Genomic DNA, 57,671 nt, shown 5'->3' with positions numbered 1-57,671 from the left:
TACGTGCTCAACCCCGAGATCGTGGACCTGGGCGGCGAGCCCGTTCCCACGGGCGAGGGGTGCCTCTCGGTGCCCGAGCTGTGGTTCGAGGTGATGCGGTACCCCCGCGCCACCGTCCGCGGCGTGGATCTCGACGGACGAGAGGTGGTCATCGAGGGCGAGGGGCTGCTCGCCCAGGCGCTGCAGCACGAGTGCGATCATCTCGACGGGAAGCTCTACATCCAGCGCCTCGACCGGGAGACCCGCGGGGAGGCGATGCGCCGCATCCGCGCTTCCGACTGGTTCTGAAGCCGCCGTTCCCCGAGCGTGTCGCGGGGAACGACGGCTCCGCCCCTTCGACAGGGGTTCCTGAGCCTGTCGAAGGGCTCGGGGGCGGACCTCTCCGCCGCGCCTCAGCGCGCCGTCGTCACGGTCTCGGTCTGAGGGTTGTCGCCGTAGATCTTCGCGATCTCTCCGGCGTAGTCGCGCAGGATGTTGTCCCGCTTGATGCTCATCTTCGGGGTGAGGTGCCCGCTCGCCTCGGTGAACTCGGTCGGCAGGATCACCCATTTGCGGATGGACTCGGCGCGCGAGACGTGCGCGTTGCCGTGATCCACGGCCCGCTGCACCTCGGCGATGACGGCGGGGTGGGCCGCGGCCTCCTCGAGGGTCATGTGCTCGTCGTGGCCCTGGTTCTTCAGCCAGGTGGGCAGCATCTCGGTGTCGAGCGTGATGAGGGCCGCGATGAAGGGCTTCTGATCCCCGACCACCACGATCTGGCCGATGAGCGGGAACGCGCGGATCGGATCCTCGAGTCCCGCAGGCGCGACGTTCTTGCCGCCCGCCGTGACGATGATCTCCTTCTTGCGCCCCGTGATGGTGAGGTAGCCGTCATCGTCCAGGGCGCCCAGGTCGCCGGTCCGGAAGTAGCCGTCCTCGGTGAACACCGCCGCGGTCTCCGACGGATTCTGCCAGTACTCCTTGAACACCGCCGTGCCCTTCACCTCCACCTCGCCGTCCTCGGCGATGCGGAGGCTCTGCCCCGGCAGCGCGGGGCCGACCGTGCCGATCTTGAACTTGTCGGGGAGGTTCACGCTGACGGGAGCCGTCGTCTCGGTGAGTCCGTAGCCCTCCAGCACCTTGATGCCGAGGCTCTGGTAGAAGTGGCCGAGGTAGTGGCTGAGGGGCGCAGAGCCGCTCACCGCGTACTTCACGCGGCCGCCCATGGCCGTGCGCAGGGTCGAGAAGACCAGCCGGTCGAAGAGCTTGAACTTGAGGCTCAGCAACAGCGGTACCCGGGATCCCGCCATCACGTGCTCGCTGTGCTTCACGGCCGTGCCGGCGGCAGCGCGGAAGATCCTGCCCTTGCCGCCGGCCTCCGCCTTCTGCTCGGCCGAGTTGTACACCTTCTCGAAGACCCGCGGAACCGCGAGCAGGAAGGTGGGGGAGAAGCTGCCGAGCGAGGGCAGCAGCTTGGTGGTGTCCGGCTGGTGCCCGACTCGCACGCCCGCGTGCACGGCCAGCACCGAGATGAACCGCGCGTACACGTGCGCGAGCGTGACGAACAGCAGGGTGGAGGCGCCGGGCTCGTTGACCACCGAGCCGAGCGCGGCCGCCGAGTTGCGGGAGAGGTCGACGAAATTCGCGTGCGTCAGCACGACGCCCTTCGGGCGGCCGGTCGAGCCGGAGGTGTAGATGAGCGTGGCGACGTCCGTCGCGACGGCGATAGAACGGCGGCGCTCGATCTCCGCGTCCGGCACCTCGGCGCCCCCGGCGACGAACTCCGCGAGCGCCCCCCGGTCCAGCCGCCAGGCGAACTCCAGACCCTCCACCTCGTCCCTGATCTCGTCGAGACGGGCGGCGTGATCGCCGCTCTCGGTGATGACGCCCCGGACCCGGGAGTCCTCGAGCACCCAGTGCAGCTGCAGCGCCGAGGAGGTCTCGTAGACGGGCACCATGACGGCGCCCGCGTAGTGGAGCGCGAAGTCGATGAGCGTCCACTCGAACGAGGTCTTGCAGACGAAGGCGATGCGGTCGCCCGGTTGCACCCCGGCGGCCACGAGGCCCTTGGCGACCTCGACGACGCGAGCGCGGAACTCGACCGCGGTCACGTCGCGCCAGCCGTCGCCGTCGGGCGTCGCGAAGAGCACCCGATCCGGTGTGGCGGCCACCCGCTCCTCCAAGAGGTCGGTGACGTTGTCGTCTGGCGCCGTCGGCACGATCAGCGGCGTCTCGGTAACGTTCACGGCAACTCCTTCGATACCTGTACCAGAGGTCTCAGCCCGGTGCGCTTCGCGCCGACCGGTCTTCTTCAGACTATACGCACGCCGGGCCGCCCGCCCGTGAACGACGTGGCGTATCTACAATTCGATAGGGTGAGTCGGACGGAAAGGGAGGTGGTGACGCAGTGATCTACTGGTTTCTCAAGCACCTGGTGATCGGGCCGCTCCTCAAGACGATCTATCGACCCTGGGTGGAGGGCGCTGAGAACCTGCCCTCCACGGGTCCGGTCATCATCGTCGGCAACCATCTCTCGGTCATCGACTCCTTCTTCATGCCGCTGATGGTCGACCGCCGGATCTCCTTCCTCGCCAAGAGCGACTACTTCACCGGCAAGGGGATCAAGGGCTGGTTCACCAAGACATTCATGCTCGCCGTCGGACAGATCCCCATCGATCGCTCCGGGGGCAAGGCCAGCGAGGCCTCGCTCAACACCGGTCTCGCCGTGCTCGAGCGCGGCGAGGTGCTCGCGCTGTACCCGGAGGGCACGCGCAGCCCCGACGCCCGCCTCTACCGGGGCCGCACGGGCGTGGCGCGCCTGGTCCTGGAGTCCGGAGCGGTCGTCGTGCCCGCGGTGATGATCGACACCGAGAAGTGCATGCCGATCGGCGCGAAGTTCCCGAGGATCCGGCGCATCGGCACGGTGATCGGCGAGCCCATGGACTTCAGCCGCTTCGCGGGGATGTCGGCGGATCGCTTCGTGCTCCGCAGCGTCACCGATGAGATCATGGTCGAGATCCAGCGCCTCGGCGGCCAGGAGTACGTGGACGTCTACGCCAGCAGCGTACGCAATGCCAAACCGGCGGTGACGGCGGCCGCGCCGGGATAGAATGGTCCGGTTGCCATCGACTTGGAAAGCGGGCGAGAAGTGAGTGAGCAGACCGTGACGGGTGTCCCCTTCGAGGCGTCGGGCCTGGACTCCTATCGTGCGCTCGAAGCGAAGCAGCAGCCGACCTGGCTGGACGCGGGCGCGGTGGACGCCGCGGTCGCGGAACTCGCCGCCCAGCCGCCGCTGGTGTTCGCTGGCGAGGCGGATCAGCTGCGGGAGAGGCTCGCCGCCGCGGCCAGGGGAGAGGCCTTCCTGCTGCAGGGGGGCGACTGCGCCGAGACCTTCGCCGCCGCCACCGCGGACAAGATCCGCGATCGGGTCAAGACCGTGCTGCAGATGGCGGTCGTGCTGACCTACGGCGCCTCGATGCCGGTCATCAAGGTCGGGCGCATGGCGGGGCAGTTCGCGAAGCCGCGCTCGAGCAACACCGAGACGCGAGACGACGTGACGCTGCCGGCGTACCGCGGCGATCTGGTGAACGGCTACGATTTCACCCCGGAGTCGCGCGCGGCCGATCCCTCTCGGATGGTGCGCGCCTACCACGTGTCGGCGTCGACGCTCAATCTGATCCGCGCCTTCACCCAGGGCGGATTCGCCGATCTGCGGCAGGTGCACGCCTGGAACCAGGGCTTCGTCTCGAACCCCGCGAATCAGCGGTACGAGGCGCTCGCAGCCGAGATCGACCGGGCGCTGCGCTTCATGGAGGCCTGCGGCGTCGAGAGCTCGGCGCTGACGCAGACGGAGTTCTACGTCAGCCACGAGGCGCTGCTGCTCGACTACGAGCGCCCCCTGGTGCGCATCGACTCGCGCACGGGAGAGCCCTACGGCACCTCCGGGCACCTGCTCTGGATCGGGGAGCGCACGCGCGATCTCGACGGCGCGCACGTGGAGTTCCTCTCGAAGCTGCGCAACCCGATCGCGGTGAAGCTGGGACCGACCGCCACCGTGGACGACGCGCTGCGCTTGATCGACAGGCTCGACCCCGATCGCGAGCCGGGACGCCTCACCTTCATCACCCGGATGGGGGCGGGCAGGATCCGCGATGCGCTGCCGCCGCTGCTCGCGGGGGTGCGCGACGCCGGGGCGCTGCCGCTGTGGGTCACCGACCCGATGCACGGCAACGGGATCACCAGCTCGACGGGCTACAAGACGCGCCGTTTCGACGACGTCATGGACGAGCTGCGGGGCTTCTTCGAGGCGCACCGCGAGGTGGGCACCTTCCCGGGCGGCATCCACGTCGAGCTCACCGGCGACGACGTGACCGAGTGCCTCGGCGGATCGGAGAACATCGACGAGGCGGCGCTCGCGACCCGCTACGAGTCGCTGTGCGATCCTCGCCTCAACCACATGCAGTCGCTGGAACTCGCCTTCCAGGTCGCCGAGGAGCTCAAGCGCAGCTGAGCGACCCGGCGACAGAGGCGCCGGATCAGAAGTCCAGGGACACGCGCGCCCTGACGACGACCTCGGTGCCGGCGGGCACCCGCTCGCCCGCCGCGGGCTCCGTTCCCGTCGCCCTCGCGAAGTCCCGGAAGGTCTCGAGCACCCCCGAACTCGGCGAGAAGCCCGCCTGCTCCAGCGTGTCGATCGCCTCCTGCAAGGGCAGCTCGGCCACGTCGGGGATCTCGAAGAGCTCCGGGCCGAGCGAGATGCGCACCCCCACCCCGTCGCCCACGCGGAGCTCTCGCCCGGGATCGACCATGGCGATGACGCTCCCCTCGGGCACCTCGCCGTGGTGCTCCTCGACGTTCGCGTCCGCGTCGACGGAGAGCCCGACCGCTTCCAGCGACTCCGTGGCCGCCTCCACCGTCTGCCCGGCCACGTCCGGCACCGATCCGGCCGAGACGATCAGATCGATGCGCCCCTGCTCGGAGTAGGTCTCGCCGAGCCCCTTGCCGTTCGAGCCGAGCGCGAGGATCACCGTCCCGCGCTCGCCCCCGTCGAAGCGCTCCTCGACGACCTCGCCCACGCGGAAGCGGGCCTCCTCTATCGCGCGCTGCGCCTCCTCCAGCGGGAGGCCGTTGAGGGTCGGCACGTCGAGTTTGGCCGGCCCGGTCGATCGGCAGAGCGTGACCGTCGACTCGCGATCGACGCGGCTGCCGGCCGCGGGTTCGGTGCCGACGGCGCGGCCCTTCTCGACCTCCAGGCTCGAGCACTTGTCGGTCTCCACCGTGAGGGACAGCTCCTCGAGGGTGAGCGTGGCCGCGTCGAGCTCCTCTCCCGCGACGTCGGGGACGGTCACCTGCGAACCCGGCCCCTGACCCCACCACCAGCCGACTCCGCCGGCGAGCGCGATCAGGACGACGAGCGCGGCCGCGAGCCAGCCGCCGCGCCGGGCACGGCGGGCGCCCGCCCGGCGAGCCCGATCGACGGCTGTGGCGGGGGCGGACGAGGGCCGTTCCGCGGAGGGGGCCGTCGACGCCTGGAGCGCGCCCTGCTCCGCGCCGCTGAGCACCGTGGTCGAGGGGGTCGTCGTCCCGATCGCGCCGGTGCGCGGGAGGATCCTCGTGTCGCCCGGCCCCCCGCCGTTCCTGATGGCGCGCAGCGCCTCGAGCGCCTGGGCGGCGTCGAGCGGCCGGAGGGAGGGGTCGCGCTCCGCGCACCAGCGGACGAACTCGTCAAGCTCCGGCGGGGTCTCCGGGGCGAGGCTCGACGGCGCGGGCACGTCGGAGTGCGCGTGCTGGTAGGCGATCTGCATGGCCTGCTCGCCTCGGAAGGGCTGGCGGCCGGTCAGCATCTCGAAGGTCATGATGCCGAAGGCGTACACGTCGCTGCGCTCGTCGGCGATGCCGCGGGTGACGAGCTCCGGGGAGAGGTAGGCGATGGTGCCGAGCAGCGCCTGTCCCGTCGTCGTATTGGCGCTGACCGCGCGAGCCAGCCCGAAGTCTCCGATCTTGATGCGCCCGTCGTCGGCGAGCAGCACGTTCTCCGGCTTGACGTCCCGGTGCACCAGCCCGGCCGCGTGGGCCGCGGCGAGGCCGGAGAGCACCGCCTCTCCGATCTCGAGGGTCTGATCGACCGTGAGCCTTCGCTGCTGCTTCAGCAGTTCGCGGAGCGTGATGCCCGGCAGGTACTCCATCACGAGGTACGGCACGCCGCCGTCGGCTCCCTGATCGAAGACCCCGACGACGTTGGCGTGGCCGAGCATGGCCGCGCTGCGCGCCTCCCGCTCGAAACGGCGGGTGAAGTTCTCGTCCTCCACGAGGTGCTGATGCATCACCTTGATGGCGACCCGGCGCTGCAGGCGCAGATCGTTGCCCAGATACACCATCGCCATCCCCCCGCGCGCGATGCGGGAGCGCACGAGATACCGTTCATCGAGCGTGCGCCCGATGAACGGATCGGAGGGGACGGAGTTCACGCGCCGATTCTATGGAACAAAACCGTTCGCGAACGGACAGCGCGCCGCACGGAGCGAGACACCGCGAGCGGACCGCGTCGGGACCGGCGAATATCCGGCGCACCGCGCGAGGTGCCCTAGAATGCTGGTGTGCCCGAGAACGAGCCGACGCGAACCGAGTATCTGACCATCCCCGAATTGTGCGAGCGGTGGGAACTCACGCCCGGGAAGGTGCATCGGCTCATCGAGGATCACCACCTCGCAGCTGTCCGCATCGAGAACGTCCTGCATGTCCCGGCGGAGTTCGTCGCGGACCACGAACCGCTCAGTTCCCTGCGCGGCACGCTGCTGGCGCTGCTGGACGCGGGATACTCCAACGACGAGGCGGTCGCGTGGCTGCTCGGGGAGAACGAAGAGCTCGGCGAGCGCCCGGTGGCGGCGCTCAGAGCGGGCCGCAAGAGCGCCGTCAGGCGCGCGACACAGGCGCTGGCCTTTTGACGCAGACGGCTCCGGCCCTTTCCGCACGGGCACCGGCCTGCTGACCCGCGTCAGGCGACGCGCCGGGTGGATCTGCGCGCGAGGTCGATGAGCCGCTCCTTGGCTCCGACGTCGAGCGGCGCGAAATCGAGCGACGCCTCCGCGCGGTCGATGTTGCGGGCGATCATGTCCTCCACTCGGCGCACCGCTCCGCTGTCGCGGATCGTTCGCTGCATCATCTCGATCTGCTCCGCCTCCAGCGTGGGATCGCCGAGCATCTCGTCGAAGAGTCGGCGCTGCGTATCCGGAAGCGAGGTGCGGGAGAGGGTGACGAGCACCGTGCGCTTCCCCTCCAGCAGATCGTCGCTCGCAGGCTTGCCGGTCAGGTCGCTGTCGCCGAACACGCCGAGCAGATCGTCGCGGAGCTGGAACGCGACGCCCACGGGGAGCCCGAACTCGGAGAGCGCGCCCTCCTGCTCCTCATCCGCGCCCGCGAGGGCCGCGCCGATCAGCAGCGGAGCCTCCACGCTGTACTTGGCGGACTTGTAGACGAGCACGAGCGTCGAGCGCTCGAGCTGCTGCTGCTCGGGCGCGAACTCGGGCTGCTGCTCCTCGAACACGTCGAGGTACTGGCCCGCCGCGACCTCGCTCCGCATCCGGTTGAAGTGCTCGCGGGCGGCGCGGCCGGCCGCGGCGGCCGCTCGGTCGCAGGCCCGCTGCATCAACTCGTCGGCCCACGACTGCAGCAGGTCTCCGAGCAGGATGGCCCCGGCGAGGCCGAAGTGCTCGGCCGAGCCGCGCCAGCCGGCGTCGTCGTGCAGGGAGGCGAAATGGCGGTGGGCGGACGGGCGCCCCCGTCGAGTATCGGAGCGATCGATCACGTCGTCGTGGATCAGCGCGGCGGCGTGGAAGAGCTCCAGCGCGCAGGCGGCGTCGAGCACCACCCCGAGCTCGCCGCTCGGCTCGCCGAAGACGTCGAGCGGGCGCACCGCCCGATATCCGAGCACGGCGAAGCGCGCGCGGAGCCGCTTGCCGCCCGCAAGATAGTCGGCGGCCTCGTCGAGCAGCGGGGCGATATCCGCGCCGAGCGGCTGCAGCTCGCCGCGATGGGCGGCGAGCGTATCGTCGATCCGCTCCTGAATGAGCCCTGCGAGTCGCGTCGTTTCCTCCACGTCGCCTAGCCTAGCCGGGTTCCGCTGGCGTAGACTGGTGGGAAGACCACGGGACCGGGAGGTGAAGATGGGACTGTCGGAACGCGAGCAGCAACTGCTCGACGACATGGAGCGCCGGCTTTACCAGAGCGAGGCGGACGTGATGCGTGCGGCTTCGAACCCGACCCGCCGCGTCAGCATCCGTTCCCTCGTGCTCGGGATCCTGTGCGGAGTCGTCGGCATCGGCGTGCTCCTCACCGCGGTCTCCGCTCAGCAGTGGTGGCTGGGGCTCATCGGTTTCGTGGCGATGCTCGGCGGCGCGGTGCTCGCCTTCACGAAGACCGAGGCTCCCGGCGTCTCCGATGGAGAGGCGCGCAGGCCCTCCGCCTCCGGGCCGTCGGCCTCGGAGAGCTTCAGCGATCGGATGGAGCGCCGCTGGGATCAGCGGATCGAGGGTGAGCGCTAGCCGAAACGCACGGCGTTTCGGGTGGCGCTCGGTGCCGCCCGCGGCGGCAGCCTACGGAGCGCAGCGAGAGATGGAGCGCTGATCGCGCACGCGGCCTGACCGGCCGCACCCCTGAATCAAGGGCGGTGGATGATTCCACCGCCCTTTTTCGTGCGCCCGGATCGGCGGCGGCGGCGCGGTCGAGGGGCGCGGTGGGGAGAAGTGGAGCAAAAAGTGGAGGAAAAATGGTGAAAGTGGGGGAAAGTGGAGTAAAGTGGCGCTAAGACCCGCGGCGGACGGGTCTCGAATCGTCGGTCGAGCACCGCGGGGAAGGAGGCGCCGATGTTCCTCGGCACCTACACCCCGAAGCTCGACGAGAAGGGGCGCTTCATCCTGCCGGCGAAGTTCCGGGAGGAACTGGCCGAGGGTCTGGTCGTCACCAGAGGGCAGGAGCGCTGCCTCTACGTCTTCAGCGAGACCGAGTTCACCCGCATGCACGAGCGGATCCGCGAGGCGCCCATCACCTCCAAGCAGGGGCGCGACTATCTCAGGGTCTTCCTGTCCGGCGCCCACGCCGAGACGCCCGACAAGCAGGGCCGGTTCACCGTGCCGCCCGCGCTTCGGGACTACGCCGGGCTCGATCGGGAACTCGCGGTGATCGGCGCCGGCAGCCGAGCGGAGATCTGGGACGCCGGGGCCTGGCAGACGTATCTGGACGAGCAGGAGACCGCGTTCTCCGAGATCGAGGAGGAGGTGATCCCGGGCATGTTCTAGCGCCGGTACCCGTGGCCTCTCGTCTCCGCTCTCCCTGACGCGCTTCCCCTGCGGCAGGTCGACGGACGAGGGACCAGGGATCCCGGCCTCACGGACGACGCCCCGGAAGACATCATGGTCGCCTCACTCGCAGAACGATACGACGGTGCCGATCCCGGCGCGCTGCACACGCCGGTGATGATCGAGCGCTGTCTCGAACTGCTCGCGCCGGTCGCCGCGCGCCCCGGAGCGGTCGTCGTCGACGCGACCCTCGGCATGGGCGGCCACGGCGAGGCCCTGCTGGCGGCCCACCCGGGACTGACGCTGCTCGGCCTCGACCGGGATCCCGACGCGCTCGCGCTCGCGGCCCGCAGGCTCGACCGCTTCGGGGAGCGCGCGATCCTCCGGCACACCGTCTACGACGGTCTCGCGGAGGCCGCCGCGGCGGCGGGCCTCGACCGGGTCGACGGCGTCCTCTTCGATCTCGGGGTGAGCTCGCTGCAGCTCGACGACGCCGGGCGAGGCTTCGCCTACGCCCGCGACGCGCCGCTCGACATGCGGATGGACCAGACGACCGGGCGGACGGCCGCCGAGGTGCTCGCCGAGGAGCCCGAGGGCCGGCTGCGCGAGCTCTTCGAACGCTACGGGGAGGAGCCCCTGGCGGCGAGGTACGCGCGGGCGATCGTGGCCGCGCGGGCCGCGACGCCGATCGAGCGCAGTGCGCGGCTGGTCGAGGTGCTGCAGGAGGCCACCCCGGCGGCGCTGCGGGACCGGCGGCATCCCGCGAAACGGGTCTTCCAGGCGCTGCGGGTCGAGGTCAACGGCGAACTGGCCGCCCTGGAGCGCGCGCTCCCCGCCGCGCTGTCGTCGCTGGGCCGGGGCGGACGGATCGTCGTCATGAGCTATCAGTCGTTGGAGGACCGGCTGGTCAAGCGCGTGCTGGCCGAGCGGAGCCGCTCCACCGCCCCCGCGGGGCTTCCCGTCGAGCTTCCCGAGCACCGGCCCGAGTTCGCGCTGCTCACCAGAGGCGCCGAACGCGCCGACGCCGCCGAGCAGCATCGGAACCCCCGGGCCGTCCCGGCGCGCCTGCGGGCGGCCGAGCGAGTGCGGGAGGCGGCATGAGCGCCAGGGACAGCACCGCTCCCATCGAGCCGTTGTGGGCGCTGGATCCGGACCCCGTCGCGACGCATCAGCATGAGACCGACGCCTACTGGCTCGGAGCGCTCCCCGCCCCGACGCCCGCGCCGCGGCCGCAGCTGCGACCGGTTCCCGCCGCGCGCCCCGCGCGTCGCAGCGTCAGCCCGCTCCTCGCCGGCCTCGTCGCCGTCGCGATCATCCTCGCGACCTTCGCCGCTCAGCTCGGCCTGAGCATCGCGGTCTCAGAGGGAGCCTACGAGACCAGGGCCCTCGAACAGGAGCAGCGCGATCTGATGCGCGTCGAGCGCGTGCTCTCCCAGAACGTCGACAAGCTCGCCTCCCCGCAGAACCTCGCGGAGAACGCCGGGGAGCTCGGCATGGTGCAGAACGCGACCCCGGCCACGCTGCGGTTGAGCGACGGCAAGGTGCTCGGCAGCCTCGAGCCGCGCACCAGCGAGGTCGGCAAGAATCGCATCCCCAACGCCACGCTCGACCAGCTGCCGGTGGTGGACGCCGACGGGCTGCTCGTCTCACGGGACGGGGGACAGGCCGAGGCGGGTGCCGCTGATTCCGCCGCCTCGGCGGTACCGTGGCAGGGGACGCTTCCGGCCCCGGACACGCACTGAGCGATGCCCGCGGCCGGCCGCGAGCCGCCATCCGATCAGAGGCCGAAGGGGAGGGGACACGATGACGAGAACGCGCTCGGGCACCGCCCGCCGCCTCATCGCCCTGACGATCGTCGTCGTGGGCGCTCTGGTCTTCGCGGTCCGGCTCTTCGACGTGCAGGTCGTCTCCGCCGAGGAGCTCGGCGAGCAGGCCAAGGGGAAGCGCGCGGTGCCCATCGTGATCCCGAGCCTGCGCGGGGACATCGTCGACCGCAACGGGGAGATCCTCGGCACGACCGACGAGCGCTACGACGTGCAGCTCTCCCCGAAGAACACCCGGGTCGGCGGAGGATCGTTCTACCGTCCCGCCGATGAGGGGGGGATCGCCACGGTCCGGGTGACCTCGCAGCAGGCCTTCGCCGAGATCGGCGAGATCACCGGGCAGACGGCCGAGGAGATCGAGACGATCGTCGACGACGCGCTGGAGGAGGACCCCAAATCCGACTTCGCCTACGTGAAGCGGTCCGTCGACCTGACGACCCTGACCCGGCTCAAGGCGCTGAACATCCCGTGGCTCACCTTCGACAGCAATCACGCCCGCAGCTATCCCAACGGGGCGGTCGCGGGCAACCTCATCGGCTTCGCCGGAGCCGACTCGGAGCCGCAGGCCGGGGTCGAGCTCTCGCAGGACGCATGCCTCACGGGCATCGACGGCGAGGAGAGCTACGAGCGCGGAGCGGACGGCGTCGCCCTGCCCGGCAGCGTCGTCGTCACCCAGGAAGCCGTGAACGGCGGCACCGTGCAGCTGACCGTGGACCGCGATCTGCAGTGGGAGACGCAGCAGATCATCGATGCGCAGGTGAAGCGGGTCGGCGCCGAATGGGGGCTGCTCACGGTTGTCGACATCAGGACGGGGGAGCTCGTCGCCGTGGCCGAGGACGGCTCGGTGGATCCGAACGACGTCGACGCGGGCGATCCGACCAAGCGCGAGGCGCGGAGCTTCGTCGATCCCTACGAGCCGGGCTCCACGTTCAAGACGATCACGGCCGCGGCGCTGATCGACAGCGGCGCGGCGACCCCCGGAACCACGGCCTCGGTCCCGTCCACCTGGCGGCCCGAGGACGGCGTGGTCTTCAGCGACTCCTTCCAGCACGAGGCCATGCCCTGGACACTGGCGGGGATCATGCTGCACTCGTCGAACGTCGGCATCTCGATGCTCGGATCCAAGCTCGACGCGGAGACCCGCTACGACTATCTGCGGGCCTTCGGCATCGGCGAGTCGACGCGGGCCGGACTGCAGGTCGAGGACGCGGGCCTGCTCTACCCCCCGGATCAGTGGGATCGGCAGACCTCCTACAACACGATGTTCGGTCAGGGGCTCTCGTCGACGATCGTCCAGACCGCCGGGGTCTACCAGACCATCGCGAACGGGGGCGTGCGCGTGCCGCCCAGCGTCGTCGCGAGCTGCACCGGCGCGGACGGCTCGGTGCAGGAGCCCGAGCACGGCGAGGCCGTCCGCGTGGTCTCCGAGAAGACCGCAGATTCGATGATGCAGATGCTCGAGAACGTCGTGAAGCAGGGCTGGATCTCGGAACACGTCTCGATTCCGGGGTATCGCATCGCGGGCAAGACGGGCACCGCCGAGCAGGCGGACGGCCGCGGCGGCTACCGCGGCGACTTCGTGCACAGCTTCGCCGGGATCTTCCCCGCCGACGATCCGCAGTACGTCGTCGTGTCCTCGATCGCCTACCCCACGTCCGGCGACGGGGGCGTCGCGGCGCTCCGTTCGTTCCACGACGCCGCGGAGGCCACGATCCGAACCTTCCACATCCCGCCCTCCACCGGCAAGTACCGGAAGCTGCCGACGGGCGACGAGCAGTGATCCGGACGGGAGCGGCCCGGGCGCGGCCGCGCGGCGAGTGTCCTAGGATCGAGTGGTGATGAGCGGTCAGGCCGAGACGAGTATCCGACCGCGGGCTCCGCACGGCGCGGACCTGGGGCGCCTCCGGGAGCGCTTCGCGCTCGCGTTCGCCGACGGAGCCGACGGCCTCGTCGATGCCGCGGAGCGGGAGGTGCGCGGGGTGACGCTCGACTCGCGGGACGTGCGCGCGGGCGACCTGTACGCGGCGCTTCCGGGGGAGAGACGGCACGGCGCGGAGTTCGCCGCGCAGGCCCGGGAACGCGGCGCCGCCGCGATCCTCACCGACCCCGCGGGCGCGGAGCTGCTGCGCGAGGCAGGGACCGGCCTTCCCGTGCTCGTCTCCGAGGATCCACGCGGGATCCTCGGAGAGGTCTCCGCCGAGATCTACGGCACCGCGGGAATCGACGCCGCCGTCTTCGGCGTGACCGGGACGAACGGCAAGACCAGCGTGGTCTATCTGCTCGCCGAGCTGCTGCGCGCGGCGGGCCTGCGCGCGGGTCTGAGCTCGACCGCGGAGCGCCGGGTCGGCGACACCGCGATGACGAGCGGCCTGACGAGCCCCGAGGCGCCCGAGCTGCACGCGCTCCTCGCCCGGATGCGCGAGGAGCGCGCCGAGGCGATCGCGCTCGAGGTCTCCGCCCATGCGGTGGTCCGGCATCGGATCGACGGCGTGCGCTTCGACGTCGTCGCCTTCAACAACTTCTCGCAGGATCATCTCGACGACTTCGGCGACATGGAGAGCTACTTCCAGGCGAAGCTCGCCCTCTTCGCGCCCGAGCACGCGCGCCGCGGCGTCGTCGTGGTCGACTCCGCCCACGGCCGGCGTGTCGCGCGCGAGTCCCGGATCCCGGTGACCACGCTCGCCACGGAGTACGGCGCGGAGGCGGACTGGCATCTCGCGGTGACGGCTCAGGACATCGACGGCGTGGCGTTCGCGCTCCAGGGGCCGGGGGGAGCGCGGTTCCGGGGACGGGTGCCCGTCTTCGGGCGCTTCATGGCCGAGAACGCCGCGCTCGCGCTCATCATGCTGCACGAGGCCGGCATCGGCTTCGAGCGCATCGCGGCCGGCCTCGAGGGCACGGATCGCCAGGGCGGCCTCATCCCGGTCTACATCCCCGGTCGGCTCGAGGCGATCAACCCGTCCGGCAGCGGTCCGAGGTTCTACGTCGACTACGGGCACACGCCGGGCAGCTTCGCGGCCATGCTCGACGCGCTCGCCGAGGTGGCGGAGGGACGGGTGATCTTCATGTTCGGCGCGGACGGCGACCGCGACACGAGCAAGCGGGCCGAGATGGGCCGGATCGCCGCGACGGGCAGCGACATCCTGATCGTCTGCGACTACCACCCCCGCTCCGAGGACCCCGCGGCGATCCGCGCGCAGCTGCTCGCCGGAGCGCGAGCGGCGGGACGCGCGGAGCTGTACGAGGAGGGGGATCCGCGAGCCGCCGTCAGACTCGCCATTTCGCTGGCGCGGCCCGGTGACGTTATCCTGTATGCCGGCCCGGGGCACGAGGACTACCAGGAGGTCGAGGGGCGCAAGCTCCCCTACTCGGCACGAGACGAAGTACGCGCAGCACTGCGCGAGGCAGGACTGCTGTGATTGCACTCACCCTGGCCGAGATCGCCGACGCGATCGGCGGCCGATTGATCCCGGGCCGCGACGGAGCGGACGGCGGGACGGTCGTCGACGGCGACGCCCAGACGGATTCGCGGGAGATCGCCCCCGGCCAGATCTTCTTCGCCCGTCGCGGGGAGACGACGGACGGACACCGCTTCGCGGCGCAGGCGGTCGCGCGCGGAGCGCGGTTGCTCGTCGTCGAGCGCGAGCTCGACGATCACGAGTACCGTGCGGAGCAGGAGACGGACGATCGCGTCGCGCAGATCCTCGTCGACGACGCCACGCTCGCGCTCGGACGCCTCGCGACCGAGGTCGTCCGCCGCGTGCACGCGGGCGGCGGGCTCACCATCGTCGGCATCACCGGCTCCAACGGGAAGACCACCACGAAGAATCTGATCGCCGCGATGGCGGAGCGCGCCGGGCGCCGCACCGTGGCCTCCGCGAAGTCCTTCAACAACGAGGTCGGCGGGCCGCTCACCATGCTGCGGCTGCGCGCGGAGACGGAGATCCTGGTCGCCGAGATGGGAGCCAGCGCCGAGGGCGAGATCGCAAGGCTCACCGCGATGGCCCCTCCCGACATCGCGGTCGTGCTCTCGGTCGGACTCGCCCATGCGGGGGAGTTCGGGGGGATCGAGGCGACCTTCCGCGCCAAGAGCGAGATGGTGCGCGATCTGCCCGCTTCGGCGACGGCCGTGCTGAACCGCGATGATCCCCGGGTGGCCCGGATGGCGGAGCTGACGCGGGCGCGCGTGCGCTGGTTCGGCGCGCATCCCGAGGCCGAGGTGCGCGCCGACGACGTCGTCGCCGACGCCGAGGGCACCCGCTTCACGCTCAGGATCGGGGGCGAGGCCGCGGCGGTCCGCTTCCCGGTGCTGGGCGAGCATCACGTCTCGAACGCGCTCGCCGCCGCCGCCGTGGGGCACGAGCTCGGGCTGCCGCTCGACGCGATCGCGGCCTCCCTCGCGGCGACCGAGCTCGCCGGTCCCGGCCGGATGCAGGTGCTGGGCGGGCGCGACGGCGTCACGATCATCAACGACGCCTACAACGCCAGTCCGGATTCGATGAGCGCCGCGCTGAAGACCCTCGCGATGGTCGCGCGGCCCGACGCCCGCAGCGTCGCCGTGCTCGGGGCCATGAGCGAGCTGGGTGAGCTCTCCGGTGAGGCGCACGACCGCATCGCGCTGCAGATCGTCCGGCTGGGGATCTCCGAACTCGTGGTCGTCGGGGACGAGGCCCGCCGCCTGCACATCAGTGCGATCAACGAGGGGTCGTGGGCGGGGGAGAGCGTCTTCTTCGCCGATCACGACGAGGCGTTCGACTACCTCGAGCGGACGCTCGGGGCCGGCGACACGGTGCTCGTGAAATCGTCCAACGCCGCCGGCCTGCAGCGGCTCGGCGACCGACTCGGGGAGGCCTTCGCATGATCGCGCTGCTGTTCGCGGGCGGCATCTCCATGCTGTTCTCGCTGCTGCTGACACCGCTGTTCATCCGGCTGTTCACCCGTCTGCGCTGGGGGCAGTTCATCCGGGAGGACGGGCCGCAGTCCCACCACGCCAAGCGGGGCACGCCGACCATGGGCGGGCTCATCTTCATCTCGGGCTCGGTGATCGCCTACTTCCTCGCGAAGCTCCTGGCGGGAGAGCAGCCCACCGCGTCGGCGCTGCTCGTGATCCTGCTGACGGTCGGCCTCGGCGCGGTCGGCTTCATCGACGACTTCCTCAAGACCCGCAAGCAGCAGTCGCTCGGCCTCGGCGGCTGGGCCAAGATCGCGGGGCAGGTGGTCGTGGCGGTCGCCTTCGGTGTGCTCGCGCTGCAGTTCGCGAACGAACGGGGTCTCACGCCCGCCAGCTCCCACATCTCCCTCTTCCGGGAGCTGCCCTTCGACTTCATGTCGCTCGGCCCGGTGCTCGGCCTCGTCCTCTTCCTGCTCTGGATCATCCTGATCGTGACGGCGGCCTCGAACTCGGTGAACGTGACCGACGGGCTCGACGGGCTCGCCGGGGGCGCGTCGATCCTCGCGATCGGCGCCTACGCGGTGATCGGCTTCTGGCAGTTCAGCCAGCTGTGCGCCCGCCACATCGAACCGGGCTGCTACGAGGTGCGCGATCCGCTCGATCTCGCGGTGATCGCCGCGGCGCTCGTCGGCGGGCTGGTCGGCTTCATCTGGTGGAACGCCAACCCGGCCCACATCTACATGGGCGACACCGGCTCGCTGGGCCTCGGCGGGGCGATCGCGGCGTTCGCGGTCCTCAGCCACACCGAGCTGCTGCTGCTGCTCATCGGCGGACTGTTCGTGATCGAGTCGGGCTCGGTGATCGTGCAGCGGCTCTACTTCAAGATCACGCGGGGCAAGCGCATCTTCCTGATGAGCCCGATCCACCACCACTTCGAGCTCAAGGGCTGGGCCGAGACCGCCGTGGTGGTGCGATTCTGGATCGTGGCGGGCGTGTTCGTGCTCAGCGGTCTCGGGGCCCTCTACACGGAGTGGACGCTGCTGCAGTGAACGAGTCGCCCGTGCGCGCGCGGCCGGCGGCGCTGACGAGCTGGCACCACGATTGGAGCGGCCTGCGCGTCGCCGTCCTCGGCCTCGGCGTCACCGGCTTCTCGGTCGCCGACACCCTCGTCGAGCTGGGATGCCGGGTCCGCGCGATCTTCGGCCGCTCCGACCCCGAGCGCGAGCGGCTGCTCGACGTCATCGGGGCCGAGCGCTCCCGCCTCGAGCACGATGCCGAGCAGCTCGCCGATCTGCGGGCCTTCGCCCCCGACCTCGTCGTGGTCTCTCCCGGCTACCGACCCGACCACCCGCTGACGGTCTGGGCGGAGGAGGCCGGGGTCCCGGTCTGGGGCGACATCGAGCTCGGCTGGAGGCTGCGCGACAAGACGGATCGCATCGCGGACTGGATCTGCGTGACCGGGACCAACGGCAAGACCACGACCGTCCAGCTGACCGCGCACATGCTCGTGGCCGCCGGCCTGCGCGCCGCGCCGGTCGGCAACATCGGCGTGCCGATCCTCGACGCGCTCCGCGACCCGCAGGGCTACGACGCCCTCGTCGTCGAACTCTCCAGCTTCCAGCTCCACCGACTCCCCGTCGCGGGAGCCGGCAGCGTCTCGCCCTACGCGAGCGCCTGCCTGAACGTCGCGGCGGACCACCTGGACTGGCACGGCGCCGCGGCCGGCGTCGACGGCGGCACCGGCGCCGCGGCCGAGGCGTACGCCGCAGCCAAGGCGAAGGTCTACGAGAACACGCAGGTCGCCTGCGTGTACAACCGCGCCGACCCCGAGACCGAGCGCATGGTCGAGCGGGCCGACGTGGTGGAGGGCGCGCGCGCGATCGGATTCGGACTCGACTCGCCGCCGCCGAGCGGCTTCGGAGTGGTGCGAGACGGCGAGGGGGGCGGGATCCTGGTGGATCGCGGCTACCACGCCGACCGCTGGGACTCGGCCTACGAGCTCGTCACCCTGGGGGAGCTGGAGGAGCGCGGACTCGCCGCGCCGCACATGGTGCAGAACATCCTCGCGGCGGCGGCGCTCGCCCGGGCACGCGGGGTCGAGCCGAGCGAGGCCGCCGCCGCGATCCTCGGATTCACCGCGGACGAGCACCGGGTGCAGCGCCTCGGCGAGTCCGCGGCGCTGCCCGGCGTCCGTTGGGTCGACGACTCCAAGGCGACCAACGCGCACGCCGCGGACGGCGCCCTGAGCGCCTTCGACCGGGTCGTGTGGATCGTCGGCGGGCTCCTGAAGGGCACCGACCTCTCCGCCCTCGTCGAACGGCACGCGCATCGCCTGCGCGGAGCGGTGGTGATCGGCGCCGAGCGGCAGACCGTGCTCGCCGCGCTCGAGCGACACGCACCCGAGGTGCCGCGGATCGAGGTGGTCCCGGTGCAGACTGAGGGAACGATGACCGAGGCCGTTGCGGCTGCGGCATCGCTCGCGCAGGCGGGCGACACCGTGCTGCTGGCTCCGGCCGCGGCGTCGATGGATCAGTTCGCGAGCTATGCGGAGCGGGGCCGGCGATTCCAGGCCGCGGTCCGCGCGCTCGGCTCCGAACCGCACGATGACACGGAGAACGACGCGGCTGAGGTCGAAGCAGCAGGGACCGGTGGAGGTGACGCGGATGACGACGACGCAGCACCCGCGCGCCGCGGCGGCTGACGGGGCCGAGAACGCCGCGGGGGAGCGGAAGGCCTCGGCATTCGCGAGGATCCGGCTCGGCGGCGCGCTGAGACTCGTCTCCGACCCCAACGTGGTGCTGCTCTACGCCATCACCTTCCTCCTGGTGGGCATCGGACTCATCATGGTGCTCTCCTCCTCCTCGATCACCTCCTACCTCGCGGAGGACGGTTTCTTCGGAGGGTTCTGGCGCCAGGCGAGCTACGCCCTGATCGGCATCCCGCTGATGCTCCTCGCCGCAGCGATGCCGATCCGGGTCTGGAAGCGCTGGGCCTGGTGGCTGTTCGCGCTGGGGCTCGGGCTGCAGACCCTGGTGTTCACCCCGCTGGGGATCGACGCCTTCGGCAACCGCAACTGGATCCAGATCGGATCGTTCAGCGGGCAGCCCTCCGAGATGCTGAAGCTCGCCCTGGTGATCTGGATCGGCACCGTGCTGCTCGCGAAGCAGCGACTGCTCGGCTCGGTGAAGCACGAGCTCATCCCGGTGGTCATTCCGGGCGCGCTGCTGGCGCTCGGACTCGTGATGCTCGGGCACGACATGGGGACGACCCTTATCATGGGCGCCGTCGTGATCGGCGCCATGTACTTCGGCGGCGTCAGCTGGCGCTCGCTCGCCCTGGTGATCGTCGGCGCGCTCGGCGCGGTCGTCTTCTTCGTGGTCACGAGCCCCAACCGCATGGCCCGCATCCTCGGCCACGCGAGCGACACGAGCGACTACAGCGGCCTCGACTGGCAGCCGCTGCACGGGCTCTGGGCGCTCGCCGGCGGCGGTCTGTTCGGCGTCGGCCTCGGGGGGTCGAAGGCGAAGTGGTCCTGGCTCCCCGCGGCCGACAACGACTACATCTTCGCGATCATCGGCGAGGAGCTGGGGCTCGTGGGCGGGCTGCTGGTGATCGCCCTCTTCGTCGTGCTCGCCGTGGTGATGCTCCGCGTGATCGCGCGGGCGCGCGACCGCTTCGGCCGTGCCGTCGTGGGCGGCATCATGGTGTGGATCGTGGGCCAGGCCTTCGTGAACATCGGCGTGGTGATCGGCGTGTTCCCCGTGCTGGGGGTGCCGCTGCCGCTGATCAGCTCGGGTGGCACGGCGCTCATCGCCTGCCTGATCGCGATGGGCGTGGTGGTATCGGTGGCGCGCGACGGCGCGGCCGCCAGGATCGAGCAGCAGCAGAGGGATGGGAACGGATGACCGCGTATCTGCTGGCCGGAGGGGGCACGGCCGGGCATGTGAATCCGCTGCTCGCGCTGGCCGACCGCATTCGAGCGGTCGAGCCGGAGGCGGAGATCGCCGTGCTCGGCACCCGCGAGGGGCTGGAGGCCCGGCTGGTGCCCGAGCGCGGGTACGAGCTGCGGACGATCGAGCGCCTGCCGTTCCCGCGCCGTCCCAGCCGATACGCCCTCGGCTTCCCGAGGCGGTACCTGCGCGCCGTGGCCGAGGTGCGCGAGCTGATCCGCGACCGCGGCGTGGACGTCGTGGTCGGCTTCGGCGGGTACGCCTCCGCGCCGGCGTATCGCGCGGCGAAGCGGGAGGGCGTTCCGTACGTCATCCACGAGGCCAACGCATTGCCGGGGCTCGCCAATCGGCTCGGCGCGCGCGGCACGCCGTGGGTGGCGGTGACGTTCGCCGGCACGCCGATCCGCGGGACGGGCGGCGAAGCCAGAACCACCGGTATGCCGCTGCGGGCCGAGATCGCGGGGCTCGATCGTGCGGCGCTGCGCGACGAGGCGCGGCGCCACTTCGGGTTGGATCCCGCGCGCCGGACGCTGCTCGTGACCGGCGGGTCGCTCGGGGCGCGCGCCATCAATCGCGGGATCGCGGGATCCGCGGCGGAGCTCGTGTCTGCCGGCGCCCAGGTGCTGCACATCTGGGGCGGCCTGACCGAGATCGAGGATCCGGGCGTCGCCGGCTACACGGTGCTGCCGTACTGCGATCGCATGGACCTGGCCTTCGCCGCGGCGGATCTGGTGGTCTCGCGGGCCGGTTCCGCCACGGTCAGCGAGATCGCCGGTCTCGGTGTGCCCGCGGTGTTCGTGCCCTACGCGACCGGGAACGGGGAGCAGCGGCGCAATGCGGCCGGGGTGGTGGAGGCCGGCGGCGCGCTGCTCGTCGACGACGCGGAGCTGACGCCGCAGTGGGTGCGCGGCACCCTGATCCCGCTGCTGCTCGACGACGCGCGGCTCGCCGAGATGTCCGAGCGCGCGAGGTCCGCGGGCGCGCTCGACGGCACCGAGCGGCTCCACGAGCTCGTCCGCGAGGCTCTGGCCGATCGCTGAGACCGATCATCGCGCTCGCTCAGGTGGATGGGGGAGTTCTGCCGGAACGTGCTTTGGTGCGTCGATCTGACGGAGGGTACGCAGAGAGTATCGTTGATGCGGGTATCGGAAGCGGTCGCTCGCGTACGAAACCGGGGGGAAGCAGGCCGCCGCATGTGGGTGGATGAAGAAGGTGTCGTTCATGTGATCGCGCTCTGAGATCGGGCGATCCTGCCGGATGAGTTGCAGATCGCCTATCTGGAGTTGGCGGCATCCGAACGGGAATCGTTCCGCCGTCGTCTCAAGGAGCTCTCGCATGAGGTGATGCAGGAGACTCGTGCCCATTTCGTGAATACCGAGGGCGAGAGCCGGTCCCCGAGATTCCCCGACGAAGAGGAAGCGTTCGAAGAGGAAGAGCTGCCGGAGTCGTTCCGTCTGCGCGCGAGTGACCTCGAACAGCTGCTGACGGAGATCTCCGAGGTCGACCTCCGGTGGAGGGACGACGTGGTGACTGCGGCTGACATCCAGTTCTCCGACCTGGAGCGAGAGAACTTCGGGTGGCGGGGCAGGGCCCGCAGAGTGTTCGGCCGGCTGACGGGCCGCGCCCAGTACGTGCTGCTCCCGTGACCCGTGAGACCGCCCGTTCGGTCGCGGATCGCACCCCTTGCATCACCCAGATCGCAGGTCTCCTTGCACACGGATCGCCTCAGGAGCGGATGTCGGCAGGAGGCGCAGCGAAAACCGGCGATGTTCCGGCGGAGGGGCGGTTCAGCGGATCAGCAGAATGCCCGGCAGGCCGCTCCAGGCGGTGTCGGCGGTGACGATCTCCCGGTCGAGGCGCCTGCCCAGAGCCAGGCACAGTCGGTCGCCGAGCGACAGACCAGAACCGCGCTGCCACAGTTCGGCCGCGGTTTCGGCGTCCTCCGCACTGACGGACTCGATCGAGAGACCGAAACTGAGCAGCAGTGCTCGTGCCTCTCGCCAGACCCCTCCCTGCAACGCGACCTTCTGCGCCACTTCGGACCAGTTGGCGGCCCCGCAGCAGCAGCCATCCTCGAGGTACGCGGCCACCGTGGAGCCACCCGGTTCATCGAAGAGGAACGCGAGCAGGGCGCTGGCGTCGAACACCCTCATGCTCAGGCGCGCCCCTCATCCTCGCGTTGTGCGGCCGCTCGCCGTTCGGCCATCAGCTCCGACACCGCGTCCTTGCCGACGAGACTGCTGCGCACCCGTGCCAGAAGCTGCTCGCGGGTGAGCAGCAGCACGCTGCCGTCATCCTGCTCGACCGCGGTGAGCGTGGTGCCTTCGATCCACCCCTGGCGGGCACGCAATTCCGATGGGAGGACCACGCGCCCCTTTCCTCCCACTCGCATCGTCAACGTTCCACTCATGTGATCATGGTACCACCACCTCGTAGCCGGGCGCGTGCTCCAGGGAAGACGCGGGGGCGCGCGCTACGCTGGGATCCCGAGAACCGAGAAGGAGCCCCGATGATCTACCCCGACCTCGATCTGGAGATCCCCGAGCGGCTCGGGCGCGTCCACTTCGTCGGGATCGGCGGCTCGGGCATGAGCGGCATCGCGCGGATGATGCACGAGGCCGGGGTGCCCGTGACCGGCTCGGATCGCAGCGCGAACTACGCGACCGAGGCGCTCGAGGCGCTCGGCGTGCCGGTCGCGATCGGGCACGACGCGGCCAACGCGGGCGAAGCCGACACGCTCGTCGTCACGGGCGCGCTCTGGCAGGACAATCCCGAGTACCGGGCCGCGCTCGACCGGGGCATCCCGGTGCTGCACCGCTCCCAGGCGCTGGCCTGGCTCTCCCGGGCGGGTCGCGTGGTCTCGGTGGCCGGCGCGCACGGCAAGACCACCTCGACGGGCATGATCGTGACCGGACTCCTCGGCGTCGGCGCCGATCCGTCATTCGTGAACGGCGGGATCATCGAGGCGCTGGGCACCTCCTCGGGCACGGGCGCCGACGAGCTCTTCGTCATCGAGGCCGACGAGAGCGACAAATCCTTCCTGCTCTACGACACCGCCGTCGCGCTGATCACGAACGTCGATCCGGAGCATCTCGACTTCTACGGCTCCCGCGAGGCGTTCATGGCGGCGTTCGTGGAGTTCGCACGCGGCGCGCGCGAGCTCGTGGTGGTCTCGGCGGACGACCCCGGTGCCCGCGAAGTGATCGGGGCGCTCGGCGCCGACGCGCGGCTGCGGACCTTCGGCGAGGCCGAGGGTGCGGACGTGCGCCTCGTGGACGTCGACGATTCGGGCCCGGTGCGATTCGCGGTCGAGACGGGCGGGGAGCGGTTCGAGGCCGCGCTGTCGGTCTACGGACGTCACAACGCGGTGAACGCCGTGGGCGCGCTCGCGGTGCTGACCGGCCTCGGCTACGAGCCCGGTCCCGCGCTGGCCGCCATCGCGGACTTCGGGGGCACGAAGCGTCGCTTCGAGTTCCACGCCGAGGTGGGCGGCGTGCGGGTCTACGACGACTACGCGCACCACCCGACCGAGGTCGCCGCCCTGCTGGACTCCGCACGGGCGGTGGTCGGCGAGGGCCGGTTGATCGCGATCCATCAGCCCCATCTCTTCAGCCGCACCAGCACCTTCCACCGCGAGTTCGCCGAAGTGCTCGAGGCCGGAGCCGACCACACGGTGGTGCTGGAGGTCGACGGCGCGCGGGAGGATCCGGTGCCCGGCGTGACGGGAGCGCTCGTGTCGGACGACTTCGCCGATCCCGCGCGGGTCGCCTACATCGACGACTGGCAGCGCGCGGCCGACTACCTGGCCGAGTTCGCCCGCCCCGGAGACGTGATGGTGACGATGAGCTGCGGTTCCGTCTACCGCATCATCCCGCAGGTGGTGGGGGCGCTGCGCGGGCGATTCGGCACGCCGGATGCCGGCTCGCAGACGAGCACCGAGGCGGTGCCGGGCACCGGCTCGCAGACGAGCACCGAGGCGCGGTGAAGCGCCCCGGCGGCTTCGACGGGGCGCCGGACGCGCCCGAACCGCTGGAGGAGCCCGCGGCGGAGGGCGCCGAGCGGGTGTTCGGCCTCGGCGCGGGCGTCGACCCCGGTTTCGGCGAGGAATCCGCGGCAGCGCCCCGGGCGGCGGCCTCGTACGGGGTCCGGCTCCCGACCGAGGGGAGCGGGTCCGTCGATCGCGGCGCCGCCGCGCCGCGAAGCGGATCCTGGCTGGAGGAACGCCTCGGCCGGACCGGATCCGCGGAGGTGCGGACGGCTGCGAACGGGGACGGGCCGGAGGGGTCCGTGCGAGGGGCGGCCAGGGAGCTGCGCCGCGCGCGTCGGGCCGTGCGCCGCCGTGAGCGCAGGGAGGGGCGTCGTTTCACCGCGCACGGCCGTCGCCGCCGCCGGTACTGGCTGATCGCTGGGGCCGCGATCGTCGCCCTGGCGCTGTTCGTCGCGATCGGCGTGCTCAGCCCGCTCATGGCGGTGCGGGAGGTGCGGGTGGCGGGGGCGTCCCGGGTGGACGCCGAGGAGCTGCTCGCGGCGCTCGAACGGTTCGACGGGACGCCCCTGGCGCTGGTCACCGAGCAGGAGGTGCACCGGGCGCTCGAGCCGTTCCCGCTGATCCAGCGCTACGCGGTGGAGCGCCTGCCGCCCGGCACGCTCGTCGTGCGGATCGAGGAGCGGGAGGCGGTGATCGCCGTGCGCGAAGACGACGGGTTCCGCCTGCTCGATCCGGCGGGCGTGCTCGTGGCGACCGAGAAGAAACGCCCTCGCGGGGTTCCCGCGGCACGGGGAGCCGTGACCGATGCCTCCTCCTCCGCGTTCGAGGCCGCGGCCGGGATCGTCCGGGACCTGCCCGAGGAGTTGCGCCGTCGATTGACTCGGGTGACCGCCTCGAGCGATCAGGACGTGGAGTTCACCCTCCGCGACGGGGTCGTCGTCTTCTGGGGGGACGCGGAGGATACGCAGCGCAAGGCGGTGGTGCTGGCGACGATGCTCGAGGCCGTCGAGCAGGCCGCGCGGATCGATGTGAGCGCTCCGGACGCCCCCGTGTTCGAATGAGCGCCGCTCCGGATGCGCGTCCGACCGCAATCGGGCTGGATGCGGTGTGTCGGGGCGATGGGCGGCGCGGATGCCCGTAGTTTGGAGATCGGTAAATGTATACCCGAATACTAACTTTAAACCTGAAGTGAAGGTTGAAAGTTGAGGGGGAGGACCCACGTGTCAGCGAACCAGAACTACCTCGCGGTCATCAAGGTCGTCGGCGTCGGCGGAGGCGGGGTCAACGCGGTCAACCGGATGATCGAGCTCGGGCTGCGCGGCGTCGAGTTCATCGCAGTGAACACCGATGCCCAGGCGCTGCTGCTCAGCGACGCGGACGTGAAGCTCGACATCGGCCGCGAGCTGACCCGCGGTCTCGGCGCCGGCGCCGATCCCGAGGTGGGCCGGCGCGCGGCCGAGGACCACGCGGACGAGATCGAAGAGGCGCTGGCCGGTGCGGACATGGTGTTCGTCACGGCGGGAGAGGGCGGCGGCACCGGCACCGGCGCCGCCCCGGTCGTCGCTCGGGTCGCCCGCGCCGTCGGCGCGCTGACGATCGGCGTCGTCACCCGGCCCTTCGGCTTCGAGGGGAAGCGGCGCGCGGCGCAGGCCGACGCCGGCATCCACACCCTCCGCGAGGCGGTCGACACGCTGATCGTCGTGCCGAACGATCGTCTCCTCGAGATCAGCGAGCCCGGGATCAGCATGATCGAGGCGTTCGCCGCGGCCGATCAGGTGCTCCTCGCCGGTGTGCAGGGCATCACGGATCTCATCACGACGCCGGGTCTGATCAACGTCGACTTCGCCGACGTCAAGTCGGTCATGCAGGGAGCCGGAAGCGCGCTCATGGGCATCGGCTCGGCGCGCGGAGCGGATCGGGCCATCAAGGCGGCCGAGCTCGCCGTCGCCTCGCCGCTGCTCGAGACCAGCATCGAGGGCGCGCACGGCGTGCTGCTCTCCATCCAGGGGTCCTCGAACCTCGCGCTCAGCGAGATCACCGAGGCATCGGAACTCGTGCAGGACGTCGTGCACCCCGAGGCCAACATCATCTTCGGAACCGTCATCGACGACACGCTCGGCGACGAGGTGCGCGTCACGGTCATCGCCGCGGGCTTCGACCCCGAGCAGCTGGCCGCCCACGCGGAGCAGCAGCCGGCCGGCCGCGGCCGGCGCGGCAGTCACGTCGAATCGCTCGAGGAGGTGGCGCCCGCCAGATTCGGCACCGCAGCGGTTCCGGTCTCGGCCGCCGAGCGCGAGGCCGCGGAGCCGGAGCGCGATTTCGGCGAGCCGGTCACCCATCCTCCGGTCGAGGACCAGCTCTCCGACGCCGCGTTCGAGAGCGACGACGAGGATCTCGATATCCCCGAGTTCCTGAAGTAGGGGCGCCGTGTCGTCCGAGGAGCGCCCGGAGGCGAGCGACGCCGAACTCGCGCAGCGGCTCGAGTCGGTCCGTTCGAGGATCGCCGAGGCGGCGCGGGACGCCGGACGTGCGGCGGAGGAGATCGCCCTCATCGTGATCACGAAGTTCCATCCCGCCGAGCTGGTGCGCCGACTCGCGCGGCTCGGCATCGGCGACGTCGGCGAGAACCGGCACCAGGAGGCGCAGGCGAAGGCCGCGGAGCTCGACGATCTCGCCCTGCGCTGGCACTTCGTCGGGCAACTGCAGACGAAGAAGGCGAGGCAGGCCGCCCAGTACGCCCATGCGATCCACTCGATCGACCGCGAGCGACTGGTCGATGCGCTCGCCACGGCAGAGGTCGCCGATCCGATCGACGCCTTCGTCCAGATCAACCTCACGGAGGATCCGGCCCGCGGCGGAGCGGCGCCGGGAGAGCTCGAGCGCATCGCCGAGCGGGTGCTCGCGACGCGCACGCTCCGGCTGCGCGGCGTGATGGCGGTCGCGCCGCTGCCCGAGGAGGAGCCGGCGGCCTCGGCCTTCGCGCGACTCCGGGAGTATTCGGAACGCCTGCGTGCGCTCGAGCCGAGCGCGGCGGCGATCTCCGCCGGCATGACTCACGACTTCCCCGAAGCCGTCGCGGCCGGCGCGACACACCTCCGCATCGGCAGCGCAATCACCGGAAATCGGCCTCCGGCCGGTTAGGCTCGACACACGGCGGTTCCGCTGCCCCGCCGACGAGATGTTCGAGGAGAGATGATGAGCAACCCTCTGAAGAAGACGATGGTGTTCCTGGGGCTCGCCGAGGAGGATCTCGACGGCCAGGAGACCGGTGTCGTGCGCGAGGCCGAGTCGGCCGCTCCCGCGGCGCGCCCCGCTCAGCCCCGTGCCGCCCAGGTGACGCCGCTGCGCAAGGTCACCCCGACGCGGCAAGCGCCCGCGCAGGCGATGAGCGAGATCCTCACCGTGCACCCGAGCGCCTACAGCGACGCGGCGGCCGTGGCGGAGAGCTTCCGGGACGGCGTGCCGGTGATCCTGAACCTCTCCCGCATGAACGACGCGGAGGCGAAGCGCATCATCGATTTCGCCAGCGGGCTCTCGATGGGGCTGCACGGCAAGATCGAGCGGGTCACCAGCAAGGTGTTCCTGCTCTCGCCCGAACACATCACGACGAGCGGCGATCAGCAGTCCCGGAACGAGGACGGTTCGTTCTTCGTCGGCGGCACCGCCTAGTCCTGCGCATCCATGATTCTGGCGGTCATCGTCCTGGTGCTGGTGTGGCTGCTGCGCATCTACACCTATGTGCTCTGGGGCCGTTTCATCATCGATTGGGTGAGGGTCCTCGCCCCACGGTTTCGACCTCGGGGAGCGCTCATCGTCGTCTTCGAGGTGATCTTCACCGTCACCGATCCCCCCATCCGCTTCTTCAGACGGGTGCTCCCGCCCATCCGGCTCGGGCAGATCGCACTCGATCTCGGGTGGATGCTGACCATGCTCAGCTGCTGGATCCTGATCGCGGTGCTCCGCGTCATACCCGTGTAACGCCGAATCTTTGCTACGGTTATCCCTGACCATGTTCATGGTCCCGATGTGAAAGAGACGTACGAATGGCCCTGACACCCGAAGAGGTCGTGAACCAGAAGTTCACGATTACGAAGTTCCGAGACGGTTACGACCTTGACCAGGTCGACGACTTCCTCGACACCATCGTCGAGGACCTGCGTCAGCACGAGCAGGAGAAGGAAGCTCTCCGCGCGGAGCTCGAGAGTGCCAGGGAGCGCATCAAGGAGCTCGAGGCTCAGCTCGAGAGCGCCTCGCAGGCTCCGGCCCAGGACGCGAGCGCCGTCGTCGAGACGGCCGCGGCCGAGCAGACCAGCGTGTCCGAGCAGACCATCGTGGTGGACGCGCCGCCCGCGCCGAGCTTCCAGCCCGCGCAGCCCTCCCATCACGACGGCGTGCCGGAGGCGGATGCGATCAAGTCGAGCGCGATGCTGCAGCTCGCTCTCGAACTGCACGACAAGTACATCCACGAGGGAGAGGTCGAGCGCGACCGACTCGTCGGAGAGGCGGAGAAGACGGCCTCGAAACTCGTCGGAGAGGCGCAGAAGCAGCGCGCCGACGAGTTGCAGGCGCTGTCCTCCGAACGGCAGTCGATCCGGCAGCGGATCCAGGAACTGCGCGAGTTCGAGTCGGAGTACCGCGACACCCTCACCTCGTACATCCAGGCGCAGCTCCGCGAGCTCGAGGGTTCCCCCGAGCCCAAGGGCGGCCGCAAGGCGCTCGACTGACCCGGCAGCTCGGTGAACGACAATGCGCGAGCCGAGCACGGGGATGAGGCGTCCTCCGAGGACGCGGCCGCGACGGCGCCCGAGCGCGCCGCGAGGCGCGGTCTCCCCATAGCGCTGCTCGTCGGCGTCGCGCTGATCGTCTATCTCGTCGATCAGCTCAGCAAGAACTGGGTGGTCGCCAACCTCACCGAGGGGCAGTCGGTCCAGGTGATCGGCGACTTCCTGCAGTGGCATTTCGTGCGCAACCCCGGGGCCGCGTTCTCGATCGCGAGCGGCGCGACCTGGGTGTTCACCATCCTGGCCGCGGCGGTCGTCGGCGCCATCCTCTGGCAGATCCGGCGGCTCGGCTCGCGGAGCTGGGCGCTCTTCTTCGGACTGCTGCTCGGCGGCGTGCTCGGCAACCTCACGGACCGGCTCCTCCGCGAGCCCGGCTTCCCGGTCGGCCACGTCGTCGACTTCATCCTCACGCCGTGGATGTGGCCGGGGATGAACCCCGCGATCTACAACGTCGCCGATATCGGCATCGTCTCCGCGATGCTGCTGTTCGTCGTCATCACCTTCCGCGGTCTCCCGATCACCGGCGGCCCTCGGAGACCCGATCGGCGGCCCGCAACCGACGGGATCGCCGACCGTGCAGACGAGAGTTCGCCCGAGAGCGCCCGGGGCGGCGCGGGAGCCGGCTGATGGAGCGCCGTTCGATGCCGGTGCCCGAGGGGCTGGCGGAGCAGCGTGTCGACGCGGCGCTCGCGAGGCTGTTCGGCTTCTCGCGGACCTTCGCGGCGGAGATCGCCCAGCGGGGCGGCGTCACGCTGGACGGTCGCGCGCTCGGCAAGGGCGACCGGCTTCCCGCCGGCGGGCTGCTCGAGGTGAGCTGGGAGGAGCGGGTCGGCCCGGAGATCGTGCCGGTGCGCCTGCCCGAGCTGGGCGTCGTCCACGACGACGACGACATCGTGGTGATCGACAAGCCCCCGGGCGTCGCCGCCCATCCCTCCCTCGGCTGGAGCGGGCCGACGGTGCTCGGCGCGCTGGCGGGCGCCGGGTACCGGATCGCGACCTCCGGACCGCCGGAGCGCCAGGGCATCGTGCACCGCCTCGACGCCGGGACGAGCGGGCTGATGGTCGTCGCGAAGAGCGAGCGCGCCTACAGCGAGCTGAAGCGCGCCTTCAAATCCCGCCAGGTCGAGAAGTTCTACCACGCGGTCGTGCAGGGCCACCCCGATCCGCTGACCGGCACGATCGAGGGTCCCATCGGCCGGCATCCCGGCAGCGAGTGGAAGTTCGCGGTGACGCGCGACGGGAAGCCCTCCGTCACCCACTACGCGACCCTCGAAGCGTTCCCGCACGCCTCGCTGATCGAGGTCGAGCTCGAGACCGGGCGCACGCACCAGATCCGGGTGCACATGTCCGCGCAGCGGCACCCCTGCGTCGGCGACGCCATGTACGGCGCCGATCCGCGCCTCAGCGCGCGACTCGGGCTCGAACGTCAGTGGCTGCACGCCGTCCGGCTCGGCTTCAGGCACCCGGGCGACGGGGAGCCCGTCGAGTTCACGAGCCGCTACTCCGACGATCTGCAGCGGGCTCTGAGCGCACTCGCGGGGGAATGATGGCGGCGCAGACTCTCCGCGGCGCACCTCGACTGCGCGAGGCTCGAGGGTCCGGCCGGCTTCCCAAGTATCCGGCTCGGCGCTGGGCGCGCTGGGCGCTGCGGCTCGGGTTCGCTCTGCCGTTCCTGGCCCTGGCCCTCCTGCTCGACGCGAACGACGACGGGTACTTCAGCGGAGAGACCGCCAATGCGGAGCTGCTCGCCGAGGTGCGCGGCGTCGGCGCCGGCGAGGTCGGGATCGATGTGCTCGGGGCCCTCTACCCGCCGATCTCCTCGCTGATCGCGCTGCTCGTGCCCGGGGGCGCGCTCGGCCTCGGCATCGTGGGCTCCCTCGTGGCCGGATTCTTCTGCCAGCGCGTCTTCGAGTGGTTCACCCGCCGGCGCGTGCCGCGCCTCGACGGGTCGATCCTCCTGCTGCTCATCGCGGGCACGCCGCTGACCGCGTTCCTCGTGACGACGAACCTCGAGATGACCCTCGGAGCCGTGCTGTTCGGCCTCGGCATGATCGACCTGATCCGCTTCATCGTCTACGCCAACACGCAGGCCGGGTTCCGCGTCGGCCTCTACTTCGCGACCGCAGCGCTCTCCGCCCCCGCCTTCATCTTCTCGATCCTCCTCGCCGGATGCGTCGCCCCGCTGCTCTACCACTCCCGTCTCGGTTCGCGGATCGCCAACGCGCTCGTCCTGGTGTTCCCGACCGTCGCCGCCTTCGGCTCGGCCTCGCTGCTCGGGCTCGTGTTCCGCTCGGACCCCCTCCTTCCGCTGCGGAACACCGGATTCGACCCCGCCGACGACCGTCTGCAGGCGACGCTCGACGTGCTCGGCTCGAGCTGGGGCTGGCTGCACTTCGTGCCCACCGTCCTCAGCATGCTGCTCGCCCTCGCGGCGCAGCGGCCGCTCATCGCGCTGGCGCCCCCGCTGATCACCGCCTCCTTCCTGCTCATGTCGGCGACCGGCGTCAGCCCCGTCGGGTCGTCCGGCACGAGCTTCCTCATCCTGGCCACCGTCGTCGCCGCCATCTGCGCGCAGCGGCTGCGCGACTGGCACCGGGTCGCCGCGCTGACGCTGGTCGTCCTGCAGGCGCTCGTCGGCTGGGCGCTGTCGTTCCTGCTCTACCCGAGCGTCGGTCAGTGGTGGCGCGCGCTCACGGGCGGAGCGCTCGGATGAGCGTGCGGACCATCCGGGTGTCGCCCGAGATCGCGCACGACGCCTCGCAGGGACTGTGGGAGCGCGATCCCGGCCTCTCCGCGCGGCGCGTGCTGAGCCGGCCCCAGGGCTGGGGGATCGCGGTGTGCGCGTTCCTGTACGTGCTCGCGGCGGTGCTCTGGACGCGCGACACCATCGTCGCCACACTGCTCGTCACGAGCCTCGCCTTCCTCAGCGCCACGGCCTTCAAATTCTGGGTGTCGCTGCGCGGCGCCCGCTACGATCTCGCGGATCGCATCGACCCCGAGGAGATCGCCGCGCTGGACGATGCGGAGCTGCCCGTGTACACGGTGCTGGTGCCGGTGTTCCGCGAGGCGAACATCGTGCATCAGCTCGTCGACAACCTCGGAGCGATCGACTATCCCGCGGCTCGGCTCGAGGTACTCATCCTCGTCGAGGAGGAGGACGAGGAGACGCGCGCCGCGGTCGACGCCTCCGACGCGCCCGACAACTTCACCGTCGTGATCGTCCCCCAGGGGCAGCCGCAGACGAAGCCGCGCGCCTGCAACGTGGGCCTCGCGATCGCGCGCGGAGAATACCTGGTGATCTACGACGCGGAGGACGCCCCGGAGCCGCTGCAGTTGAAGAAGGCGCTGCTGGCCTTCTCGCGCGCCGGCGACCGGACGGCCGTGATGCAGGCGTCGCTGAACTACTTCAATGCGGGAGAGAACGTGCTCACCCGCATGTTCACCCTCGAGTACGCGTACTGGTTCGACTACATGCTGCCGGGGCTCGACATCGACGCCCTGCCGATCCCGCTCGGCGGCACCTCCAACCACTTCCGCACGACGGCGCTGCGCGAGCTGGGAGGCTGGGACCCCTTCAACGTCACCGAAGACGCCGATCTCGGCATCCGGGCGAGCGCGCTGGGCTACCAGGTGGGCATCGTCGACTCGGTGACGATGGAGGAGGCGAACACCTCGATCCCGAACTTCGTGCGGCAGCGCAGCCGTTGGATCAAGGGCTACATGCAGACGACGCTCGTGCACGCGCGCTCGCCGCTGCGCCTGATCCGCGAGATCGGCCTCCGCCGCTTCGCCGGTTTCGCGCTGCTCGTCGCCGGCACGCCGCTGACCTTCCTCGGCGTGCTGCCCTTCATACTGCTGACGGGCATCACCTGGCTGCTGCCGTCGCACGTCATCGATCCGCTGTTCCCGCCAGCGGTCGCGGTCGTCACCCTCTTCAACTTCCTGATCGGCAGCGGCATGATCGTCTACCTCAACATGATGGGGCCCTTCAAACGCGGCGATTTCGAGCTCGTCCCCTGGGCGCTGCTCAACCCGGTCTACTGGATCCTCCACTCCGTCGCGTCCTACAAGGCGCTCTGGCAGCTCGTCGTGCGCCCGCACTACTGGGAGAAGACCGAGCACGGACTCACGACGCACCGGGCGGACGGCGGCGGGCAGTAGCCTAGAGGGGGTCGGCGCACGCCGGGAGACAGGGGGCTTCTATGAGCGATCGAGACGGTTTCGTCCATCTGCACGTGCACAGCGAGTACTCGATGCTCGACGGGGCCGCCCGCGTGAAACCGCTCATCTCGGCGGCCGCCGAGCAGGGCATGCCGGCCATCGCCATCACCGACCACGGCAACACCTTCGGCGCCTTCGACTTCTGGAAGACGGCGCGGGACGCCGGGATCAAGCCGATCATCGGGACCGAGGCCTACCTGGCACCGGGCACCCATCGCAGCGACCGCACCCGCGTGCGCTGGGGCGACGGCGGGGGCGACGACGTCTCGGGCGGCGGCGCCTACACGCACATGACCATGCTCGCCCAGAGCACGGAGGGCATGCACAACCTGTTCCGGCTGTCGAGCCTGGCCTCGATCGAGGGGTACTACTTCAAGCCGCGGATGGACCGCGAGCTGCTGCAGCGCTATGCGACGGGGCTCATCGCGACCACCGGCTGCCCGTCGGGGGAGATCCACACCAGGCTGCGCCTGGGGCAGTTCCGGGAGGCGCGGGAGGCCGCCGCCGAGTTCCAGGACCTCTTCGGCAAGGAGAACTTCTTCTGCGAGATCATGGATCACGGCCTCGAGATCGAGCGCCGCGTGCAGAAGGAGCTGCTCGAGATCGCGCGCGACCTCGGGATCCCGCTGCTCGCCACGAACGACCTCCACTACACGCACCAGCACGACGCGAAATCGCACGAGGCGCTGCTGTGCGTCCAGTCCGGTTCGACGCTCGACGACCCGAACCGCTTCAGGTTCGACGGCGACGGTTACTACCTGAAGAGCGCTGCGGAGATGCGGCAGCTCTTCCGCGAGCTGCCCGAGGCCTGCGACAACACCCTGCTGATCGCCGAGCGCTGCGAGAGCGAGTTCAACACGCGGGCCAACTACATGCCGCGCTATCCGGTGCCGGAGGGCGAGACCGAGGAGAGCTGGTTCGTCAAGGAGGTCGAGCGCGGGCTGCACTACCGCTACCCGTCGGGCATCCCCGACGCGGTGCGCAAGCAGGCCGAGTACGAGACCGGCGTGATCGCGCAGATGGGCTTCCCCGGCTACTTCCTCGTCGTGGCGGACTTCATCAACTGGGCCAAGGACCACGGGATCCGGGTCGGGCCGGGCCGCGGATCCGGCGCGGGGTCGATGGCCGCCTACGCCCTGCGCATCACCGACCTCGACCCCCTGCAGCACGGGCTGATCTTCGAGCGCTTCCTCAATCCGGATCGCGTCTCGATGCCCGACTTCGACGTGGACTTCGACGATCGTCGCCGCGGCGAGGTGATCAAATACGTCACCGAGAAGTACGGCGACGAGCGGGTCGCGCAGATCGTCACCTACGGCACGATCAAGTCGAAGCAGGCGCTCAAGGACGCCTCGCGCGTGCTCGGCTTCCCCTTCGGCATGGGGGAGAAGCTGACCAAGGCCATGCCCCCGGCGGTGATGGCGAAGGACATCCCCCTCGCCGGGATCACCGATTCCGAGCACGCCCGCTACAAGGAGGCGGCGGAGTTCCGCGCGGTGATCGAGGTCGACCCGGACGCGAAGACGGTGTACGACACCGCGCTCGGGCTCGAGGGGCTGAAACGCCAGTGGGGCGTGCACGCCGCCGGCGTCATCATGTCGAGCGATCCGCTGATCGACATCATCCCCATCATGAAGCGCGAGCAGGACGGCCAGATCGTCACGCAGTTCGACTACCCCACCTGCGAATCGCTCGGCCTCATCAAGATGGACTTCCTGGGCCTGAGGAACCTCACGATCATCTCCGACGCGATCGAGAACATCAAGCTCAACCGGGGCGAGGATCTCGACCTCGAGACGCTCGAGCTCGACGACGCCGCCTCGTACCAACTGCTCGCGCGGGGGGACTCGCTCGGCGTCTTCCAGCTGGACGGCGGACCGCTGCGCTCGCTCATGCGGCTGATGAAGCCCGACAACTTCGAGGACATCTCAGCGCTGATCGCCCTGTACCGACCCGGGCCGATGGGCGCGGACTCCCACACGAACTACGCGCTGCGCAAGAACGGCCTGCAGGAGATCACGCCGATCCATCCCGAGCTGGAAGAGCCGCTCAGGGACATCCTCGACACGACCTACGGCCTCATCATCTACCAGGAGCAGGTGATGGCGGTCGCGCAGAAGGTCGCCGGATTCTCGCTCGGACAGGCGGACATCCTGCGCCGGGCCATGGGCAAGAAGAAGAAGGAGGAGCTCGACAAGCAGTACGAGGGCTTCTCCGGCGGCATGCGGGAGCGCGGTTACTCCGACGGCGCCATCAAGGCGCTCTGGGACATCCTGCTGCCCTTCTCGGACTACGCGTTCAACAAGGCGCACTCGGCCGCCTACGGGCTGGTCAGCTACTGGACCGCCTACCTCAAGTCGCACTACCCGGCCGAGTACATGGCCGCGCTGCTCACCAGCGTGGGGGACTCGAAGGACAAGCTCGCGGTCTACCTCAACGAGTGCCGTCGGATGGGCATCAAGGTGCTCCCGCCCGACGTCGGGGCGTCGTTCGTGAACTTCTCGGCGGTCGGGGGCGACATCCGCTTCGGGCTGGGAGCCGTGCGCAACGTGGGCGCCAACGTCGTCGAGGGGATCCGCGCCGCGCGAGAGCGCGACGGGGACTTCGGGTCCTTCCACGATTTCCTGAAGCGGGTTCCCGCGACGGTGCTGAACAAGCGCACGATCGAGTCCCTGATCAAGGCCGGCGCGTTCGACACCTTCGGCGACACCCGGCGCGCCCTGCTCGAGATCCACGAGGGCGCCGTGGAGGCGGCGGTGCGGGAGAAGCGCGACGCCGAGCACGGCAACGTCGGCTTCGACTTCGACAGCCTCTTCGCCGAGGCCGCCGACGCGGGGGACATCGCCGAGGCGGTCTCCCTCGTCCCCGACCGTCCCGAGTGGTCGAAGAAGGACAAGCTGGCCTTCGAACGCGAGATGCTCGGGCTGTACGTCTCCGATCATCCGCTGCGCGGGCTCGAGTCCGCGCTGGCGAAGGAGTCCTCCACCTCGATCGAGCACGCCGTGGGCCCGGACACCGCGGTGGACGGGGAGACCGTGGTCGTCGCCGGGCTGCTCACGAACGTGCAGCACCGGACGGCCAAGTCGGGCAACCTGTACGGCATGGTGACGGTCGAGGACTTCACCGGCGAGGTGCAGGCGCTCTTCATGGGCAAGTCCTATCAGGAGTACGGCCAGCTGCTCAAGCCGGATGCCATCGTCGCGGTGCGGGGCAAGCTCAACGCCAGGGACGACGGCATGTCGCTGCACGCCTACGCGGTGAAGCCGATCGATGCGGTCGTGCAGGACGAGGCGCCGACGCTGACGCTGCGGCTCGAGGAGCAGCGCGCTACCGAGAGCCTGCTCCTGGAGCTGAAGGATGCGCTCCGTCGGCATCCCGGCGAGAGCGAGATGCGCCTTCAACTCGTCACCCCGGCGAGTGTCCGGCTGTTCGAGTTGCCGCTCCGCGTGCGGGTGGGCCCGGACCTCTACGGCGATCTGAAGGGACTGCTCGGCCCGCGGTGCCTCGTCAACGGCTGAGCGGACGACGGCCCATCAGGTCAGCCACCAGACGACCAGCCCGATCACCGCGCTCGACAGCACGAGCACGGCGAGTGCGCGGGGGCGGAGCTGCTCCCTGACGTGGAACCCGTAGTCGCCCCATCCCTCGCAGTCCTCCGTGCCGGGGTAGACGAGTCTGCCGGGACGCCAGGTGCAGATGATCAGCCAGTCGATGATGAGGACGTCGAAGAGGACGAACAGCGCGCCGACGACGAGCGCCATGAGGGCGAGCTCGAGGAACCCGGCCTCGGGGCGGAGTCGTCCCCACGACCACACGACGCCTCCGATGCCGCAGATCAGCGCGATCACGAACACGATGCCGCCGATGACCCCCGCCCGCCGTTGCGCGGCCGTCGGCGCGGGTGCGCGCCGACGGATGTCCTCGGGGTAGTCGTCGAGGAACGCGTACGGCGCCAGGAACTCCACGGCGATCAGCACGGCACCGCAGACGACGGTGACGAGGAGCCCGAAGCCGAGCGCGTGGGCCCACCACTCGGACGCCGCCGTGCCGATCATCCCGTTCGCCCTCCCTCCGCTTCCGGCCGCCAGTCTACGAGCCCGGTCCGTCATCCGTCCGAAACACTGGCGGGGTAGTGTGGTGGCATGAGCGAGACACAGCAACGGATCATCGACGCTCTCGGCGTCGTTCCCGCGATCGACGCCGAGGCGGAGGTCGAACGGCGCGTGGGCTTCCTCGTCGCGTACGCGCGGTCGGTTCCCGGCGCGCGGGGCTTCGTCCTCGGCATCTCCGGCGGCCAGGACTCGTCCCTGGCCGGGCGGCTGGCGCAGCTCGCGGCCGAGCGGCTGCGGAGTGGGGGGCGGGACGCCGAGTTCATCGCCGTGCGGCTTCCCTACGCGGTGCAGCATGACGAGGACGACGCGCGACTCGCTCTCGACTTCATCCGCCCGGACCGCGCGATCACGGTCGACATCGCCTCGGCCACCGACGCGCTGGTCGGCGAGGTCTCCGAGGCGTCGGGCGAGGCGGTGAGCGATTTCAACAAGGGCAACGTCAAAGCCAGGATGCGCATGGTGGCGCAGTACGCGATCGCGGGGGACCGGAGGCTCCTGGTGATCGGCACCGACCATGCCGCGGAAGCGGTGACCGGCTTCTTCACCAAGTTCGGCGACGGCGCCGCCGATGTCCTCCCGCTGTCCGGGCTCACCAAGGGGCAGGGCGCCGCGCTGCTGGCGCACCTCGGCGGGCCGGAGCGGCTCTGGCAGAAGGCTCCGACGGCCGATCTGCTCGACGGCGAACCCGGGCAGAGCGACGAGTCGAGCCTCGGCCTGAGCTATGCGGACATCGACGCCTACCTCACGGGGCGCGGGGTGCCGGCCGGTGCGGCCGCGGAGATCGAGCAGCGCTACCGGGCGACGGAGCACAAGCGGCAGCTCCCCGTGACGCCCGCAGACACCTGGTGGTCGGAGGGCTCGGAGTCCTCCGAGGCCTCGCGCACCTCTGGCGATTCGCGCACATCGCTCTCCACCTTCGTGCTGGCAGGCGGGTGCTACTGGTGCCTCGACGCCGCGTATCGGGCGCTGCGCGGGGTCGTGGAGGTCCACTCGTGCTTCACCGGTGGCGAGACGCCCCACCCCACTTACGAGCAGGTCTGCACCGGGACCACCGGTCACGCGGAGGCGGTCGCCGTGACCTTCGACGAGAGCCTCCTGCCCGCCGAGGTCGTGCTCGACGCCTTCTTCACGATGCACGACCCCACCCAGTTGAACCGGCAGGGGGCGGATATCGGCACCCAGTACCGCTCGGCGATGTTCCCGGCCGACGAGCGTCAGCGCGGCCTCTTCGAGGCGGCGCGCGATCGCGCTGCCCGCAACTGGCCGGGCGAGGTCGTGACGACGATCGAGGAGCTGGGGACGGTGTACCCGGCGCCGGAGGAGCACCAGGACTTCTTCGCGAAGAATCCGACCCAGGGGTACTGCCTCGCGGTCGCCGTGCCCAAGGTGAACAAGGTGCGCGCCTCGTTCGCCCAGTATCTGCGCTGAACGGCCGCACCGGGGCGCATCCGTCCGTGCGGCGCTCGGCGATCACGCGGCGGCCGGCACGAGAGGCGTCTCCCGCGGCTCCTCGGGGCGTCCGCCATCGGTGCGACCGGCTCCGGCGCTCTCCGACCAGCCGCTCGGAACCGCCGCCCGGCGGTCGGGAGCATCGGCTCCGCTGAATGCCCCCTCCGCCGCGGAACCACCGCCGTCGGACGGCTCGGTGCGCGCGCGTCTCTCGAAGCGGGAGACGCCCCAGCGCAGGTCGTGGCCGACGGCCTCCGCGTCGACCTCCACCGAGGTGCCGCTCCGATCGCCGTTCTCCCAGCGGCGAATGCGCAGACGTCCGGAGACGATCACCCGTTGCCCCTTCCGGAACGAGGCGTGGGCGTGCTCGGCGAGCGCGCGGAACGCGGCGACCGTGAACCAGTTGGTCTCGCCGTCGACCCATTTCTGCTGCTCCCGGTCGAAACGGCGCTCGCCGCTCGCCAGCCTGAACGTGCACAGCGTCACACCGGTCTGGGTGGTCACCAGCCGGGGGTCAGTGGCGACCGTGCCGACGATGCCGATAGGGGTGCTCATATCCGGACTCCTCACTCGATGCGGGACGCCGCGGTCCGCGACGTCGGCGGAGGCGCCGAGCGGCCGCGCCAGGTTGCTCGGCGCCTCCGTTCACAGTCTGCTCTGGCGCGCACGGCGCGGGGCGCTGGAGGCGAGATCTGTGGAGAACTCGCGCGCGGGATCGCGAAGCGGGTCCGTGTGAGGGGCGGGGCGATCCGCCGACGTCCGCACCGCCTCGTCGGCGCACGGCCCTGAGCGATGCGCTCTGCGGCGCGTCCCAGGAATGCTCGCCGTCGCGGGACATGCCCTAGTCTGGTGGGATGGCAGAGCACCGGAGACCCGCGCCGGCTCGACGGCGGGGCGCCCGAGTGCTCATGATCCTGATCATCCTGGTCGTGCTGCTCGCCGCCGCGGGCACGGGCGTCTATCTGTTCCTCGCCGACGCAGGCCCCCAGCAGTCCGCGCGGGAGGAGAATTTCCGGGAGCCCGACGTGCCGCCCGAGTTCTTCCCCGATGGCAGCGCCGCGGACAACCTCCCCTACTTCTCCGAGGTGCTGCGCGTCTACGCGGTCGGCGACGATCCGGTCGAGGGCCGGGGGCTCGTGGATGCCGTGGTGGAGTCCGGCTTCGACCGGACCGCGATGCAGGTGAGCTTCGACCGCACCAAGACCGGGCTCGTCGCCGACAACATCTTCGTCTCGGTGCTCATCGGACGGCACTGCCTGATCGGGCAGATGGTCGTGGAGGATCGCACCTTCGTCGCCGAGACGGCGCCGGCGATCGGTCCCGGGCGCGACCTCTGCCTGATCGGGGAGACCAGGGAGATCGACTGGGACCCAGCCGCATGAGGCGAAGCATCGCTTCGCGCGGCGTATGTCCGGAGCCCGCCCTCGGGCTCCGTTGAGAGTAAGCTTGTGAACCATGGCTGAGTACATTTACCAGATGGTTCGCGCCCGCAAGGCGGTCGGCGAGAAGGTCATCCTCGACGACGTCACGATGGCGTTCCTCCCGGGCGCGAAGATCGGCATGGTCGGTCCGAACGGCGCCGGAAAGTCGACCATCCTGAAGATCATGGCGGGCCTCGATGCGCCCAGCAACGGCGAGGCGAGCCTGAGCCCCGGCTACACGGTCGGCATCCTCATGCAGGAGCCCGAGCTCGACGACTCGAAGACCGTGCTCGAGAACATCGAGGGCGGCCTGGCGATCAAGGCGAAGGTGGATCGCTTCAACGAGATCTCGGCGCTGATGGCCGAGCCCGACGCCGACTTCGACGCGCTGCTCGCCGAGATGGGCACGCTGCAGGAGGACATCGACGCCGCCGACGGCTGGGATCTCGACAACCAGCTGGAGCAGGCGATGGACGCTCTGCGCACCCCGCCGGGCGACGCGCGGATCGCGAACCTCTCCGGCGGCGAGAAGCGGCGGGTGGCCCTCGCCAAGCTGCTGCTGCAGAAGCCCGATCTGCTGCTCCTCGACGAGCCCACCAACCACCTCGACGCCGAGAGCGTGCTCTGGCTCGAGCAGCACCTGCAGAAGTACCCCGGTGCCGTGATCGCGATCACCCACGACCGCTACTTCCTCGACAACGTCGCGGAGTGGATCGCCGAGGTCGACCGCGGCCGCCTGTACCCCTACGAGGGCAACTACTCCACCTACCTCGAGAAGAAGGCCGAGCGCCTCGACATCCAGGGCAAGAAGGACGCCAAGCTCGCGAAGCGGCTGAAGGACGAGCTCGACTGGGTGCGCTCCAACACCAAGGGGCGCCAGGCGAAGTCCAAGGCCCGCCTCGCCCGCTACGAGGAGATGGCGGCCGAGGCCGAGCGCACGCGCAAGCTCGACTTCGAGGAGATCCAGATCCCGGCCGGACCCAGGCTCGGCAACGTCGTGATCGCGGCCAAGGATCTGCGGAAGGGCTTCGACGGCCGCACCCTGATCGACGGACTCTCGTTCTCGCTCCCGCCGAACGGCATCGTCGGCGTGATCGGGCCGAACGGCGTGGGCAAGACGACGCTCTTCAAGACGATCGTCGGACTCGAACCGCTCGACGGCGGCGAGCTGAAGATCGGCGAGACGGTGCAGATCAGCTACGTGGACCAGAACCGCGCCAACATCGATCCCGAGAAGAACCTCTGGGAGGTCGTGAGCGACGGCCTCGACATCATCACGGTCGGCAAGACCGAGATCCCGAGCCGCGCCTACGTGTCGAAGTTCGGCTTCAAGGGACCCGACCAGCAGAAGAAGGCCGGCGTGCTCTCGGGCGGCGAGCGCAACCGGCTGAACCTGGCGCTCACGCTCAAGCAGGGCGGCAACCTGCTGCTGCTCGACGAGCCGACCAACGACCTCGACGTCGAGACGCTGCAGTCGCTGGAGAACGCGCTGCTCGAGTTCCCGGGCTGCGCGGTGGTGATCACCCACGATCGCTGGTTCCTGGATCGCATCGCCACCCACATCCTCGCCTACGAGGGCACGGACGAGGATCCGGCGAGGTGGCACTGGTTCGAGGGCAACTTCGAGGCCTACGAGGCGAACAAGGTCGAACGACTCGGCCCCGAGGCCGCGAAGCCCTCTCGGGTGACGTACCGCAAGCTGACGAGGGGCTGATCGTTCGAGGCAAAGCGCCGCTTTGCACGATGAGTCTCCCGGCCTGTCAGCAGGCCGGTGCAGGAAACAGAGCCCCGGAGGGAGCCGATATGGCCCGCACGCACGTCGACCTCGAGCTCCGCTGGGGCGATCAGGACGCCTACGGGCACGTCAACAACGTCGCCATCGCACGCTTTCTCGAAGAGTCGCGGGTGCGCACCTTCTGGCTCGGCTCCGGCCGGGAGCGCACCGGGATGGAGCGCCATTTCCGGGGCGATGATCCCGAGGGCCCGAAGATGCTCGTGGCGAGCCAACGGATCGAGTTCCTCCGCGTGCTCGAGTACGCGGAGCGTCCGATCACGGTCGAGCTGTGGATCGGCCGGCTCGGAGGGTCGAGCCTCGAGATCCACTATGAGATCGTGGACCACGCGTCGCGCGAGGAAACCGTGGATGGCGCCGCGGAGGAGCGCCGGGTCGTCGCGCGGGCGATCACGACCGTGGTGATCGTCGACGGGGCGACGCTCCGGCCCGTGCGCCTGAGCGCGGAGGGCCGCGCCTCCGTCGAGCCGTGGACGGACGAGCCGCTGCGGTTTCGCGGTCCTCTTGATGAAGACGACCAGGGAGGGTTTCGAAGTGTTTCACCTGATCGTTATTAAGTTGAGAACACGGGCGATAAGGAAGACGAATACTCAATGCTAACCTGAGTCCCGTAGAGTTCCGAGCATCGATCGCCTGAATGTGGCATGCGGCATGACGAACTCTGGGGCGTTCGAATCAGAGCAAAGAGTTAAGGGCGTATCTTGAAGAAAAGAAAAATTGCTACTGTCGCAGCAGCAACGCTACTGCTCATGGGTTTCCTCTCTCCTGTCGCCTCTGCGTCGGAACAGGAGTCGGAACAGGATGCATCCCACCCTCCAACCTCAAACGGAGAAAGCGTCACCATTGGTACTCCCCCTTCTGAACTTCGCGAGTTCGTGGTCAAGGGTGAGGGAGAAGTTCCCGACTACCGGCTTGAGGAGCTTAGTGATGCCGAGCAGCGGGATATTCGAACGATTGCCGATCGTAGAGGGATCGCTCCCGAGGACTATGTGAAGGAGTCGGTGGACTCTGAATTGTTCGCATCGGCTGTTGACGAAGTTGAGGAGCTTTTCGGCGATACTCTCTCGAGTTCTTCCTGGGCTCAGAGCCCCGATCTACCCAGCCTTTCCCTAACCGACGCTCCGAGCGATGGTCTTATCAAGATTCTTGGTGACCTGCCTTTCAATACTGCCCTGCGATACGGCGCACCGTTGAGTGACGTTGAGCTGCGGGGATTAAAATCCGCTGCGATCGAAGCGGTTGTTGATGAGCTTGGGTCGATTGATGTGATTACCGAAACCTCCGAAGACTCGGCCATCACTGTACGCTTCGCCCTAGGTGCTGCCAAACGTTACACGTCAGCGATTGACCCGGAGAAATTGGAGTCGAAGATTCTTAATTTGACCGGCTATCGGGACCTTCCCACGACTATTTCGTTCACGCCACAGCCCGAGGGGGAACTCGTGCAATCATACGCCACCGTTCGCGGCGGCAAGCTATTATCGACACTGGTCGGGGGTTCCGTCGATTGCACCTCAGGGTTTTCTGTGAAGAGGAATGGTGTGAACGGGCTTGTTACTGCGGATCATTGCCCGAATACTCTCTACTTAAACGGGCAGTCGGGAGTTATCTCCTTTGTGACGAACGCCACCAATGATGGTGCCTCTCACTATGATCTTCAGTTCCATCGAACTTTAGGCAGTAATGACACTCACCCGCGATTTCGCGCCAATGTGGGAGATGACATCCGAACGGTCGTGGGATCATCGAATCCCGAGAAGGATGAGGAAGTCTGCATGTATGGCGCTGGCACGAAAGATAAGGGCTGCTCAGATGTCATACTTGTTAATGAATGTTTGAATGACGCTCAGATGAATAAGCAGTACTGCGGAATTTCGGCTGCGAGACATCATATTTCTTATTTCGGCGATAGCGGGGGCCCCGTGTTCCGCAACAACACCGCGAAAGGTATCATTAAGGGAGCAATCTTCTACAAGAATGGTTGGAGGTCGACGTTCACTCGAATCGGACTTGTCGGAAGTCGATTGGATTCAACTATTCTCAAAGGTTGAGCGAAGTTCATGAAGGGGTGACCTTGGATTGGTGACATCAGGCCACCGAGAATAGACCACCCTGTGAAACGACCTACATCGAGTGCCTTCTCCATGAGGCGGCGGAGCCCTAGCAGGTGATCCAACGCAGTCTTACTCGGAACTGATTCTCTGTCGGCAAAGCGTTGCTTTGCCGACATCAGTTCAAGGAAACGGTAAGCTTTTTGATTACTTTATTCAGTCGCGAGTCATCCTTCGCGAACGTAGTGAGTCTCAGGAGGTCCGAGCCGAACTGGGGCACGAGATTCTGCGACTACGCGCGGAATGACGGAGCGGTGACTGGCGCAGTATGTATGTGCACAGAATCGGGGACGCAGATGCGGTCTTGGCGGTTGATCTGCTAGGATTAATCCTTGGCTTGCGTGTGGAGCAATCCACACCCTTCGCGGGGCGCCCTCTTCCGTCGCGCGAAACACCCGAATTCAGCTTTCGAGCACGTGTAAGGAAACACCTCAGTGGCAAACATCAAGTCGCAGATCAAGCGCATCAAGACCAACCAGAAGGCGACCGAGCGCAATCGGGCGTACAAGAGCGAGCTGCGCACCGTGGTGCGTCAGGCCCGCGAAGCCATCGCGGCCGGTGACAAGGCGGTCGCCGAGCAGAAGCTCCAGCACGCCAGCCGCAAGCTGGACAAGGCCGTGTCGAAGGGCGTCATCCACAAGAACCAGGCGGCGAACCGCAAGTCGAGCCTCGCCGCTCAGGTCGCCGCGCTCTAGGCGCGTCAGCTTCCGCAGAAGGCCCTCGATCGGGGGCCTTCTGCGTATCCCGGTACTGCGGTGGAGTCGCACGAATGGTCGCCGGCGGAGCACCGCGGCAATCATTCGTGCGACATCGCGCAGGCATGAGAGAATGGCCCGGTATGTCTCCACGCAGCGTGAACCCACCGATTCCGGCCGCGACGGCGCCGGGGCAGATCCGCAACTTCTGCATCATCGCGCACATCGATCACGGCAAGTCGACGCTGGCCGACCGCATGCTGCAGATCACCGGCACGGTGCCCGATCGCGAGATGCGCGCGCAGTACCTCGACAACATGGACATCGAGCGCGAGCGCGGCATCACCATCAAGTCGCAGGCGGTGCGGATGCACTGGGACGTCGACGGGAGCGCGTACGCCCTGAACATGATCGACACCCCGGGGCACGTCGACTTCAGCTACGAGGTCTCGCGCTCGCTCGCCGCCTGCGAGGGGGCGATCCTGCTCGTGGACGCCGCGCAGGGCATCGAGGCGCAGACGCTCGCCAACCTGTACCTGGCGATGGAGAACGACCTGGAGATCATTCCGGTCCTCAACAAGATCGATCTCCCCGCGGCCGATCCGGAACGGGTGGCGAGGGAGATCGCCGACCTGATCGGCGGCGATCCCGACGACATCCTGAAGGTCTCGGGCAAGACCGGCATGGGCGTGGAGGAGCTGCTGGACCGCGTGGTCGCGCGCGTGCCGGCCCCGACCGGAGCGGCCGAGGCGCCCGCGCGGGCGATGATCTTCGACTCCGTCTACGACCCGTATCGCGGCGTCGTCACCTACGTGCGGATGGTCGACGGGCGGCTCGCGCCGCGCGAGAAGATCCTCATGATGTCGACCGGGGCCGAGCACGAGGCGCTCGAGATCGGCGTCTCCTCGCCCGGGCCGACGCCGACGAAAGGGCTCGCCGTCGGAGAGGTCGGCTATCTCATCACCGGGGTGAAGGACGTGCGGCAGTCCAAGGTCGGCGACACCGTCACGGGCAAGCAGCGCTCCGCGTCGGAGGCGCTGCCCGGCTACACCGACCCGAAGCCCATGGTCTTCTCCGGGCTGTACCCCATCGACGGCAGCGACTACCCGGTGCTGCGCGAGGCGCTCGACAAGCTGAAGCTCAGCGACGCCGCGCTGCAGTACGAGCCCGAGACCTCGGTCGCGCTCGGCTTCGGCTTCCGCTGCGGCTTCCTCGGCCTGCTCCACCTCGAGATCATCTCGGAGCGGTTGCGCCGCGAGTTCGATCTGGATCTCATCGCGACCGCGCCGAGCGTGATCTACCAGGTCACCCGTGAGGACGGACTGGACGTGACGGTCACGAACCCCAGCGAGTACCCCGACGGCAAGATCGCGAGCGTGCGCGAGCCGATGGTGCGCGTCGCGATCCTCGCCCCCAAGGACTACGTCGGCACCATCATGGAACTGTGCCAGAGCCGCCGCGGCAGCCTCCTCGGCATGGAGTACCTGGGGGAGCGCGTTGAGCTGCGCTACGCGATGCCGCTCGGCGAGATCGTCTTCGACTTCTTCGACCACCTGAAGAGCCGCACGCAGGGCTACGCGAGCCTCGACTACGAGCCGATGGGCGAGCAGGAGGCGGATCTCGTGAAGGTCGACATCCTGCTGCAGGGCGACAAGGTCGACGCGTTCAGCGCCATCGTGCACCGCGACAGCGCCTATCACTACGGCACGATGATGGCCGAGCGGCTGCGCAAGCTGATCCCGCGGCAGCAGTTCGAGGTGCCGATCCAGGCCGCCATCGGGTCGCGCGTCATCGCGCGGGAGACGATCCGCGCGATCCGCAAGGACGTGCTCGCCAAGTGCTACGGCGGCGACATCAGCCGCAAGCGCAAGCTGCTCGAGAAGCAGAAGGAGGGCAAGAAGCGCATGAAGATGGTCGGCCGGGTCGAGGTGCCGCAGGAGGCCTTCATCGCCGCGCTCTCCGGAGACGTCGAGGGCAAGGAGTCGAAGAAGTGAGCGCCCACCGCTCCGGCGAGCCGAACCGCCGCAGCACCCATGTGGAGCACGACGTCGCCTACGCCGCCGTCGGCGCCTCCGTCGCCGCGGATCTGATGCGGTTCCCGCCCGAGGGCAGCGCGCCCTACGCGAGCGAACTGCGGCTCGGAAGCGGGGCGGAGCGCTTCCTGCTCGCCTCCAGCGCGCTGATGACCTGGGGAGCGCAGCGCGGCGCCGGCATGGAGGTGGAGGAGATCGAGCACGGCGACGGGCAGCGGTACGCGGGCGTCGCCTTCGACGAGCGGGGCACGCCCCAACCGGTGGCCGAGACCGAGACCCACTACGGCCCGGACGGCGACCCGTTTCTGAGCGCGGGGACCACCGCGGCCATCCGCATCCCGGGAGAGTCGTCGAGCCGGAGAGTGCGGGTGGTCTCCACGGTGAACGAGCCCCAGTACGTGGGCTTCGCCTGGGGCAGCATCGACGACGCAGGAGCGATCGGCGAGGAGGCCTTCGCCGTCGAATGGCGTGACGACGACACGGTGTGGGCCACCGTGCAGGGCTTTCTGTATCCTCGGCCGGGCGGCATCGCCAGACTGCGCACGAAGGCCGCGGTCCGCATCGCCACCGGCCTCGCCGAGCGTCAGCTGGCCTCGCTCGTGCCCGGCGTGCTGAACGGCGAGCGCCGGTCGACGGGCCCCGACGAGGACCAGTCGGCGGGTCCCGGCGAAGGCCGGGTGACGAGCCCCGGCGAAGGCCGGATGACGAGCGCGGACGAGTAGCGCCGTGCCGGGCACCCCTCCGAGCGGCGAGCCGGCCCCCGCGGACGGGGTGCTGCCGCCCAGCGCGGCCGAAGGCTCGGCGGGGCGCGGCTTCGGGCTGTACGTGCATGTTCCGTACTGCCGGGTGCGCTGCGGATACTGCGACTTCAACACCTACACGGCGAGCGAGCTGGGCGGCGGGGCGAGCCGGGCGCACTACGCCGCGCAGGCGCGGGCGGAGATGCGGTTCGGCGCGTCGGCGCTGCGCCGCTCCGGGGTGGCGGAGCGCACCGCCGACACGGTCTTCTTCGGCGGGGGCACGCCGACCCTGCTGCCTGCGGAGGATCTCGCCGAGATGCTGCGCGGCATCCGCGAGGAATGGGGACTATCGGCGCGCGCCGAGGTGACGACGGAGGCGAACCCGGATTCGGTGGATCGGCGCTACCTGGAGGCCCTGGTCGAGGCGGGATTCACGCGGGTGAGCTTCGGCATGCAGTCCGCGGTGCCGCACGTGCTGGCCGTCCTCGACCGCACTCACGCGCCGGAACGCGTGCCGCAGGTGGTCCGTTGGGCGCGCGAGGCGGGTCTGCAGGTCAGCCTCGACCTCATCTACGGCGCGCCGGGGGAGACGCTCGACGACTGGCGGCGCTCGCTCGACGCCGCGCTGGCCTGCGATCCGGATCACCTCTCGGCGTACGCCCTGATCATCGAGGCGGGCACCAAGCTCGCCGCCCAGATCCGTCGGGGCGAGGTCGCGGAGCCCGACGAGGATCTGCAGGCCGAGATGTACGAGGCGGCCGACCGCGTGCTCGCCGCTGCCGGCTTCGGGTGGTACGAGATCAGCAACTGGGCGCGTTCTCCGGAGGCCCGCTCGCGGCACAATCTCGCCTACTGGAGGGGGACGGACTGGTGGGGTGTCGGCCCCGGCGCGCACAGCCACGTCGGCGGAACGCGCTGGTGGAACGTCAAGCACCCCAGGGCCTATGCCGCGCGGGTCTCCGCGGGGTCGTCACCCGCGGAGGCGCGTGAGGTGCTCGACGCCGAGACCCGTCGCGTCGAGCGGGTCCTCCTCGAGACCCGCATCGTGGACGGGCTGCCGCTCGAGGCGCTCACGGAGCAGGAGCGGCGCCGGGTTCCCCCGCTGATCGCGGAGGGGCTCCTGGAGGGGGCCGCGGCCCTGCCGGTGCCGGGGCGCGGGCCGGGGCGGGCCGTGCCGACCCTGCGGGGGCGCCTGCTCGCCGACACGGTCGTCCACCGTCTCCTGGGCTGAGCCCCGCCCGCCGGCGGCGGTGCGCATGCAGACGGAACTCCGTGCAGACGTGTAAACTGGCACTCAGGTGCCCAGAGTGCTAGAGCGGAGGTGCGGGGTGGCGGAGGAGCCGACGGCGGAGCAGCGCGTCAGCGAGCGAAGTCTGGCGGTGCTGCACGCGATCGTGGCCGACTACGTGGCCTCGAACGAGCCCGTGGGAAGCAAGGCCATCGTCGAGCGCCACCGTTTCGGCGTCTCCGCGGCGACCATCCGCAACGACATGGCCCTGCTCGAAGAAGAGGATCTGATCGCGGCTCCGCACACCTCCTCCGGCCGGGTGCCCACCGACAAGGGCTACCGCCTCTACGTCGACACCCTCGCGAAGATCCGTCCGTTGACGAGCGCGCAGCGATCCGCGATCGAGCGCTTCCTCGGCGAGTCCACCGGTCTGGACGACGTGCTGGCGCGCACCGTGCGTCTGCTCGCGCAGCTGACCAACCAGGTGGCGGTCGTGCAGTATCCGTCGCTCACGCGGACCCGGGTGCGGCACATCGACCTGATCGCGGTCGGCGAGGATCGGGTGCTGTGCGTGCTCATCCTCGGAACCGGCGTGGTCGAGCAGCAGCTCGCGCGCCTGCCCGCCGCGCGGGTCACCGAGGCCTGGGTGCACGGACTGCAGAGCCGGATCGCCGAGGCCGTCGTGGGATGCGACCTGGAGTCCGCGGTCGCGGGTGCCCAGGCGCTCTCGGCGTCGGTCGACGACTGGGCGGATCCCGACGAGACGGGACTGGTGAGCCGAGTGCTCGAGGTGGTCTCCGCCCAGCTCCGTGCGAACCGGAGCGAGCGCATCGCGATAGCCGGAGCCGCGAACCTCTCGAGACCCGGGGAGTTCGACGGCGACCTCCCCTCGGTGCTCGAGGCGATCGAGGAGCAGGTCACGCTGCTCAGGCTCTTCGGAGAGCTGGTCAGAGACGATCGAGAGGTCACCGCGTCGATCGGCCGGGAGAACGAGCCGTACGGACTGGCCGGCGCGTCGGTGATCGCCTCGACCTACGAACAGAACGGTGACGCGCGGTCGAAACTGGGCGTGCTCGGACCGATGCGCATGGACTACGCGAGCAACATCGCCACCGTGCGCGCGGTCGCGAGCTACCTGAGCCGCGTGCTGGAAGAAGGATAGAACTTGGCCGATCATTACGACACCCTGGGGGTCTCCCGCGACGCGAGCTCCGACGAGATCAAGAAGGCGTACCGCCGGCTCGCTCGTCAGCTCCATCCCGATGTGAACCCCAGCGAGGAGGCCGCCGAGCAGTTCAAGGCGGTGACGCACGCCTACGACGTCCTGAGCGACCCGAACGAGCGTCAGCGCTACGATCAGGGCGGCTCGGGCGGTGCGGGCGGTTTCGGCGACATCTTCGAGACCTTCTTCGGCCAGGGCTTCGGAGGCGGTCAGCGCGGCCCGCGCTCGCGCTCCGAGCGCGGCGAGGACGCCATGATCCGCGTGGATGTGGAGCTCGCCGAGGTGATCTTCGGGGTCCAGCGCGAGATCACCGTGAACACCGCCGTGCTGTGCGAGACCTGCAACGGCACCTGCTGCCAGCCCGGAACGTCCCCCATCAGCTGCGACGTGTGCCGCGGCACCGGTCAGGTGCAGCGGCAGGTGCGCTCGCTCTTCGGCAACGTCGTCACCGCGCACCCCTGCGGCAGCTGCCACGGATACGGCACGGTCATCGAGCACCCCTGCATCGAGTGCGGCGGTCAGGGCAGGGTGAGCACGCGGCGCACGCAGACCATCGACATCCCCTCGGGCATCGAGACGGGCACCCGGATGCAGCTGAGGGGAGGCGGCGAGGTCGGCCCCGGCGGCGGGCCCAACGGCGACCTGTTCATCCAGTTCCGCGTGATGCACCACGATGTGTTCAGCCGGGACGGCAACGACCTGCTCGCCACGCTGCAGGTGAGCATGGCGGACGCGATCCTGGGCGCCGATGCGAGCGTCGCGGCGCTCGACGGCGAGGTGCGGGTGCAGGTGCCGGCGGGGACGCAGTCCGGCGATGTGATCACGGTCCGCGGGCGCGGCATCCAGGCGCTGCAGTCGACCAGCCGCGGCGATCTCAAGGTGGCGGTGCAGGTGATCACGCCGGCCAAGCTGTCGAAGCGCGAACAGGATCTGGTCCGTCAGCTGGCCGCGCTGCGCAAGGATCCCGGGCCGAACCTGGGGGAGTTCCAGCAGGGCCTCTTCGGCAAGATCCGGGATCGCTTCTTCCGTCAGGGCTGAGGCGACGGCTCAGGACGGGCTGGTGAGGCAGTAGACCTGCGGGTTGGCGAATGCGCCCTTGCTCTCCGCGTTGTCGTTGCCGGAGCGGCCGATGGCGAGCCGGATGCGGTAGACGCCCGAGATGTCCGCCGAGACCGATTTCGCGGATCCCAGACCGGCGCTCCCGAGCGAGGTGGTCGCATCGTCGGCGCGGATGCTGAACGCGCGGGTCTGCCCGCTCGCGGATTCGTCGATGAGGCCGATGGAGGAACGGAACTCCGTGCACCGGTAGTTGACGTTGTATTCGGACCAGCTCGCCTGATCCCGGTAGGTGCTCCATCCCACGATCGAGTGAGCGTATCGCTTGCCGGCGATCGTGGCGCTCTCGTGCGCCATGCCGCTGCTCCAGGTGTCGCCGCCCTCGTCGACCTTCGGCAGGGCGGCGACGCTGTACCACTTCCAGACGCGGTAGGTGAAGGTCCTGCTCTTGGCCGACTGGGTCCTCTTCGTCGGCGCGACGTAGAGGCGGTACTTCTGCGCGCCGGCCTTGGTGGCCTTCGCGCGCACGGTGAAGGCCAGCTTCTCGGTGACCTTCGCGGTCGAGACCGCCTGCCACTTCTTGCCGACCCGCAACTGCAGCTGCACCTTCTTGCCTTTGAGCGCCCGTGAGGTCTTGCCGGAGAAGGCGAGCGCGTCTCCGGTGCTCACGTCGCTCTTCGTGCGGGACGTCACCGTCAGGGTGCCCGCGACCTTTTTCTTCTTCTTCGCCTTCTGCGCGAGGGGTGCTGGCGCCGCGTCGATCCGCGGCGTGACGACCGCCGCCGTCTCCGGCCCGGGCAGGGCGCCGGCCGTGGTGCCGCCGAGCACCAGGGCCGATCCGAACAGGGCGGAGGCGGTCAGCGCAACGATCGACCTCCGGATGATGCTGGGTTTCGACACGGTGCTCCTCGGCGCTCTGATCCCTGCTCGGGCTCTCTCGACACGGTTCTCCGCCGCGGGGCGCAGTATTCTCAGCCGCCTCGCAGCCGTACCCAAGGTAGAGGGGTGGGTGCCGGGCGTCAAGTGCGCGCGATCTGCGCCGCCGAGCGCCGCCATCGGGGATCCTCCTGCCGAGCGGGGCCACCGAGCGCACTACGCTGAGGGCATGGCGAATCTCTACTATCGCGAGGATCTTCCCGCGGCGTCGTTCCGGGCGGGCGCGATTCTCGAGGTGGAGGGGGAGGAGGCCCGGCACGCGGTGCGCGTGAGCCGCCTGCGGGTCGGCGAGTCGATCGTGGTGGGCAACGGCGCGGGAGCGCTGGGTCACGGGGAGGCGGTACTGGCGACGCGAGACCGTTTCGCGGTGCGCGTGGAGCGGGTGGAGCACGCTCCCGAGCCCGCGGGCCCGATCGCGCTGGTGCAGGCGCTCGCCAAGGGGGATCGGGATGAGCGGGCGGTCGAACAGGCCACCGAGTTCGGGATCGACCGCATCATTCCCTGGCAGGCCGAGCGCTCGGTCTCCCGCTGGGGCGGCTCGGGCGCCGCGGAGAAACGCGCCAAGGGACTGGCCAAGTGGCGCCGGATCGCGCGAGAGGCGTCGAAGCAGTCGTTGCGGGCGCGCATTCCCGAGGTCGAGGCCCCCCTCTCGCTCTCCGAGCTCTGCCAGCGGGCGGATCGCGCGCGCGTGCTGGTGCTGCACCCGGGGGGCGGTGAACGACTGAGCGCCCACGCGGAGCGGCTCGCCTCGGAGAGGTCGGGCGCGCAACCGTCCGATGCGCAACCATCGGAGATCCTGATCGTCGTGGGACCCGAGGGCGGATTCAGCCAGGCCGAACTCGCAGCTCTCTCCGGCGCGGGCGCCGTGGTCCTCCGGCTCGGCGATACGGTGCTGCGCACCTCGAGCGCGGGTCCGGCCGGGATCGCGGTGATCAACACGGTGCTGGGCCGCTGGTAGGGGCCGTCGGCCGTCATCCGGCGAAACTCTGACCGTTCTCGCAGCGGCGGGTAGTCGGTTATTCGCCGCTGCGAGGCTATACTCGAGACATTACGTGGATGGCGTGAGTACGCTCCGGCCTGCGTGCCTCACCGAATCGATCGTGAAACAGCCGACCAGGGAGTTACGAACCGAACGTGGAAGAGAACGAGCTGCCCACAGGCGAACGCTCGCCGCTGTACCGCTTCTTCGAGATGCTGCCGGCGGCCTTGAGCATCGCGACCCCGCTTGCGGTGATCGTCCTGACGGTCGTCGACCTCCGCTTGGCGGTGGCCTTCGTGGCGGTGTTCGTGGCGATCACCATCTTCAAGGGTCTCCGCACGGGGATCGATGCGATCCGCGGCTACCGGCGCCTGCGCGCCGCCGAGTCGGTCGACTGGGGCCAGCTGAACGCCGAACTCGATCTGGTGCTCGACCGGTCCTCGTCGGCATCGCCCCGGCTGGGGCTGCCTCGCGCCCTTCCCGCTCCCTTCGCCGCCCGCCACACCGAGCTGCTCGCTCGCCTCCGCAGCGAACCGGCCGGCAAGACGGCGCCGTCCCGACTCGTGCACGCGGTCGTGGTGGCGGCGTACAACGAGCCCTACGAGGTGATGGCGCCGAGCATCCGCGCGCTGACCGAGTCCTCCATCGGCGCCGAGAACCTCGTCGTCGTCTTCGCCCATGAGGAGCGCGGCGGCGAGCAGATGCGCGACTCGGTCCGGCTGCTCGAGCTCGAGTTCGGCCATCTCTTCCGCGCGTTCCTCCCGGTCGAGCATCCCGCCGGACTGCCCGACGAGATCCCGGGCAAGGGCGGCAACATCACCTACGGCGGTCGCTACCTCGCCCGCTGGGTCGAGGAGCAGGGAATCGATCCCGAGAGCGTGCTGGTCACCACGCTCGATTGCGACAACCGCGTCCATCCCGCGTACTTCGACTACGTCAGCTACGAGTTCGTGCGCGCCCGCGATCCGCAGCGTCTCTCGTTCCAGCCGATCTCGCTCTTCGTCAACAACGTGTGGCACGCCCCGGCCCCCACGCGGGTGATCGCCGCGGGCAACTCGCTCTGGAACCTGACCTCCACGATGCGGCCCTTCTCCCTGCGGAACTTCGCGTCGCACACCCAGCCGCTCGCGGCGCTCATCGAGATGGACTTCTGGAGTCGACGCACGATCGTCGAGGACGGGCACCAGTACTGGCGGAGCTTCTTCCACTTCCGCGGGGACTACGGGGTCGTCCCGGTCCACGTGCCCATCTACCAGGATGCGGTGCTCGCGGAGAACCTGCCGCGCACGCTCCGAGCCCAGTTCAAGCAGCTCTGCCGCTGGGCCTACGGCGCCTCGGACGTGCCCTTCGTCGGCGTGCGCATGCTCGAGCGGGAGCGCGCGGCGGCCCCGTTCGGCGCGACGCTGCGCAGGTTCATCCTGCTGCTCGACTCCCACGTCACCCTCTCCACGATCGCGCCGATGCTGGCCTTCGGCGTGTGGATCCCGTCGTGGTTCGCCGAGCTGTTCGGAAAGACGCTCCACGAGCCCTCCGAGTCCATTCTGGTGAACGGCATCTCGGAGACCGAGCGGCTGGCTCAGATCCTCGGCCTGGGGACCGCGCAGGTCACGACCCCGTCGGTGCAGGCGTTCATCCAGCCGATCCCGGATTTCGCCGACCGGCTCGCCGCGCTGCTGCCGTTCCTGGTCGACTCGGTGCGCCCGCTGGCCACGGTCGCCGTGGTCGTGACGATCGTGCTCACCCTCCTCACGCTGCCGCCGCGGCCACCGGAGGTGAGCCGGCTGAGGAATCTCGGCATGATCGCGCAGTGGGTGCTGCTCCCCATCACCATGATCTGCTACAACGCGTTGAGCGCGATCACGTCGCAGCTGCGCCTGCTCCTCGGCAGGTATCGCGAGAGCTTCGACGTCACGGAGAAGGCCGCGGTGCCCGGTGCGAATCCGGACGACGCCCGCTTCGACGTCGAGATGTGGTCGAGCCATCGTCGCTCGAGCACTGGGTAGAGTTGACGCATGGCAGCTGACACCGTTTTCGCGAAGATCGTCTCGGGAGAGATCCCGGTGGAGAGGCTCGCCGAGACCGAGCGGGTCATCGCGTTCCCCGACATCTCCCCGCAGGCCCCGGTGCACATCCTGGTGATCCCGAAGACGACGGAGTACGCGGACGTCACCGAACTCGCGGCCGGGGATCCCGGACTGCTCGCCGAGATCGTGGCGGTGGCCCGGCGGCTCGCCGAGCAGCACGCCGACGGAGACTTCCGCCTCGTGTTCAACAACGGGGCGAACGCCGGGCAGACCGTCTTCCACGTGCACGCCCACCTGCTCGCCGGCGGACTGACGGAGGGCTCGCTCTAGTGCCGCATCCCGACGGCGGCGGCCGATCCGAAGCGTCCGAGTCCGCCCGTCTGGAGCGCAGCGTGCTGCTCACGGGCGTCGACCTCGCGCAGTTCCTCGGACATCGCGATCGGTTGATCGGCGAGCTCGAGGGCCAGCATCCCGAGGTCGAGTTCCACGCGCGCGACCACGTGCTCACGCTTCGCGGTCCGGCGACCGCCGTGGTCGACGCCGAGCGCGTGGTCGATCAGGTGCTGGAGGTCGCGCGCCGGACCGGCGCGGTGAGCCGCAACGATGTGCGCGAGATCACCCGCATGGTGCTGCGGCGGTCGGCGCGCCCGGAGGGCGAGCCGTCGGCGGCGCAGCTGCTCAGCGAGGCGATCCTCACGGTGCGCGGGCAGACGGTGCGCGCCCAGACCCGGGGGCAGCGCTCCTACGTGGACGCGATCGACGACCATACGATCACCTTCGGGATCGGTCCCGCGGGCACCGGGAAGACCTACCTCGCGATGGCGAAGGCCGTGCAGGCCCTGCAGCGCCGCGAAGTGGCGAGGATCATCCTCACGCGGCCCGCGGTCGAGGCCGGCGAGCGGCTCGGGTACCTTCCCGGGACGCTCGAGGACAAGATCGACCCCTATCTGCGGCCCCTCTTCGACGCGGTCGGCTCGATGATGGAGACCGAGGCGGTGCCGAAGCTGCTCCAGAGCGGCACCATCGAGGTGGCACCGCTCGCCTACATGCGCGGCCGCACGCTCAACGAATCGTTCGTGATCCTCGACGAGGCGCAGAACACCACGCCCGAGCAGATGAAGATGTTCCTCACCCGGTTGGGGTACGGGTCGAAGATGGTCGTCACCGGCGATGTCACCCAGGTCGATCTGCCGCTCGCGGCGAGCGGCCTGCGCGTGGTGAGCGGCATCCTGAAGGGCGTCGACGACATCCACTTCGCCGAGCTGACCGCCGACGACATCGTGCGGCACAGCCTCGTCGGCCGCATCGTCGACGCCTACTCGGCGTACGAGGCCCGAAAGCCCAGGGAGAAGCAGGCATGACGGTCGAGATCAACAACGAGTCGGGCGTCGACTTCGACGCGTCCCGGTTGCAGCGGCTCGCCGCGTTCGTGCTCGAGGGCCTGCACGTGCACCCCCAGACGGAGCTCGCGATCTCGCTCGTGGACGAGGCGACCATCGAGCGCTTGCACGTGCAGTGGATGGACGAGCCGGGTCCGACCGATGTGCTGAGCTTTCCGATGGACGAGCTCCGGCCCGGCCGCCCCGACGCCCCGACGCCCTCGGGGCTGCTCGGGGACGTCGTCATCTGCGTGCAGATCGCGCAGTCGCAGGCGGAGGCCGCGGGGCACGATCTCGACACCGAGGTCTGCGTCCTCCTCACCCACGGCATGCTGCACCTCCTCGGTTTCGACCATGCGACGCCGGAGGAGGAGGCCGAGATGTTCGGGCTGCAGCGGGATCTCCTCCTCGGCTTCTCGGCGGGCGAGCGTCGCCGATGAGCGTCGCCCTGGTCATCGTCCTCCTGGGCGCGGCGATCCTGCTGCTCGGCATCGGCGGACTGCTGGCAGCCAGCGATGCCGCACTCGGCGTGCGGTCGCGGGCGGATCTCCTGGCCCTCGCGGACGAATCGCCGCGAGGGTCCTCGGCGATCCGCGCCATCGCCGAGGACGGGCCGGCCCATCTCCGAGCGCTCAGCTTCGCCCGGGTCATCGCCGAGACGCTCTCCGCCGTGCTCATCACCCTCGTGCTCGCCTCCACCGTCGGCAACGTGTGGTTGACCCTGCTGTTCGCCACGCTGATCGTCACCGGCACCTCTTTCGTGCTCGTGGGATCGAGCCCGCGCACCGTCGGCACCCAGCACCCCGACGGCATCATCCGGTTCTCGGCCCCGTTCGTCCGAGGGGTGCGACTGCTCCTGGGGCCTCTCGCGATCGCCCTGATGCGCTTCGGCAACCGGGTCACCCCGGGGCGGGCCGCGGTGAGCGCGCCGATCCGGGATGAGCGGCAGCTGCTCTCGATGGTGGATCAGGCCGCCGAGTTCGAGCTGCTCGAGGAGGACGACCGCGCCTACATCCACTCGATCGTGGAGTTCGGCGACACGCTGGCGCGCGAGCTGATGGTGCCGCGGACCGATATGGTGACCGTCGACTCCGAGCAGTCGGTGCGAGAGGCCCTCGACGTGCTCCTCGGCTCGCGGCACTCCCGCGTGCCCGTCGTCACGGGCGATGCCGACGAGGTCGCGGGAGTCGCCTACCTGCGAGATGTCAGCGGATTCGTGCTCCGCCGCCCCGACGACGCGGGGTCCTCGCCGATCTCCCGGGTCATGAAGCCCGCGCTGTTCGTGCCGGAGTTCCAGCGGGCCGACGATCTGCTGCGCCAGATGCAGCGCGAGGCGAACCACCTGGCGCTCGTCGTCGACGAGTACGGCGGGATCTCGGGACTCGTCACGCTCGAGGATCTGATCGAGGAGCTGCTCGGGGACATCGCGGACGAGCACGATCGCGAGGATCCCGAGGCCGTGCTGCAGGACGACGGCTCCTTCCGCGTCAATGCGAAGCTGCCGGTCGACCGCCTCGGCGAGATCTTCGGCAGGGAGCTCGAGGACGACGAGGTCGACAGCGTCGGCG

General features: G+C 69.7%; 53 protein-coding genes and 1 pseudogene (2 of these 54 cut by a window edge). 46 read left to right on the top strand and 8 right to left on the bottom strand.

Annotation, left to right across the window (positions count from 1 at the left end; genetic code table 11):
• On the top strand, positions 1-288 hold the 3' portion of the coding sequence (gene def / locus J4H92_RS08680; protein WP_208097777.1) for a peptide deformylase. Its footprint begins 204 nt before the window's first position; 288 of the gene's 492 nt are visible here — the last part of the coding sequence; its start codon lies off the left edge, out of view; its stop codon occupies positions 286-288.
• A 104-nt stretch (positions 289-392) separates the two neighbouring features.
• On the opposite strand, the gene J4H92_RS08675 is transcribed toward def, so the two are convergent.
• Complete coding sequence (locus tag J4H92_RS08675) at positions 393-2,225, bottom strand: AMP-dependent synthetase/ligase (protein WP_208097776.1); 1,833 nt, start codon at positions 2,223-2,225, stop codon at positions 393-395.
• A 161-nt stretch (positions 2,226-2,386) separates the two neighbouring features.
• On the opposite strand from J4H92_RS08675, the gene J4H92_RS08670 reads away from it, so the two are divergent.
• Positions 2,387-3,088 (top strand): 1-acyl-sn-glycerol-3-phosphate acyltransferase, encoded by a 702-nt coding sequence (locus tag J4H92_RS08670; protein WP_208097775.1) that lies wholly within the window; start codon positions 2,387-2,389, stop codon positions 3,086-3,088.
• A 54-nt stretch (positions 3,089-3,142) separates the two neighbouring features.
• On the top strand, positions 3,143-4,489 hold the full coding sequence (locus J4H92_RS08665) for a class II 3-deoxy-7-phosphoheptulonate synthase (protein WP_208097805.1): 1,347 nt from the start codon (positions 3,143-3,145) through the stop codon (positions 4,487-4,489).
• Between the two features lie 25 nt (positions 4,490-4,514).
• Here the strand turns inward: J4H92_RS08665 and pknB are convergent, their stop codons facing one another.
• Complete coding sequence (pknB, locus tag J4H92_RS08660; RefSeq protein WP_208097774.1) at positions 4,515-6,446, bottom strand: Stk1 family PASTA domain-containing Ser/Thr kinase; 1,932 nt, start codon at positions 6,444-6,446, stop codon at positions 4,515-4,517.
• A 129-nt stretch (positions 6,447-6,575) separates the two neighbouring features.
• Between pknB and J4H92_RS08655 the strand changes: the two genes are divergently transcribed.
• Positions 6,576-6,923, top strand: a complete 348-nt coding sequence (locus J4H92_RS08655) for an Rv2175c family DNA-binding protein (protein WP_208097773.1) — start codon at positions 6,576-6,578, stop codon at positions 6,921-6,923.
• Positions 6,924-6,973: 50 nt separating this feature from the next.
• Here the strand turns inward: J4H92_RS08655 and J4H92_RS08650 are convergent, their stop codons facing one another.
• Positions 6,974-8,074: a polyprenyl synthetase family protein gene (locus J4H92_RS08650; protein WP_208097772.1), complete on the bottom strand. Its 1,101-nt coding sequence runs from the start codon at positions 8,072-8,074 to the stop codon at positions 6,974-6,976.
• Positions 8,075-8,141: 67 nt separating this feature from the next.
• Here J4H92_RS08650 and J4H92_RS08645 point away from each other — a divergent pair, with 67 nt between their 5' ends.
• The 12 genes from J4H92_RS08645 to J4H92_RS08590 all read left to right on the top strand — a co-directional run bounded on the left by J4H92_RS08645 (position 8,142) and on the right by J4H92_RS08590 (position 21,582).
• Positions 8,142-8,519, top strand: a complete 378-nt coding sequence (locus J4H92_RS08645; RefSeq protein WP_208097771.1) for a DUF3040 domain-containing protein — start codon at positions 8,142-8,144, stop codon at positions 8,517-8,519.
• A gap of 321 nt (positions 8,520-8,840) precedes the next feature.
• The gene (mraZ, locus tag J4H92_RS08640) at positions 8,841-9,272 is read left to right on the top strand and encodes a division/cell wall cluster transcriptional repressor MraZ (RefSeq protein ID WP_208097770.1); all 432 of its coding nucleotides are present in this window, start codon (positions 8,841-8,843) and stop codon (positions 9,270-9,272) included.
• A gap of 114 nt (positions 9,273-9,386) precedes the next feature.
• Complete coding sequence (rsmH, locus tag J4H92_RS08635) at positions 9,387-10,373, top strand: 16S rRNA (cytosine(1402)-N(4))-methyltransferase RsmH (RefSeq protein ID WP_208097769.1); 987 nt, start codon at positions 9,387-9,389, stop codon at positions 10,371-10,373.
• A complete protein-coding gene (gene ftsL, locus J4H92_RS08630; RefSeq protein WP_208097768.1) occupies positions 10,370-11,014 on the top strand; it encodes a cell division protein FtsL in 645 nt (214 codons plus the stop codon). The genes rsmH and ftsL overlap by 4 nt, the downstream gene beginning before the upstream one ends.
• 61 nt (positions 11,015-11,075) lie before the next feature.
• Positions 11,076-12,875 carry a peptidoglycan D,D-transpeptidase FtsI family protein gene (locus tag J4H92_RS08625; RefSeq protein ID WP_208097767.1) on the top strand — a complete coding sequence of 600 codons (1,800 nt, stop codon included), beginning with the start codon at positions 11,076-11,078 and terminating at the stop codon, positions 12,873-12,875.
• 58 nt (positions 12,876-12,933) lie between these two features.
• The gene (locus J4H92_RS08620) at positions 12,934-14,514 is read left to right on the top strand and encodes a Mur ligase family protein (RefSeq protein WP_208097766.1); all 1,581 of its coding nucleotides are present in this window, start codon (positions 12,934-12,936) and stop codon (positions 14,512-14,514) included.
• Positions 14,511-15,956, top strand: coding sequence for a UDP-N-acetylmuramoyl-tripeptide--D-alanyl-D-alanine ligase (locus J4H92_RS08615; protein WP_208097765.1), 1,446 nt, complete (start codon positions 14,511-14,513; stop codon positions 15,954-15,956). The genes J4H92_RS08620 and J4H92_RS08615 overlap by 4 nt, the downstream gene beginning before the upstream one ends.
• Positions 15,953-17,035 (top strand): phospho-N-acetylmuramoyl-pentapeptide-transferase, encoded by a 1,083-nt coding sequence (gene mraY / locus J4H92_RS08610; protein ID WP_208097764.1) that lies wholly within the window; start codon positions 15,953-15,955, stop codon positions 17,033-17,035. The genes J4H92_RS08615 and mraY overlap by 4 nt, the downstream gene beginning before the upstream one ends.
• Positions 17,032-18,687, top strand: a complete 1,656-nt coding sequence (murD, locus tag J4H92_RS08605; protein WP_341783043.1) for a UDP-N-acetylmuramoyl-L-alanine--D-glutamate ligase — start codon at positions 17,032-17,034, stop codon at positions 18,685-18,687. The genes mraY and murD overlap by 4 nt, the downstream gene beginning before the upstream one ends.
• A complete protein-coding gene (locus J4H92_RS08600; protein ID WP_208097763.1) occupies positions 18,650-19,891 on the top strand; it encodes an FtsW/RodA/SpoVE family cell cycle protein in 1,242 nt (413 codons plus the stop codon). Before murD ends, J4H92_RS08600 begins: the two co-directional genes overlap by 38 nt.
• Positions 19,888-20,976, top strand: coding sequence for a UDP-N-acetylglucosamine--N-acetylmuramyl-(pentapeptide) pyrophosphoryl-undecaprenol N-acetylglucosamine transferase (locus tag J4H92_RS08595; protein WP_208097762.1), 1,089 nt, complete (start codon positions 19,888-19,890; stop codon positions 20,974-20,976). The genes J4H92_RS08600 and J4H92_RS08595 overlap by 4 nt, the downstream gene beginning before the upstream one ends.
• 303 nt (positions 20,977-21,279) lie before the next feature.
• Positions 21,280-21,582 (top strand): hypothetical protein, encoded by a 303-nt coding sequence (locus J4H92_RS08590; RefSeq protein WP_208097761.1) that lies wholly within the window; start codon positions 21,280-21,282, stop codon positions 21,580-21,582.
• A gap of 141 nt (positions 21,583-21,723) precedes the next feature.
• Here the strand turns inward: J4H92_RS08590 and J4H92_RS08585 are convergent, their stop codons facing one another.
• Both J4H92_RS08585 and J4H92_RS08580 read right to left on the bottom strand, forming a co-directional pair.
• Positions 21,724-22,089, bottom strand: a complete 366-nt coding sequence (locus J4H92_RS08585) for a type II toxin-antitoxin system VapC family toxin (RefSeq protein WP_208097760.1) — start codon at positions 22,087-22,089, stop codon at positions 21,724-21,726.
• A 2-nt stretch (positions 22,090-22,091) separates the two neighbouring features.
• Positions 22,092-22,346: an AbrB/MazE/SpoVT family DNA-binding domain-containing protein gene (locus J4H92_RS08580; protein ID WP_208097759.1), complete on the bottom strand. Its 255-nt coding sequence runs from the start codon at positions 22,344-22,346 to the stop codon at positions 22,092-22,094.
• 99 nt (positions 22,347-22,445) lie between these two features.
• Here J4H92_RS08580 and murC point away from each other — a divergent pair, with 99 nt between their 5' ends.
• The 12 genes from murC to dnaE all read left to right on the top strand — a co-directional run bounded on the left by murC (position 22,446) and on the right by dnaE (position 36,444).
• Positions 22,446-23,921 carry a UDP-N-acetylmuramate--L-alanine ligase gene (gene murC / locus J4H92_RS08575; protein ID WP_208097758.1) on the top strand — a complete coding sequence of 492 codons (1,476 nt, stop codon included), beginning with the start codon at positions 22,446-22,448 and terminating at the stop codon, positions 23,919-23,921.
• A complete protein-coding gene (locus J4H92_RS15755; RefSeq protein WP_208097757.1) occupies positions 23,918-24,985 on the top strand; it encodes a cell division protein FtsQ/DivIB in 1,068 nt (355 codons plus the stop codon). Before murC ends, J4H92_RS15755 begins: the two co-directional genes overlap by 4 nt.
• 159 nt (positions 24,986-25,144) lie before the next feature.
• Positions 25,145-26,344, top strand: a complete 1,200-nt coding sequence (gene ftsZ / locus J4H92_RS08565) for a cell division protein FtsZ (RefSeq protein ID WP_208097756.1) — start codon at positions 25,145-25,147, stop codon at positions 26,342-26,344.
• Between the two features lie 7 nt (positions 26,345-26,351).
• Positions 26,352-27,065: a YggS family pyridoxal phosphate-dependent enzyme gene (locus J4H92_RS08560; RefSeq protein ID WP_208097755.1), complete on the top strand. Its 714-nt coding sequence runs from the start codon at positions 26,352-26,354 to the stop codon at positions 27,063-27,065.
• A 54-nt stretch (positions 27,066-27,119) separates the two neighbouring features.
• The gene (locus J4H92_RS08555) at positions 27,120-27,593 is read left to right on the top strand and encodes a cell division protein SepF (protein ID WP_208097754.1); all 474 of its coding nucleotides are present in this window, start codon (positions 27,120-27,122) and stop codon (positions 27,591-27,593) included.
• Positions 27,594-27,605: 12 nt separating this feature from the next.
• Positions 27,606-27,902, top strand: a complete 297-nt coding sequence (locus J4H92_RS08550; protein WP_208097753.1) for a YggT family protein — start codon at positions 27,606-27,608, stop codon at positions 27,900-27,902.
• Positions 27,903-27,967: 65 nt separating this feature from the next.
• Entirely contained in the window at positions 27,968-28,648 is a 681-nt protein-coding gene (locus tag J4H92_RS08545) for a DivIVA domain-containing protein (RefSeq protein ID WP_208097752.1), read from the top strand.
• A gap of 12 nt (positions 28,649-28,660) precedes the next feature.
• A complete protein-coding gene (lspA, locus tag J4H92_RS08540; protein ID WP_208097751.1) occupies positions 28,661-29,332 on the top strand; it encodes a signal peptidase II in 672 nt (223 codons plus the stop codon).
• Complete coding sequence (locus J4H92_RS08535; protein WP_208097750.1) at positions 29,332-30,252, top strand: RluA family pseudouridine synthase; 921 nt, start codon at positions 29,332-29,334, stop codon at positions 30,250-30,252. Before lspA ends, J4H92_RS08535 begins: the two co-directional genes overlap by 1 nt.
• Positions 30,252-31,418 carry a hypothetical protein gene (locus J4H92_RS08530; protein WP_208097749.1) on the top strand — a complete coding sequence of 389 codons (1,167 nt, stop codon included), beginning with the start codon at positions 30,252-30,254 and terminating at the stop codon, positions 31,416-31,418. Before J4H92_RS08535 ends, J4H92_RS08530 begins: the two co-directional genes overlap by 1 nt.
• Positions 31,415-32,866: a glycosyltransferase gene (locus tag J4H92_RS08525; protein WP_208097748.1), complete on the top strand. Its 1,452-nt coding sequence runs from the start codon at positions 31,415-31,417 to the stop codon at positions 32,864-32,866. The genes J4H92_RS08530 and J4H92_RS08525 overlap by 4 nt, the downstream gene beginning before the upstream one ends.
• 41 nt (positions 32,867-32,907) lie before the next feature.
• A complete protein-coding gene (gene dnaE / locus J4H92_RS08520) occupies positions 32,908-36,444 on the top strand; it encodes a DNA polymerase III subunit alpha (RefSeq protein ID WP_208097747.1) in 3,537 nt (1,178 codons plus the stop codon).
• A 15-nt stretch (positions 36,445-36,459) separates the two neighbouring features.
• On the opposite strand, the gene J4H92_RS08515 is transcribed toward dnaE, so the two are convergent.
• Positions 36,460-36,981: a hypothetical protein gene (locus J4H92_RS08515; protein WP_208097746.1), complete on the bottom strand. Its 522-nt coding sequence runs from the start codon at positions 36,979-36,981 to the stop codon at positions 36,460-36,462.
• A gap of 87 nt (positions 36,982-37,068) precedes the next feature.
• Between J4H92_RS08515 and nadE the strand changes: the two are divergent.
• Both nadE and msrA read left to right on the top strand, forming a co-directional pair.
• Positions 37,069-37,896, top strand: a pseudogene (gene nadE, locus J4H92_RS08510) (ammonia-dependent NAD(+) synthetase); the annotation flags it as partial.
• Positions 37,897-37,956: 60 nt separating this feature from the next.
• A complete protein-coding gene (msrA, locus tag J4H92_RS08505) occupies positions 37,957-38,466 on the top strand; it encodes a peptide-methionine (S)-S-oxide reductase MsrA (RefSeq protein ID WP_208097803.1) in 510 nt (169 codons plus the stop codon).
• A 42-nt stretch (positions 38,467-38,508) separates the two neighbouring features.
• Here msrA and ssb read toward each other — a convergent pair whose 3' ends face one another.
• On the bottom strand, positions 38,509-39,042 hold the full coding sequence (ssb, locus tag J4H92_RS08500; protein ID WP_208097745.1) for a single-stranded DNA-binding protein: 534 nt from the start codon (positions 39,040-39,042) through the stop codon (positions 38,509-38,511).
• A gap of 299 nt (positions 39,043-39,341) precedes the next feature.
• On the opposite strand from ssb, the gene J4H92_RS08495 reads away from it, so the two are divergent.
• From J4H92_RS08495 to dnaJ, 10 genes are all read left to right on the top strand, one after another.
• A complete protein-coding gene (locus tag J4H92_RS08495; protein ID WP_208097744.1) occupies positions 39,342-39,869 on the top strand; it encodes a DUF6993 domain-containing protein in 528 nt (175 codons plus the stop codon).
• A 73-nt stretch (positions 39,870-39,942) separates the two neighbouring features.
• On the top strand, positions 39,943-41,622 hold the full coding sequence (gene ettA, locus J4H92_RS08490; RefSeq protein ID WP_208097743.1) for an energy-dependent translational throttle protein EttA: 1,680 nt from the start codon (positions 39,943-39,945) through the stop codon (positions 41,620-41,622).
• 89 nt (positions 41,623-41,711) lie between these two features.
• Positions 41,712-42,257 (top strand): acyl-CoA thioesterase, encoded by a 546-nt coding sequence (locus tag J4H92_RS08485; protein ID WP_208097742.1) that lies wholly within the window; start codon positions 41,712-41,714, stop codon positions 42,255-42,257.
• 144 nt (positions 42,258-42,401) lie between these two features.
• Positions 42,402-43,751, top strand: coding sequence for a chymotrypsin family serine protease (locus J4H92_RS08480; protein WP_208097741.1), 1,350 nt, complete (start codon positions 42,402-42,404; stop codon positions 43,749-43,751).
• A gap of 494 nt (positions 43,752-44,245) precedes the next feature.
• Positions 44,246-44,506: a 30S ribosomal protein S20 gene (gene rpsT, locus J4H92_RS08475; protein WP_208097740.1), complete on the top strand. Its 261-nt coding sequence runs from the start codon at positions 44,246-44,248 to the stop codon at positions 44,504-44,506.
• Positions 44,507-44,649: 143 nt separating this feature from the next.
• On the top strand, positions 44,650-46,500 hold the full coding sequence (lepA, locus tag J4H92_RS08470) for a translation elongation factor 4 (RefSeq protein ID WP_208097739.1): 1,851 nt from the start codon (positions 44,650-44,652) through the stop codon (positions 46,498-46,500).
• Positions 46,497-47,261, top strand: coding sequence for a DUF1990 family protein (locus tag J4H92_RS08465; protein WP_208097738.1), 765 nt, complete (start codon positions 46,497-46,499; stop codon positions 47,259-47,261). The genes lepA and J4H92_RS08465 overlap by 4 nt, the downstream gene beginning before the upstream one ends.
• 4 nt (positions 47,262-47,265) lie before the next feature.
• Positions 47,266-48,510 (top strand): radical SAM family heme chaperone HemW, encoded by a 1,245-nt coding sequence (gene hemW, locus J4H92_RS08460; RefSeq protein WP_208097737.1) that lies wholly within the window; start codon positions 47,266-47,268, stop codon positions 48,508-48,510.
• A gap of 67 nt (positions 48,511-48,577) precedes the next feature.
• Entirely contained in the window at positions 48,578-49,669 is a 1,092-nt protein-coding gene (hrcA, locus tag J4H92_RS08455) for a heat-inducible transcriptional repressor HrcA (RefSeq protein ID WP_341783042.1), read from the top strand.
• Between the two features lie 3 nt (positions 49,670-49,672).
• Positions 49,673-50,767, top strand: a complete 1,095-nt coding sequence (gene dnaJ, locus J4H92_RS08450; RefSeq protein ID WP_208097736.1) for a molecular chaperone DnaJ — start codon at positions 49,673-49,675, stop codon at positions 50,765-50,767.
• A 9-nt stretch (positions 50,768-50,776) separates the two neighbouring features.
• Here the strand turns inward: dnaJ and J4H92_RS15750 are convergent, their stop codons facing one another.
• Positions 50,777-51,685, bottom strand: coding sequence for an NPCBM/NEW2 domain-containing protein (locus tag J4H92_RS15750; RefSeq protein WP_208097735.1), 909 nt, complete (start codon positions 51,683-51,685; stop codon positions 50,777-50,779).
• 205 nt (positions 51,686-51,890) lie between these two features.
• On the opposite strand from J4H92_RS15750, the gene J4H92_RS08440 reads away from it, so the two are divergent.
• The 6 genes from J4H92_RS08440 to J4H92_RS08415 form a co-directional block, all read left to right on the top strand.
• Positions 51,891-52,679, top strand: coding sequence for a 16S rRNA (uracil(1498)-N(3))-methyltransferase (locus J4H92_RS08440; protein ID WP_208097734.1), 789 nt, complete (start codon positions 51,891-51,893; stop codon positions 52,677-52,679).
• 176 nt (positions 52,680-52,855) lie between these two features.
• Entirely contained in the window at positions 52,856-54,703 is a 1,848-nt protein-coding gene (locus tag J4H92_RS08435) for a glycosyltransferase family 2 protein (RefSeq protein ID WP_208097733.1), read from the top strand.
• 9 nt (positions 54,704-54,712) lie between these two features.
• Positions 54,713-55,054: a histidine triad nucleotide-binding protein gene (locus tag J4H92_RS08430; protein WP_208097732.1), complete on the top strand. Its 342-nt coding sequence runs from the start codon at positions 54,713-54,715 to the stop codon at positions 55,052-55,054.
• Between the two features lie 50 nt (positions 55,055-55,104).
• Positions 55,105-56,085 carry a PhoH family protein gene (locus tag J4H92_RS08425; protein WP_424960867.1) on the top strand — a complete coding sequence of 327 codons (981 nt, stop codon included), beginning with the start codon at positions 55,105-55,107 and terminating at the stop codon, positions 56,083-56,085.
• The gene (gene ybeY, locus J4H92_RS08420; protein WP_208097730.1) at positions 56,082-56,543 is read left to right on the top strand and encodes an rRNA maturation RNase YbeY; all 462 of its coding nucleotides are present in this window, start codon (positions 56,082-56,084) and stop codon (positions 56,541-56,543) included. The genes J4H92_RS08425 and ybeY overlap by 4 nt, the downstream gene beginning before the upstream one ends.
• Positions 56,540-57,671, top strand: partial view of a hemolysin family protein gene (locus J4H92_RS08415; protein WP_208097729.1) — the 5' portion only. 167 nt of this gene lie beyond the right edge of the window; 1,132 of the gene's 1,299 nt are visible here — the first part of the coding sequence; its start codon is at positions 56,540-56,542; its stop codon lies beyond the right edge, outside the window. Before ybeY ends, J4H92_RS08415 begins: the two co-directional genes overlap by 4 nt.

Source organism: Leucobacter weissii (assembly GCF_017565745.1).
Taxonomy (GTDB): Bacteria; Actinomycetota; Actinomycetes; order Actinomycetales; family Microbacteriaceae; genus Leucobacter; species Leucobacter weissii.
This window is presented reverse-complemented; position numbering and strand designations above follow the sequence as displayed.

Excerpts from the sequence above, each read along its gene's own strand:
- ybeY (WP_208097730.1), top strand. The coding sequence starts at position 56,082 with ATGACGGTCGAGATCAACAACGAGTCGGGCGTCGACTTCGACGCGTCC.
- J4H92_RS08555 (WP_208097754.1), top strand. The coding sequence starts at position 27,120 with ATGAGCAACCCTCTGAAGAAGACGATGGTGTTCCTGGGGCTCGCCGAG.
- J4H92_RS08645 (WP_208097771.1), top strand. The coding sequence starts at position 8,142 with ATGGGACTGTCGGAACGCGAGCAGCAACTGCTCGACGACATGGAGCGC.
- J4H92_RS08595 (WP_208097762.1), top strand. The coding sequence starts at position 19,888 with ATGACCGCGTATCTGCTGGCCGGAGGGGGCACGGCCGGGCATGTGAAT.
- J4H92_RS08535 (WP_208097750.1), top strand. The coding sequence starts at position 29,332 with ATGGAGCGCCGTTCGATGCCGGTGCCCGAGGGGCTGGCGGAGCAGCGT.
- J4H92_RS08550 (WP_208097753.1), top strand. The coding sequence starts at position 27,606 with ATGATTCTGGCGGTCATCGTCCTGGTGCTGGTGTGGCTGCTGCGCATC.
- J4H92_RS08620 (WP_208097766.1), top strand. The coding sequence starts at position 12,934 with ATGAGCGGTCAGGCCGAGACGAGTATCCGACCGCGGGCTCCGCACGGC.
- ettA (WP_208097743.1), top strand. The coding sequence starts at position 39,943 with ATGGCTGAGTACATTTACCAGATGGTTCGCGCCCGCAAGGCGGTCGGC.
- J4H92_RS08515 (WP_208097746.1), bottom strand. The coding sequence starts at position 36,981 with ATGATCGGCACGGCGGCGTCCGAGTGGTGGGCCCACGCGCTCGGCTTC.
- J4H92_RS08545 (WP_208097752.1), top strand. The coding sequence starts at position 27,968 with ATGGCCCTGACACCCGAAGAGGTCGTGAACCAGAAGTTCACGATTACG.
- J4H92_RS08590 (WP_208097761.1), top strand. The coding sequence starts at position 21,280 with ATGCAGGAGACTCGTGCCCATTTCGTGAATACCGAGGGCGAGAGCCGG.
- ssb (WP_208097745.1), bottom strand. The coding sequence starts at position 39,042 with ATGAGCACCCCTATCGGCATCGTCGGCACGGTCGCCACTGACCCCCGG.
- rsmH (WP_208097769.1), top strand. The coding sequence starts at position 9,387 with ATGGTCGCCTCACTCGCAGAACGATACGACGGTGCCGATCCCGGCGCG.
- J4H92_RS08485 (WP_208097742.1), top strand. The coding sequence starts at position 41,712 with ATGGCCCGCACGCACGTCGACCTCGAGCTCCGCTGGGGCGATCAGGAC.
- J4H92_RS08430 (WP_208097732.1), top strand. The coding sequence starts at position 54,713 with ATGGCAGCTGACACCGTTTTCGCGAAGATCGTCTCGGGAGAGATCCCG.
- J4H92_RS08580 (WP_208097759.1), bottom strand. The coding sequence starts at position 22,346 with ATGAGTGGAACGTTGACGATGCGAGTGGGAGGAAAGGGGCGCGTGGTC.
- mraY (WP_208097764.1), top strand. The coding sequence starts at position 15,953 with ATGATCGCGCTGCTGTTCGCGGGCGGCATCTCCATGCTGTTCTCGCTG.
- ftsL (WP_208097768.1), top strand. The coding sequence starts at position 10,370 with ATGAGCGCCAGGGACAGCACCGCTCCCATCGAGCCGTTGTGGGCGCTG.
- murC (WP_208097758.1), top strand. The coding sequence starts at position 22,446 with ATGATCTACCCCGACCTCGATCTGGAGATCCCCGAGCGGCTCGGGCGC.
- J4H92_RS08585 (WP_208097760.1), bottom strand. The coding sequence starts at position 22,089 with ATGAGGGTGTTCGACGCCAGCGCCCTGCTCGCGTTCCTCTTCGATGAA.
- lepA (WP_208097739.1), top strand. The coding sequence starts at position 44,650 with ATGTCTCCACGCAGCGTGAACCCACCGATTCCGGCCGCGACGGCGCCG.
- J4H92_RS08440 (WP_208097734.1), top strand. The coding sequence starts at position 51,891 with ATGGCGAATCTCTACTATCGCGAGGATCTTCCCGCGGCGTCGTTCCGG.
- dnaE (WP_208097747.1), top strand. The coding sequence starts at position 32,908 with ATGAGCGATCGAGACGGTTTCGTCCATCTGCACGTGCACAGCGAGTAC.
- J4H92_RS08525 (WP_208097748.1), top strand. The coding sequence starts at position 31,415 with ATGAGCGTGCGGACCATCCGGGTGTCGCCCGAGATCGCGCACGACGCC.
- J4H92_RS08530 (WP_208097749.1), top strand. The coding sequence starts at position 30,252 with ATGGCGGCGCAGACTCTCCGCGGCGCACCTCGACTGCGCGAGGCTCGA.
- J4H92_RS08625 (WP_208097767.1), top strand. The coding sequence starts at position 11,076 with ATGACGAGAACGCGCTCGGGCACCGCCCGCCGCCTCATCGCCCTGACG.
- J4H92_RS08495 (WP_208097744.1), top strand. The coding sequence starts at position 39,342 with ATGGCAGAGCACCGGAGACCCGCGCCGGCTCGACGGCGGGGCGCCCGA.
- mraZ (WP_208097770.1), top strand. The coding sequence starts at position 8,841 with ATGTTCCTCGGCACCTACACCCCGAAGCTCGACGAGAAGGGGCGCTTC.
- J4H92_RS08600 (WP_208097763.1), top strand. The coding sequence starts at position 18,650 with ATGACGACGACGCAGCACCCGCGCGCCGCGGCGGCTGACGGGGCCGAG.